Genomic DNA, 47,494 nt, shown 5'->3' on the forward strand with positions numbered 1-47,494 from the left:
GAGATCGCGGGCATCGGTCCCGGCCGCAAGCGCGCCCTGCTGCACGCCTTCGGCACCGCTAAGGCGGTCAGCCGCGCCGCGGTCGAGGACCTGATCAAGGTCGACGGCATTTCCGAGCATGTGGCGAAGCTGGTCTACAATCACTTCCACGAGAGCTGAGAGCCCGTCCCGCGCACGGAAGATTGACGAACTAGATTGTGAGCCGCAGAGGCGTTGGCCGACACAAATGCTATTTTTGCCTGGTCAATCGAATCTCGACTGTTGACCCCCTACATTCGCTTCTGATTTGAGTACGTCTGGCGGAGGAGATTTCCCGAGACGACATGGCACAACGCGCGTTCAACCTTCCGAACATCCTTACCTATGCCCGCATCATTGCGGTGCCGTTGGTCGTGCTGTGCTTTTTCCTGGAGGGGCATCTGAAGTCGTCCGACTTCGCCCGCTGGTCGGCACTGGTCATCTTCCTGCTTGCCTCGATCACCGATTACTTTGACGGCTATTTCGCGCGCGCCTGGCAGCAGACTTCCAACATCGGCAAGATGCTCGACCCGATCGCCGACAAATTGCTGGTCGCCACCTGCCTGCTCCTGCTTGCCGCCGACACCGACCGCCATGGCGGCATCGCCGGGTGGTCGCTCTGGGCGGCGATCATCATCCTGTGCCGCGAGATCCTGGTTTCGGGCTTAAGGGAATATCTGGCCGCCTTGAAAGTGTCGGTGCCGGTCACCCAGCTCGCCAAATGGAAGACCACCATCCAGATGGTCGCCATCGCCTTCCTTCTTGTCGGCCCGGCCGGCGACAAGATCTTTCCGCTGACCACCCAGATCGGCCTCGTGCTGCTGTGGATCGCGGCGCTCGTCACGCTCTACACCGGCTACGACTATTTCCGTGCCGGCCTTAAGCACATCATGGACGAGTGAAGACAATGTCGACGAAACTCATCTATTTCGCCTGGGTGCGCGAGCGGATCGGCAAGCCGGAAGAGGAGGTCGAACTGCCCTCCGGCATCGAGACGGTGAGCGACCTGCTGCGTTGGCTGAGATCGCGCGGCGAGGAATACGAAAACGCGCTGCAATATCCCGATGTCATCCGCGTCGCTATCAACCAGGAGCATGTCGGCCATCGCGAGAAGATCGCGGGCGCGCGCGAGATCGCGCTGTTTCCGCCGATGACCGGAGGTTGACATGGCCGGCGCCGTCGTGCCCGCCATCCGCATCCAGCGCGAGGATTTCGACGTCGCCGCCGAGATCGCCGGCCTGACCGGGGGCCGGAACGATATCGGTGCCGTGGTCACCTTCTCCGGGCTTTGCCGCGACGAGCAGGGCGCGCTGTCGGCGCTCGAGCTCGAACACTATCCCGGCATGGCCGAGGCCGAGATCGGCCGCATCGCCGCTGAAGCCATCGAACGCTGGCCGCTGCAGGGCCTCACCGTCATCCATCGCCACGGCAAGATAATGCCGGGCGAAAACATCGTGCTGGTGGTCGCGGCCTCGTCGCACCGGCAGGCGGCCTTCGAGGCGGCGAATTTCCTGATGGATTATCTGAAGTCGCGCGCGCCCTTCTGGAAGAAGGAACATCTTGCCGACGGCTCCGAGGGCGGCTGGGTCGACGCCAAGGAAGCCGACGATCACGCGGCGGACCGCTGGAAGAAACCGGGCGAATAATGCATGTCGCCCAGAAGTGTGCAGTGGTTCTGGGTCAACGACATGCATCAGAAAAAACTCCCGTTCGGCCATCGAACGACCGCATTCCTTGCCAAGCTTGCTAATCGGTTTGATTTGCTTGGCGGAGCAATCTCATGCTGGACCGCATCGCGGAGTTCTTCATCTTCGGGCTGGCGCCGCTGGTCGTTGGCGTGCTTGCCGTGCCGCAAGTGACCAAGGCCGGCGAGAAGACGATCACGGGCGAGGTGATCTATCGCGAGCGCATCGCCCTGCCGCCCGACGCCGTGCTGGTGATCGAGCTTGCCGACGTTTCCGTGGCCGATGCGCCCGCAACCGTCATCGCCAAGCGCAGGGTCGCGCCCACCGGCCAGGTGCCGATCAAATTCGACATCGGTTTCGACCCCAAGGCGATCCAGAAGGGCCGGACCTATGCGCTGCAAGCGCGCATCACGGTCGGCGAGCGGCTGATGTTCATCACCGACACAAGCCACCGGGTCGATCCGCTGGTCGGCGGTCATCAACGCATCGTCTTGAAACGGGCTGGTTGACCGCGCCTCGGTGACCGCCTAGTTTCCCTCAAAAATGGGGATGGGGTTCCCCCGAGACCGCCCTTATGGGCTGATGACTCCTGCCAGGCGTGCGCTTGCGCGGCAGGATTTGTTTTCCCGCTCGCATCATGCCTGATTTCGTGAGGTGATTCCGGTGCGGAATCGCGTTTGGAAAGGCATGAAAGCGATGACCCTTGCGGCTTGCGCCCTGGTCCTGATCGGCGGTTTCCTTGGCGGCATATCCCGCTTCTTCCTCTCGGGCGTGATCGGCCGTGGGGTCGGCGAGACCTTTCCCTGGGGCACGCTGGCGGTCAATGTCTCCGGCGCTCTTGCCATCGGCGCCTTCGCCGGTGCCGCGCGGGCGGTGGGCGGCGTCTTCGCCAGCGATCTCGTGCGTGACCTGATCGTCGTCGGACTGTTCGGCGGCTATACCACAGTGTCGTCCTTCTGCCTGCAGACGCTCAACCTCGCGCTCGACGGCGAGGGCCGGCTCGCCGCCTTCAACATCGTCGCTTCGTCGGTCCTGTGCGTGCTGTTCGTCGCGCTCGGTTTCTGGGCGATCGTCTGGGTCTCTGGGTCAGCCACCGGCATGGCGGGCTGAGCGATGCAGGACAGGCAGGCGGCAATGCGGCTTTATCTGGCGGTCGGCTGCGGCGCGGCGATCGGCTCCCTGACCCGCTTCCTGTCGGGCTATGTCATCGTCTCGCTGCTCGGCCTGAACGCTCTATGGTCGACCGCTTTCGTCAACGTCGTCGGCTCTTGGGTCATCGCGGCCTTTGCCACGCTGACCGGACCGGATGGACGCATGATGGTCGGCGCGGTCGGCCGCAATTTCGTCATGGCCGGCTTCTGCGGCGGCCTCACCACGTTTTCGGCGATGAGCCTCGACACCTTCATCCTGCTGTTTGAGGGCGACTTGCCGCTGGCCGCGACCTATCTCATCAGTGTGGTCGGGCTGTCGCTGGCGGGCGCGTGGCTGGGCTATCTGATGGCATCCAGGCTCAACCGCTTACCGGTAGACAGGTAACAGGGAGGAGAAACATGCAACTTCCCGCGCAATGCGCGCTGCTCAGGATCTTCTTCGGCGAGGACGACAGGGCGGCCGACGGCAAGCCGCTGCACGAGGCGATCGTCATCAAGGCGCGCGAAGCGGGCATGGCCGGCGCCACGGTGCTGCGCGGGCCGCTGGGCTTCGGCCGCTCCAGCGTGCTTCACACCGCCAAGATCCTGCGCCTGTCGCAGGATCTGCCCATCGTCGTCGAGATCGTCGATGCGCCGGAGAAGGTCGATGCGCTGATCCCTGCGATCAAGGCGCTGACGAGTGAGAGGAGCTGCCTGATCACCAGGGAGAAGGTCGAGGTCATCCGCTACGGCGATGGGGACTGATCCCTAAAGCATGTCTCCCGAAAGTGGGTACCGGTTTCGGGATAAAGACATGCGTAAAAGACCTAAAGCGCATTGAGCGAATCCGAAGAATCGCAACGCGCTTGAGGACCCTCGATTAGCGGTGGCGAAGACGGCGGCCGATCGTATCCTCGTCGAAAATGCCGGCGGAAAACAGCTTCATGGCTTCGATCGCCAGGTCTGATGCCTCGGAACTGCCGCGGGCAATGCCCCGCTCCACGCAGACCTGGTCATAGATGCGCTTCAGCAGGACGAGATCGTCCGGATAGGCTATGCCGCTCTTGGAAACATGAGGGCCGATCATCGCATCCTCCATTGTTGGACGGAAGCATGACAGAAGCTCGCGGGGGCGGGGAGCCTTCTATCGCCAGACCGGCACCATAGGGCGCTGCGTCGGTCACGCATTCACCCATGTTAAAAAGGCGGCCCCGGGGCCGCCTTCTGAATTCTGGAAGGTTTCAGCTGACTCAGCCGACGATCTCGGTGTCCGAGAACCAGTACTTGATCTCCTGCGCGGCCGTCTCCGGCGCGTCGGAGCCATGCACGGAGTTCTCGCCGATCGACAGCGCATGCACCTTGCGGATGGTGCCTTCGGCGGCGTTTGCCGGGTTGGTGGCGCCCATCACTTCGCGGTTCTTGGCAATGGCGTTCTCGCCTTCCAGCACCTGCACGATGGTGGGCGCCGACGACATGAATTCCACCAGCTCGCCGAAGAACGGGCGATCCTTGTGGACGGCGTAGAAACCCTCGGCCTCGCGGCGGCTCATCCATACGCGGCGCGATGCGACGACGCGCAGGCCGGCGTCTTCCAGCATCTTGGTGATGGCACCAGTCAGGTTGCGCCTGGTCGCGTCCGGCTTGATCATGGAGAAGGTGCGTTCGATCGCCATAGGGTCGTCCTTGTTCTTGGGAATGGAAATTGGAGTGGCGGGCTCTATACAAGCCGCCCGCCGGCTTGCCAAGGGGAGGCGGCTTCTGGCCAAGGCGGGCGCTTTGCGGGATAATTAAACGGCTGCGAACGTGCTTCGCGTCGAACCCAGGCGCGTTGCGGCAGCGCGGAGCCTGAGGCGATGAACCGGCGCAATCTCACGCGCGGCGATATGGCCGGCCTTCTTTTTATCGCAGCGTTTTGCGCCGCTGTCGCCCTTGCCCTGCTTTTCTTTCCACGACGCGCCGAGCGGAATTTCGGCTTTGGCCCGGAATGGCAATGTGCACGCATGGCGGAGGGCGATCCGATCTGCGTCAGGCTCGCCAATCGCGATGCGCCGAATGGGGAGGCGGGTGACAAGGGCGCGTCGAAGTAGACGCTAGAGCACGATCTCAATGGTCAGTGTCGGCTCATCGCCCGCCTTGAGGCTTTCGCGCTGGCGCACCGACGCTTTGACCGGCAACAGCAGGCTCCCGGTCGTCTTGTCTGGGAAGAGCGATGTCTGCCACCGGGTTTCGCCGATCACCGCGGTGACGCCGAGAGAGCCCCAGGGGCGCGCAAGCCCCGCCATCGCCGCCTTGATCCGCGCCGCGACATCCGACGGCAGCGTGATGAAATGCCAGCCGCCCTTGCCGGGGTAGACCCAGATACCGGCCTGCATCTCATAACGCAGCATGGCAATTCCGACGGCCGTCACGCCGCCGCCGCGACCTGCCGCCCGATACCGCCATGCAGATCGAGGCAGCGCTCGAACCAGCTAGTGATGCTGTCGCTGTCGTCGAGCAACTGGAAAGGCGAGGCGACGCGCCCCCATTGCAGCGCACCGAACACGATGTAATCGGCAAACAGCGGCGCCTCGCCGCCGATGAAAGGCTGGTAGGCAAGCGTCGAGCGCAGCGGTTCCAGCGCGGCGCGGAAGGCCGCGAGCCCGGCATCGCGCTTGGCCACGACCTCTTCCAGCCGCTTGCCGTAGCGCTGCTCGCGGCTTGCGCGGAAATAGGCGGCGTTGGGCTCGTCTTGCATGTCATGCAGGTCGGTCAGCGCCACCGTCGCGACATAGGGGTGGATGGTCAACTGCGACCAGCGCTCGATGAAGCGCGCCATCGCCTTGCCGCCATCGCCGGCAAACAGCGTCGGCCGATCCGGATAGGCTTCGTCGAGGTAGAGCGCGATGGCGAAGGAATCGGCCACCACGCGCTCGCCATCGCGGATCACGGGCACTGTCTTCGACGCACCGCCCTCGACCTTCGGCACTTCGAGGAAGCGCGTCGGCACCTTGGTGACGGCGAGCCCCTTATGCGCCAGCGCCATCTTCGTCTTCCAGCAATGCGGACTGAACGGGCGTTCGGCGTCGTGGCCGACAAGGTCGTAGAGAAGAATGGTCATTGGCGCGTCCGTTGCTGCGGGTTACGTAGAGCCAGGATTCGTGGCGAACCGGTGGATGATGAAACAGCATTTCATGATGTTTGCGGCCTATAATCAATGGGCCAACCAGCGTCTCTACGATGCCGCGGCCCACCTCAGCGACGAGGAATTCAACCGCGACACCGGCGCCTTCTTCGGCTCGATGATGAGAACGCTCAACCATATCCTGACCGCTGATCGAATCTGGATGAAGCGTTTCACCGGCGAGGGACAGGCGCCGTCTTCCCTTGACGCCATTCTTTACAAGGCTCTGCCACCCTTGCACAGCGCGCGCGAGGCGGAGGACAGGCGGATCATCGACTGGGTCGGCGGCATGAGCGAAAAGGCGCTCGCTGGCCGCTTCTCCTATATGACCCTCTCCGACATGCGAACTGTCTCGCAACGCGTGGCGCCCGCGCTGAGCCATTTCTTCAACCACCAGACCCATCATCGCGGCCAGGCGCATATGGTGCTTACCGTGCTCGGCCGCCCCGCGGTGCCGCTCGATCTGGCGCTGTTCCAGCGCTCCGAGGAAGGACGCGCTTACGCCTGAAGCGTAGCTCCGGGAATCCGCAATTTCTGCCGTGGTTTCGTTGCCAATGGTGCTTGGTGCGAGAAAGCGGTTGTTCATGCCTCAGTTTTTAGATATTAATGAAAAGTCAATAGTTAATTAATAATTAGGTATAGAAACAAGAACTAAGAAATATTATTGCAGAAATAACTCTGAAACTTACCGCATCGCCCGCTGCAGCCGGCGGTGCCTCGACGAGAACCTCCGGCCAGTCGTCAAGCCTGCGGTCTTTGGGGGCGGGCTTTCGGCTTGCCTGCCATCACGGGCGGTTCCGACGGCCTGTTAACCACACTTGCATTGAAGCTAATATGTTAGGACTTCCTTTGCGCTCCCGTTCCACAATAAACTGGTAGCAGTGGGAGCAATGGCATGCGCATCGATTTGTCCCCGACAAGTTGGGGCAGGGTCGTGGTGGTCACGGCCGCCGGCACAGCCTTTTTCATTGCCGTAGCCTTCTTCGTCGATTCCTTCAATTTTCCCTCGCTGTCGCCGCAGGCGCTGCTGTGGGCCCAGCTCACGGATCTTTTCCTGCCGCTTTTCCTGGGCGGCTCCTTTCTGTTCTTCCTGATGTGGAAGATGCGCCAACTGGCGATCACGCAAAAGGAGCTCAGCGTCATCGCCGCGACCGACAGCTTGACCGCAGTCTTCAACCGCGGCGCCTTCTCGATGCTGGTCGAGGCCTATCTCGACCAGGCACGCGACCAAACGGTCGCCGATACCGGCGCGCTGCTGATCGTCGATGCCGACCATTTCAAGTCGATCAATGATCGGCTGGGCCACGATTGTGGCGACCAGGCGCTCAGGTTGATCGCCACGACCATCAAGGGGCAAGTGCACGGCGCCGACATTGTCGGACGCATCGGCGGCGAGGAATTCGCGGTCTTCCTGCCCGGCGCCGATGCCACGCGCTCCTTCCTGGTCGCCGAATCCATCAGGCGCCGCATCCGCGAGGCCGAGTTTGCGCCCGACGGGCGGCCGTGGCCCCTTTCGGTCAGCATCGGCGGCATCGCCTTCAGCGGCCCGACCACCTACCACGATATGTTCCAAGTCGCCGACCGCCATCTTTACAAGGCCAAGTCCAACGGCCGCGACCAGGTGAGCTTCGAGAGCCAGCGCAGCGGGATGGCTGGCGATGCCGGCGGCACCATGCACTAGGCGTCCCTGGGCGCCATCAACGGTCCGTTCATCCTTTGGCGGCTAGTGTCGGCGGCTGACCTCAGCCGAGCCGCGAGCGACCGTGTTCGATCTTATCGACTTCAAGGCGGTGCTGATCATCGCCCTCATCTTCATCCCGCTGGAGCAGCTCCTGCCGCTGCATGGCGAGCAGTCGGCAACGCGCCGGCATTGGCTGAACGACCTTTTCTATCTGCTCTTCAACGGCATAGTCATCAAGGCGGGTATAGTATTGGTGGTCGGAGTGGCGATGCTGCTGGCGCAGCGTATCGTTCCCGAGGCGCTCACCGCCGCCGTCCAGTCGCAGCCTGTGTGGCTGCAGGCGATCGAGGCTCTGCTCATCGCCGATATCGGCTTCTACCTTGCCCATCGCGCCTTCCATGCGGTGCCGTTCCTGTGGCGCTTCCATGCCATTCACCACTCGATCGAGGAGATGGACTGGCTGGCCGCGCACCGCGTGCACCCGGTGGACCAGATCCTGACCAAGTCGGCTTCGTTCCTGCCGCTGTTCGCGCTGGGTTTTTCCGCCGAGGCGGTTCTCATCTATGTGCTGATCTACCACTGGCAGTCGGTGTTCATCCACTCCAACACGCGCATCAGGTTCGGGCCGCTGAAATGGCTGATTGCTTCGCCGCAGTTCCATCACTGGCACCACGCCAACGAACGCGAGGCCTATGACAAGAACTTCGCGGGCCAATTGCCCTTTCTCGACCTGATCGGCGGCACTTTGTTCATGCCGCCGCGCATGCCGGAAAAATACGGTGTCGACGAGCCTGTGCCGCAGCTCTACCACCAGCAGCTCGTCTATCCCCTCGTGGCAGCGGCCGCACCGGCCGCGCCGCTCGCCGAGGCCCCGGCCGCCGCAAGCCGGAATAATGGCATGGAAGGCCTCTCGTTAAGTGAACCGACCCGGGGCAGTTCATAGGCGGCGGGCCCGGGAAGATGGTCTTTTGCCGTAAGTCAGGCGGCAAACCCGCCATAGCCGCGTGCGACCGGCTTCACCGAGACGATCGGCTGGTCCGACGGCCACAGAATGCCAGCGGTCAGAAGGTGATCAGCGCATCGCGCGCGGCCTCGGCCGGGATTTCTCCGGCCCGCGCGGCCTCGCAGGCTTTCACCGCGGCGCCGTAGCTGAGGCGCCGGCGCGACGGCGGAAACTCGGTCAGGAAGTCATGCATGTCAAACAGCGAGGCGATCATGCGCTTGTGGCCGGCGCCCACGCTAAGGGCGACCGGGGTGAAGAACATCCTGTCGTGCATTCGGACCTCTCGAAAAATGGGACGGACGGTGGCGGGGCTGCCCCCTCCGGTCTTGGGGTAGGACGCCTCACAACGCACCTCGTCGCGAGAAGGTTCCGCGTCGCGTTTCGCCCGTCGCAAGCGCGGTCCGTCCCTTGCCGACTGAAAACGCTGCGGGCTGCGGCTCCTCGAAAGCGACAGCCCGCGCACGCCCGCCCGAATCCGGCCGGCGTTACTACCAGTCGTTACCGGATCTGCAGATCTTCACCTTGCGAACCACCACGTGGCCGTGGCGCCAGCGCTTCTCGATTTTCACTCGGCATTTGCGGGCGTGCTTCCAATGACGCCAGTGGTCGCGGTCGCGATGATGATGGCGCCAGTAGCGGTCGTCATGCCGCATGCTGCCATTGTCCGTGGTGATCACCACGCTGGCGGCCTGGGACGGCGCGGTGGTTGCGGAGAGGGTCGACAGCGAAATGGCAGCGGCCAAGGCAGCGAGTATAAGGGTCTTCATATCCAACTCCTCGAATAAAGTATTGCGTACAGAAATGACAAAGCTGCGGATATGTTCCACAACTCTCACCTGAACAAAGAAATTGTTGCAATGGGGATTTCGACACCCTCCCGGTTTATTTCGGATACTGGCATATATAACAATATATATCGCTATCGACTGTGGGTATCTTCAAGGCGCTGCACCAGATAATCCGTCGACACCGCGCGCGAGCCGCTCCCTCTGACGACGCGCACCACGGCGACCTTGTTGCCTGGAGCAACGCCCGTCACGGGTTCGCATCTGCCGACCATCCCAGTGCCTTCGAGGCGAACGGGGAGGGCGGCAGCACACTGGTCCATGTTAGCATAGATGGCCGGCTGCGTATCGGCCACGCGGCAGGTCTGCATTTCAGCACTGCAGGAAAGCAGGATCATAGCCACGGCCGTCGGGTCCATCGTCGGGTTCCTGTACCAGGGGCGGCCAATTCCGGCCAATCGCCTCGAAGAACGCCGATCTTGACCTTTGGTTTCCGCTAAGCCGAGCCCTATTTCCACATGCCGCGCATGCGGGCGCCGAGATCGACCTTGACGCCCGGCCGCTGGCGCGGGTCGTCCTTGAGCGCCGCACTCGCCCAGGACGACTGTTCGAAGGCCGGAAGAATCGAGGCCGGGATGAAGCGGGTGCGCGAGGCATAGACATGGCGGTCGCCGCGCGCCGCCTGGTTGTGCGGATAAAAGCGCTGCGGCACCACCAAGTGCAAACTGTCCTTGGCTCGCGTCATCGCGACATAGAGCAGCCGGCGCTCCTCTTCGATGTCCTCCTTGGTGCCGACGCCGAGATCGGCCGGGATGCAGCCATCGACCGTGTTCAGCACGAAGACGTTCTTCCATTCCTGGCCCTTAGCCGAATGGATGGTCGACAGGATGAGGTAATCCTCGTCGCGATGCGGCGGCCCGGCCTGGTCGCTGGTGGCGTCGGGCGGGTCGAGCGTCAGCTCGGTCAGGAAGCGTTCGCGCGACGGATAGGTCGAAGCGATCTGCTCGAGCTGGATGAGATCGGCGCGGCGCGTGATCGCATCCTCATGGATGCGCTCCAGATGCGGTTCGTACCAGAGCCTGATCCGTTCCAGATCGGCCGGCCATTTGGCACCGGCTCGCAGCCCGCTATAGATGTCGAGGAACACCGGCCAATCCTGCGCGGCGCGCTGCGGCGGCCGGAAGCGGGCAAGGCCGAGCGTCTCGTCCAGCGATGTCGCCATGGCATCCACGATCTGCGAGGCAGCGGACGGGCCGATCCCCGGCATCAGCTGCAGCACGCGGAAACCGGCGACGCGGTCGCGCGGGTTCTCGGCAAAGCGCAGCATCGCCAGCATGTCCTTGACATGCGCGGCGTCGAGAAATTTCAGCCCGCCGAACTTGACGAAGGGGATGTTGCGGCGCGTCAGCTCCACCTCCAGCGGTCCGCTATGGCTCGACGTGCGGAATAGCACCGCCTGCGACTTCAGCGCCGTGCCGGCCTCGCGTTCGGCCAGGATCGCCTGGCAGACATAATTCGCCTGCTCGGCCTCGTCGCGCACGCTGACCAGCTGCGGCTTGTGCGAGGACCGGCGCTCGGTCCAAAGGTTCTTCGTAAAGCGTTCGCTGGCCTCGCCGATCACCCTGTTGGCTGCGGCAAGGATCGTCTCGGTCGAGCGGTAGTTGCGCTCCAGCATGACGACCGCCGCTGCCTGCGCGAACTGCTTTGGGAAATCGAGGATGTTGCGCACTTCCGCCGCGCGGAAGGAATAGATCGACTGCGCGTCGTCGCCCACCACCGTCAGGCCCGCGCCGTCCGGCTTCAGCGCCAGAAGGATCGAGGCCTGCAGGCGGTTGGTGTCCTGGTATTCGTCGACTAGCACATGGTCGAAGCGGGAACCGAGGTGAGCGGCGATTTCCGGCTCGGCCGCCATCTGTGCCCAGTAGAGCAGCAGGTCGTCGTAATCGAGCACGTTCTGCGCCTGCTTGGCCTCGACATAGGCCGCGAACAGCTCCTTCAACTGCTCCGCCCATGCCGCGCACCAGGGGAAGGCCGAGCCCAGCACTTCGCCGAGCGGCGCCTGCGCGTTCACCGCACGCGAATAGATCTGCAGGCAGGTGCCTTTGGTCGGGAAGCGGCTTTCGGTTTTCGACAATCCCAGCTCGTGTCGGGCAAGGTTCATCAGGTCGGCGGAATCCTCGCGGTCATGGATGGTGAAGGCCGGATCGAGCCCGATCTGCTCGGCATAGTCGCGCAAGAGCCTGGCGCCGATGCCGTGAAACGTGCCGGCCCAGGCGAGCGCGTCGGCGATGATGGCCGCGTCGCGCCCTAGCACTTCGCCGGCGATGCGCTCGACCCGCTTGGCCATCTCGGCCGCGGCGCGCCGGGAAAACGTCATCAAAAGGATGCGGCGCGGATCGGTGCCCTTGACGATGAGATGGGCGACGCGATGCGCCAGCGTGTTGGTCTTGCCGGAACCGGCGCCGGCGATCACCAGCAGAGGTGCCGCCACCTTGCCGTCGCCATGCACTACCGCCAGCCTTTGCTCGTCATTCAGCCGGGCAAGATAGGCAGGCGTCTCGAAGGACGAATCACGAGCGGCGATGTTCATCGCCCATCAAGCATCGTTTCTGCTTTGTTCGCAATAATTTCCTAGCCCGCGCTAGCGGGGAGAGATTGCCGCGGCCGGAGAGGGGATGCGCCGGCCGCGGGTTGGCGTATGCACTGTCTAACGGAGCGCTGGTCGACCCCCGCTCCGTTCGGCTTCGCCGAGCCACCTCTCCCCCATCGACGGGGTAGAGGAAAGGCGCCCATGCCTTTTTTCCGGCAACGCTCGTCCAGCAATGCTCCCTTCCTTTCCCTCCGGAGGGGGGAAGGTGGCGCTGCGAAGCAGCGACGGATTGGGGGAACCACGTGGCAATCAAGCCTCAGGTCGATCAGTCAGCGCCCCCACAGAAGATGTGTGCATCCCCCAGCCACGTCCGGGGGATAAGGAAAGGGCAACTACCGCTTCGGCTCCACTCCCATCGCCGCCGACTGGCGCCGCAGCGCGCGCCTCTCATCGCCCGGCATGTCCAGCGGCGCGACATCGCCAGGCACCTCGTCGATGATCCTGACGGCGACGCGATAGGCGGTATAGGCGAAAAGGCCGGTAAGTAGCAGGCGGATCATCATCGTCTCCTCATGCGGTTCGATTGGCTTCCAACCGGGCGTGGGCCGGTTGGTTCCCCCCTCACGCGCAACCAAACCGCCACCGCCTCGTTTGCATTCATGAAAGGGGCGAACGAGAGGAGGTCGTCATGAAGAAGCTTCCTGTGCTGCTGGCTCTTGCGGCAGGGCTCGTGCTCGCCGCCTGCGACAGCAGCGTGCAACCCACCAAGGCGCCGGGCGATGAGGTCAACCAGAACCCGCAGGTCGACAAGAACCCGGTGCCGAAATCGACTACGGGCGGTGACCAGCAGGGTACGGCGCCGAAGCAATAGGGCAGGGCGGGCTGAATTGTCATCGGCCTGAAACGAAGAAGGCCGGCGCTGCTTGGGAGGAAGCTGGATAGCGCCGGCCAAGCGGGAAAATCAGGCCCGCCGCGCAATCCAACATAGCTGAGTCTCGGCCTTACGTCATGGTGCGATCGCGCTAGCCGGCTACAGTCAGTGGAAATACCCGGAAAGTCCTGAAGGTTCGCGAGCGGCGCTGCTTAGGCCGCGCGCCCCGGCTGTCCGCCGGCGATCTCGGTGTCGAGCTGGCGCTGCGTCAGCGCCGCTTCAGCCAGGATCCACTGCTTGAACAACTCCACCTTGCGGGCGCCGAGCGCCTTGATGGGGCTGACGAAGTACCAGCCCGCCGTGTTGGGATGGTGGACCGCGAAGGGAGCCACCAGCCGCTCGGCGCGAATGTCGCTTGCCATGTAGGCACGGTTGGCGACGGCAAAGCCCATGCCGGCATTGGCGGCTTCGTAAGACATCATGCAGGAATCGAAATAGACGCTCCTGGTTTGGCCAAGCACGAAGCTCGCGCCGGCAAAGCCCAGCCACGATTGCCAGTTCTGCGTGCAGGTGTCGGAATGCAGCAGCGTGAAGAAGCGCAGGTCTTCCGGCGTCACCCTTGACAGCGGCTTGTCGCCCAACACGTCGTGAAACAGCTTGCGGCTGCATACCGGCGTCAGGTCTTCCTTGAACAGCAGGTCCGAGGTGAGGCCTGGGAAATTGCCGTCGCCGTAGCGGATCTCGAGATCATATTCCGAGGTCGAGAATTCATGCGTGGCGTAGGATGTCGACACCCGCATCTCGATGTCGGGATATTGTCGCTGGAAGGTGATCAGCCTGGGAAACAGCCAGCGCGCCGCGAAGGTCGGCAGCACGCAGATCCGCAGCACATGCGCCTGTGACTGGCCGGTGGCTTCCATGCTGGCCGCCACGATGCGCTCCAGCGCCTCGCGCACGCGCGCCACGTAGGCCTCGCCTTCCGGCGTCAGCGATACCGCGTTGCCGCCGCGCTCGAAGATCTTGAAGCGCAGCTGGTCCTCCAGGCTCTTCACGCGCTGGCTGACGGCAGAAGCGGTGATAAACTGCTCCTCGCCGGCGCGGGTGAAATTCCGGTGCCGCGCGGCGCTCTCCACGATTTTCAGCGAGTTGAGGTTGACCTGACTGAGCAGACGCACGGGGTTTCGACCTTAAGCTGGGCTTACGCTACCACCAGCATTCCTAAATTTACAGGGGTGGGCCTTTAAATGACTTTTAACCAAGTGTTGCCCCCATCTTGGAGAAAGTACAATGAACGCCCATACAATTCCCGAACTGCGTTGTGCGCTGAGCCGCGAGGCCATCATTGGTCATGAGACCGCCTGGAAAGTCTCGACCTTCGGCGTCGCCCAGTATCGTCACGGTTACGACCCTGCTCTGCTTTCCGCGATCGAGGAAGCCGCACTGAAGCTGAAGGCCAGCCATGCCGTTCACAAACACCTCGACCTCACCTTTATCACGGGCGCCGACCGCTATATTCCGGAGATCAAAGAGCTTTTACACGACAAGCTGCGCTTGGAAAGGCTGTCCGACATGATGGGCACCGAGCTCGAACCCTATCCGCTGTCGATCGTCGGTTCGACCGTCACCTTCATGAACCCCAGGGACGGCGCCGTCGAATGGCATTGCGATGGCGTTCCAGTGACGGAGCTGATCCCGCTGTCGATCAGCGACCCTCTCATCGGCGGTCATCTTGAAATCTATTGCGACGATTCCGAGACCGGCCGCTCGATCCTGGAGTCCGGCCGCGACCTGCCGCGCAACAAGATCATGCGCATCGACCACAAGATGAACTACGCCACGCTCGGCCAATTCTTGGGTGTGCTCCACCGCACCGCGCCGATCCAGCTCGGCGAGCGCGTCACTCTGGTGCTCAACCAGCGCTCGACGATCAGGCCCTATGTCGACGACAACCGCCTGTTCTACCTCGCTGCCGACAACGACCATGACCGTGCCTGGGTGAACGAGTTGGCGGAGGATGTCTGGACCAACCAGCTGCCCGCCTATCGCCGCGATGCCGGGGAGCATCCTATGCCTCCTCAGCCGGCCGTTGAGGCGGTTTCCAGAGGGGCACGGGAGTCGTGGTAGTGACCGACGATCCGGTCGAGCGCCAGCCGCCCCCAGCGTCGCTGAGCCTCGGCCCGGTTGCGCGGGACGGTCAAAACGGCTCCAGCGCCGCCCCCGCGGCGGCGCTGGCTTTCGCCCTCGGCGCCGTGGCGCTATGGGCAACCAACGCCCTGGTCGGCAAGACGCTGCTTGCCCTCTATCCGGTGTCGCAAGTGCAGTTCCTGCAATTTTGCGGGGCAGCCTTCGTGTTTGCGCTGATCCGGCTGATGAGCACTTCTCCTTCCCCCCTTGTGGGGCAAGGTGGATCGGCGCGTAGCGCCGAAACGGATGAGAGCTGTTGGAAGGAACGGGACTTGTCCCGTCTGCCACTCGCGCCTGACAGTGTCAAAGCCTCACTCCGTCCAGCCCCCCGTCGCCTTTGGCGACACCTTCTCCTTCAAGATGAGAAGGGGACGTCTGCGCTCGCCCACGCAGTCGGCTTCCTGGGTCTGGTCGGCACCATGGTGCTGCAATATATCGGTTTCGCCTCGATGCCGGTCATCGAGGCGAACCTCGTCGCCTATACTTGGCCGCTGATGACCGTCGCGGCGGTTATCTTGCTGGGCCGGCCGCGCCGGCCGCTGCTGCTCGGGCTGACCGCCGCTGTCGGCTTCGCCGGCGTGGCGCTGGTCATTTCCGGAGGCCGCGCGCATCTTTGGTTCGAGAGGGCCTGGTTCGAAGGCGCCAGCGTCGTCGGCTGTCTCGCCGCTTTCGGCTCGGCGCTCTGCATGGCCGTCTACTCGCTTACTGTCGGCCGCCTTGGAGTTTCGCCGGAACGCCTGCTTTTGCCCTCGGCGCTGATCGGCGTCGCGCTCACCCTTGCCTGGTGGCTGCATGACGGCCTCGTGCGCCCGAGCGGCGCGCATCTCCTGCTCGGCCTTTATCTCGGCGCCGGCCCGATGGGGCTCGGCTACTATTTCTGGTCGCGCGCAGCAGAGCTCGATCACGGCGGCAGGATAGCGGTCGTTGCCTATCTGACGCCGATCGCTTCCACGTTTCTGCTGACCTTGTCAGGCGAAAGCCTGTCGATGACGGCTGTTGCCGGCGCCTCCCTCGTCATTGGCAGCTGCCTAGCGGTCGGCATCGAAGGTACGGAGACCAGGCATGATGTCCAGAATGCCCGTTGACGAGGACGAACGCCGCGCCAGGCGGGAGGCGCACTGGCTGGTGAGGGAATTTGGCGCGGAAGCGTCGCTCTATGCAGCCATGAAGGCTGAAAAGGCTATCGAGCAAAAGGACTTTGGCCGCTGCGCGCGCTGGAAACGCGTGCTGGAAATCCTGGCGGACAGCCCTTCGGCGGATGTCAGGCGCGGCGTCGCCGCCAAATGAGCGATTTCCCCTGGTGCTGCCGAATCGCGAATGGCCCACATCAAGCCGGCGGATTGTTGTTACCGTGGCCAGACTTGGCCTGAACTTCGATTTTTCAGCAACTTGCTTGGTCGACCGAGTGCAACCGGAGGTTATACGTATCCACCCGGACCGCCGGTGCTATAAAGCATCTGTTATAGCTATTAGAAATCCTAACTTGCGTCTTTGCAGCCCGCGGAGAAACATAACCCCGTATTGAGTCGCGTAGCTTTACTGACTCTGGACGGTCCGTTGGGGGGCTTGTCCAATTCGATACACCGACAAAAGTCTTAAAAACAAGCTGGCGATTTGAGGGCCGGCAGAAGGTGAAAAAATTGTCCAACATCGACGATAAGACTGCAATCGAACTGACCGCCGACATTGTCTCCGCCTATGTCGGCAACAATCCGCTCCCAGCTTCCGGCCTGCCTGATCTGATCGCCAGCGTCAGCGCCTCGGTGCGCAAGCTCGCAGGCGGCAGCGTCGTCAAGGAGGCGGTGGCGCTGACACCCGCCGTCAACCCGAAGCGTTCCGTCTTCCCGGATCACATCGTTTGCCTGGAGGACGGAAAGAAGTTCAAGTCGTTGAAACGCCACCTTGCGACCGATCACGGCCTGACTCCGGACGAATACCGCGCCAAATGGGGTCTGCCTGCCGATTATCCGATGGTGGCGCCCAGCTACTCGGCGACCCGCTCGGCGCTGGCGAAATCTTCCGGCCTCGGCCGCAAGCCGGCCGGCGGTGATGCCGGCAAGGGAAAGCGCAAGGGCAAGGCCTGAGGCCGGACCTAAAGCATGTCTCCCGACAATGGGAACCGGTCTCGGGATAAAGACATGCGTAAAATCTAAGACCTAAAGCGCATGGAGCGAATCTGAAAGATCGCGACGCGCTTCAGCTGCTGCATGAGGCAATGAATGACGCCGCGCCATCGTCATGGCGCGGCCATCCGCACAGTTCTCGGCACATTGCTGTTTTCGTTGGGCGTCCCTCCGCCGGTCTGCGCACCGCGCTCAGCGCGCTGGACGAGTTCGAGCGCGCCATTCTCGAGCATGACGACCGTGGGTCATCGAGGCGCGGCGGCTGAAATGCCTCGCCATCTTGGACCGCATGGGCGGCCTGGAGAAAAAGCAATTGATGCATGTCGCCTGGAAGCGCGCAGCGATACTGGGTCAACCACATGCGCCAAACAAAGACTGACAAGGCTTCGACTTAATCCGCGATCCGGAAAGGTGGTTTTCGCAAATGCGCCGAACGCCCGGCATCAGTTGCGGGGTGGCGGCTTGCTCGGGTCGTCGCGATCGCGATGTTGCGCGGCGGCGAGGCTGTCCGCCTCGACGGCGGCCATTTCAAGAAAATAGACGAGCATCTGGTAGCGCGTGTGCGAGAGCATCTTTGCCAGCCCCCGCGCGATCTCGGCCACATATCTCAGCGTTCGCAGATCGTTGACCGCTTCGCCCATCGTGAGCTCCTGACATAGCCAAGTGATTTTTGAGGCCAAGTTATTGTTGAGGCCAAGTTTCTCATTGGCGCCCACGCACGACTCACCCCGCGATCATAGATTTACAGTTGGCGACGAAAACTGAAATCGATTTTCGACAAGCACAACCGCCGGCCGCGGAGATTTTGGCCCTTCTTTCATGGTATTGGCCGCGCAGGGCCTGAGTACAAGCCGAAGCTGAACTTGTGGTCCGCCCGCTTGGCCTGCCTGCCTTTCCCACCGGGAAGGACGGTCTCGTGCGGCAGGCAGGCAGGGCGGGGCGCTTCTCTCACCCCTTATACGCGGAACAGAAGGTTGGCGGATTGTCCTTGCCGATCATGGCGCAGCCCCGCTTGATCTCGTCGATCATCATGCTGCATGCGTTCTGGCCATTGCAGGGCGGGTTGGTCGCCGGCGAAACTTGGACGCATTGCGAGACATATTGGTCCGACTTCGCCTTGCCGGCGGATTGCGCGCATGGCCTCGTATCGTTCTGGCTAGCCTGGGCAGCGGCGGGTTTCGCGGGCGGGGCTTTAGCCGCAGCAGGCGCGGCGCCAGCTGTCGCAGGCGCGGCATTGCCGCCGCTTTGCGGCACGCAGGAGAGATCGCCTTCCGGGCATTGCAACTGGTGCTGCAACTGCGCCAGGCGCGCCTTGGTCAGCTCCGCCTTGCAGGTCTCGACCAGGGTCGAATAGACCGAGCCATCGGCATAGGGCTGGGTGCGGAAGGCGCATTCCTTGTCGCGGAACGGGATCCAGGCGCGCTGCGCGTCGCGAAGGCGCTTAAGGTCGGCGGGAGCGAGACGTGCCGCCAGCGCCTTGTAGACAGCGTTGAGCCCAGCGTCGGCCGAAGCAGCATTCGCGGTCCTGCAGGTGGCAAGGTCGGCCTGAGTCTTCGCCGTCGCGCAGTCAATGGCTGCCGCGCGGGCCGCGGATGCGGTGAGAAGCAGCCCGGCAGCGATTGCGAAAATCGCGACCGCCAGCGAGCCCGAAAGGAGCGAGGTCTTGCCCGACATGATCTGCCCTCTGTTTGAAGCAGCCCCGCGCTTGTGCCATCATAGGTTGAGACAATGGCGGCGATCAACCCCAAATCTATGATGTGGCAAGCAAAGTGCGACCGGCGATGATTGGCGAAAGCCGGGAGTGAACAATCTCCCGGCTTGTGCGAGAGATGCCCGGCAGGGCGGTGGGAGCGCTGCCCAGCCAGCCTCTCAGTCGTTCATGGGCGACGGGCGAAGTTGTTTTCCGCTGTCGATCTGGATCAGCAGGTGTTCCGTCGTGCGCCCCATAAGGGGGGAGATTGGCTGTGTCGATGCCCCGCCCGTCGCTTCAACTGGAAGCGCAATCGGAGCGGTCTCGCTCTCGAACAGAACCACCTGCGTCGCCAGCGCGGTGGTCGTGGCGACCTGGAAGAAGATGAAGGCGAGGGCGAGATAGCGGATCACGGGCTGCAAAACGCTCCGGCCGGCAACTGGTTCCAATCCGTCGGGCTTTTGACGACCGGTCCGTGCGAGCCCTCATCATGGCGCTGGCTCTTGCGAAGCGCCGATGTCCCGTGCAAAAGCCCGCCTATGCTTATCATCAATGACCTTACGCTGCGCATGGCGGGGCGGCTGCTTCTCGATCATGCCTCGCTGACCCTGCCGGCCGGCACCAAGGCCGGCCTCGTCGGCCGCAACGGCACCGGCAAGACCACTTTGTTCAAGGCGATCACCGGCGATTTTCCGTCCGAGACCGGCTCGATCAGCCTACCCAAAAACACGCGCATCGGCCAGGTGGCGCAGGAGGCGCCCGCCACTGAGGAGCCGCTGATCGAGATCGTGCTGAAAGCCGATGTCGAGCGCCAGGCTTTGCTTGAGGAAGAGAAGACAGCGACAGATCCGCACCGCATCGCCGAGATACATACCCGGCTCGCCGACATCGACGCGCATTCGGCCGAATCCCGTGCCGCCACCATCCTTGCCGGCCTCGGCTTCGATGATGCCGCGCAGAAGCGCCCGGCCTCGTCCTTCTCCGGCGGCTGGCGCATGCGCGTTGCGCTCGCAGCCGTGCTCTTCTCCGAGCCCGACCTTCTGCTGCTCGACGAGCCGACCAACTATCTAGATCTCGAAGGCACGTTGTGGCTGGAGAACTATGTCTCCAAATATCCGCACACGGTGCTGTTGATCTCGCATGACCGCGACCTGCTCAACCGCGCCGTCAATTCGATCATCCACCTCGACCAGAAGAAGCTGACCTACTGGCGCGGCGGCTACGACCAGTTCGAGCGCCAGCTGACCGAGCAGCGCGAGCTGCAGGAGAAAAGTCGCGTCAAGCAGGAAGCGCAGCGCAAGCATATGGAATCCTTCGTCGAGCGTTTTCGCGCCAAGGCTTCCAAGGCAAGACAGGCGCAGTCGCGCCTGAAGGCGCTGGAGAAGCTGAAGCCGATCGCCGCAGTGGCGAACGACACGGTGCGGCCATTTTCCTTTCCCGAGCCGGTGAAGACGGTTGCCTCGCCGATCGTGGCGCTGAACGGCGTCAATGTCGGCTACACCGAGGGCAATCCGATCCTGAAGAAGATGACGCTGCGCATCGATGCCGACGATCGCATCGCGCTGCTCGGCGCCAACGGCAATGGCAAGTCGACCTTCGCCAAATTGCTCGCCGGCCGGCTGAAGGCCGAGACCGGGTCGATGACGGTTGCGCCCGGCCTGAAGGTGGCGATCTTCGCCCAGCACCAGCTCGACGATCTGCGTCCCGAGGAAAGCGCCTATGAGCATGTACGCCGGCTGATGCCGGACGCGCCGGAAGCCAAGGTGCGCGCCCGCGTCGCCCAGTTCGGCCTCTCGACCGAGAAGATGAACACCGCGGCCAAGGATCTGTCCGGCGGCGAGAAGGCGCGACTGTTGATGGGACTATCGGCCTTCGAGGGCCCGAACCTCTTCATCCTGGACGAGCCGACCAACCATCTCGACATCGACAGCCGTGAATCGCTGATCCATGCGCTGAACGATTTTCCGGGCGCGGTGATCCTGATCTCGCACGACCGGCATCTGCTAGAGGCGACGGCCGACCGGCTCTGGCTGGTCAAGGACGGCGCGGTCAATCCCTATGACGGCGATCTCGAGGATTACAAGACGCTCGTCACCGGCGTCTCGTCCAATCGCCGCGAGCAGAAGGAAGCGGACAAGGCCTCCAAGGCCGACCGCCGCCGCGAGGCGGCGCAACGTCGCGCAGCGCTCGAACCTTTAGCCAAGGAAATCCGCGCCACCGAGGCGCTGATGGACCGCATCCGCAAGCGCATCGACCTGATCGAGGATGAGCTCGCCAACCCGGCTATTTACGAGAAGGACCCCTCGACCGCGACGCGCCTGGCCAAGGAGCGATCGCAGCTTGCCCACACGCTGGCGCTCAACGAGGACAAGTGGCTGACGATGTCGGCGGAGTATGAGGAAGGGATTGCGGAGTGATTAGCTCATCTACCCACGAGGGGGGAGATCGGCTAATTGTCTCTGGCCCTACACCTCCCTCCCAAAACCCGCTACACACCCCGCATGAACCAGCACGCCAAGCTCCGGATCGGCCATTCGGCCTGTCCGCATGACTGTCCTTCCACCTGCGCGCTCGAAGTCGAGCTTCTCGACGACGACCGTATCGGTCGCGTGCATGGCGCGAAGGCGAACAGCTATACGGCGGGCGTCGTCTGCGCCAAGGTCGCGCGCTATGCCGACCGTGTCCATCATCCCGATCGGCTGCTGAAGCCGCTGGTGCGCGCCGGCGCCAAGGGCGAGGGCGCTTGGAAGGAAGCAAGCTGGGAAGCGGCGCTCGACCTCGTGGCGGAGAAGTTCATTGCGGCCGAGGAGAAATACGGCTCAGAGACCGTCTGGCCTTATTTCTACGCCGGCACTATGGGGCTGGTGCAGCGCGACGGCATCGAACGGCTTCGCCACGCGAAAAAATACTCCGGCTTCTTCGGCTCGATCTGCACCAATCTTGCCTGGACTGGCTGGATGATGGGCGCGGGCGCCCTGCGCGGTCCCGATCCGCGCGAGATGGCCAAGGCCGACTGTGTGGTGATCTGGGGCACCAATGCCGTGGTCACGCAGGTCAATGTCATGACGCATGCGACGAGGGCGAGGAAAGAACGCGGCGCGAAAATCATCGTCATCGACATCTACGACAATGCCACGATGAAGCAGGCCGATCTCGGCCTGGTCTTGAAGCCCGGCACCGACGGCGCGCTCGCCTGTGCGGTCATGCATGTGCTGTTCCGCGACGGGTTCGCCGACCGCCCCTTTCTGGAAAAATACACCGACGACCCGCGCGGGCTGGAAGAGCATCTGCGCACCCGCACGCCCGAATGGGCCGCCGCCATCACCGGGCTCTCTGTGGGCGAGATCGAGGCCTTCGCGCAGATCGTCGGCACGACGAAGAAAACCTATTTCCGCCTCGGCTACGGTTTTGCGCGCCAGCGCAACGGCTCGATCAACATGCACGCTGCTTCTTGCATCGCCGCCGTCACCGGTGCCTGGCAGTATGAGGGAGGCGGCGCTTTCCATTCCAACTCCGGGATCTTCAAGCTGAACCAGGATGTGCTGGAAGGCACCGCGATGCGCGATCCGAACATCCGCTGTCTCGACCATTCGCGCATCGGCCCGGTGCTTACAGGCGCCGAGGACGCGCTCTATGGCGGGCCCCCGGTGACGGCGATGCTGATTCAGAACACCAATCCGGCCAATGTCGCGCCGGAGCAGCGGCTGGTGAAACAGGGTTTTCTGCGCGAGGACCTGTTCACCTGCGTGCATGAGCAGTTCATGACCGATACCGCCAAGCTTGCCGACGTCGTGCTGCCGGCGACGATGTTTCTGGAACATGACGACATCTACAAGGGCGGCGGCAACCAGCACATCACCCTCGGCCCCAAGCTGATCGAGCCGCCGCAAGGGCCGCGCACCAACCACTCCTTGAATGAAGAACTCGGCAAGCGGCTGGGCGTCGGCGACAGGCCAGGCTTCGGCCTGACCGAGCGCGAGCATATCGACATCATCCTCGGCAAGCGCGGGCTTGGCAGCTTCGAGAGTCTGAGGGAACTGAAGTGGGTCGACCTGCAGCCCGACTTCGACGACGCGCATTTCATCAACGGCTTCGGCCATGCCGACAAGAAGTTTCACTTCCGGCCCAACTGGACTGGGCAGTCGGCGCCCAACCGGCCGCCGAAAAGCATGGGCCTGTTCGGCCCCATCGAGCGGCTGCCGGAATTCCCGGATCATGTCGAGCTGATCGAGGTGGCGGACGAGGAGCATCCGTTCCGGCTGGCGACCTCGCCGGCGCGCAACTTCCTCAATTCGAGCTTTTCCGAGACGCCGGTATCGAGGGCCAAGGAAGGCAGGCCCGAACTGCTTATCCACCGCGAAGATGCAGCGGCGCTCGGCATCGAGGATGGCGGCCGTGTTGAGGTCGGCAACCGGCGCGGCGATCTGGTGCTGCACGCGAAGTTCTTCAACGGCGTGAAACGCGGCGTGGTGATCGCCGAAGGCATCTGGCCGAACAGTGCGCATGAGCGCGGCGAGGGCATCAATGTGCTGACCGGCGCCGATGCCCCGGCGCCCTATGGCGGCGCCGCCGTCCATGACAACAAGGTCTGGCTCAGGGCGCTCTAACTACTTCGCCGCCTTCGCGTCCAGCGCCTTGACCTCATCCACGGCCGCCTTGCGCGCCGCTGCCTCGACACCGGCGGCGCCCTTGTCCTTGGCGAAGGCGATGAGGGCCGAGCGCGTGTCCTCGTCACATCCCTCCGAACCAACGCCGTCGAGCCCGGCTTTCTTCGCAGCAGCGAGCACGGAGTCGCAAGCGTCCGGCGCAAACGCGAACTGGTTCATGACGGCCCCGAGCGTCAGCGGGTCCTGCAGGCGTGGATCGTCGCGGATCGCCTGAATGGTGGCATTGCCCACCATCCTGGATTTGCGATCCTGCGCGATCTGCGTCAGGTCGAAGATGAACTCGAATTCCGGCTTCTCGACGCCCTCGGGCTTCGACACCAGTATATCCAGCGCGTAGCGGGTGATCTCCTCGGGCGTGACGACCGACCGGATGGCGCGCGCCTGATGGTAGTTGCGCACCAGCACCCAGCGCGAGGGCAGGTCGCCATAGCGGGCGAGAATGCCGAGCTGCTTGATGGCGGCGAGCTTCTGCTTATCGGTCTTGGCGGCCTGCGCCTGGGCAAACACCTTGTCGCGGATGCGGTTGACGAGGTCCGCGTCGAGGACGCCCGGAGCCGGCGTGGCCTGCTGTGTCCCGGCTGCGGCTTGCGGGCTGGGAGCATCGCCAAGCGGACCCTTCGCATCGACCCAGGCCGCGAGCGCCTTGCGCGCGTCCGGACCGAAATAGCCTTTCGGCTCGCCAGTGTAGAAACCTTCGCTCTTCAGCGTCGTCTCGATGGCGACGCGGATATCGTCGGGCAGCGCCTTGCCGATGCCGACCAGATTGTCGTCGTCGAGGCCGGCCGGCGCCTCGCGAAAGGCATCCATCACCGCAGCCGCGATCGCTGCGTTTCCGGCGCTGGAGGCCGGTCCGGAAAAGAGGCCGCTCAGTTCCATGTCGGCGTCGTTGGCGCCGAACACACCGGCGCCCATCCTGCCGATGCCATCATTGTAAAGGGCGATGCGGTCGGTGATGCCTTCGCGCAGCGTCATCAGGTGGTCAAAGCTGTCGAAGGTGAAGGCATTGGCGAGCTTGCTCTTTGCCGTGAGCGAGCCGAGCCGCGCCGCCTCGCGCCAAGCATGCAGCCGCTCGCGCGGGTTCTTGTCGACGCCGAGACCGTCGTCATAGGCGTCGCCCAGGAGCACCATCGCCTCGAGGCCGCCGAGATTGGCGGCATTGATCAGCATCGCGGTCGCCTTCTGGTCATCCTGCGGATAGACCACGCCTTTGCGCAGAAGCTTTGCGTGCAGCAGATAGGCCTGCTGCTCCTTCTTGGCTTCGCCTTCGTCGATCAGGGCCTTCAATTGATCGTCGCTCAGGCCGTCGTCGCGGCGCGACGGGCGATAGCTGGTCGAATCGAGATTGGCATATTGCGTCGAGGCGTAGAGCCAGAGCGCGTCGCGGTCACCCGCATCCGCCAGCGGCTTCAGCATGGCGCGCGCCACATCCTCGTTCTTGAACCGCAGATCGTCCGACAGCTGCAGCCGCGCCAGCGCCAGCGCAGCACCTGGCTCGCCGGCCTCGGCGGCGTCGCTCAGGCGCCCGATCAGTTGGTCCGGATTGTCGATCTGAAAGCCGTCATAGTCGGGAAGCAGCTTCGCCAGCCTGATGCCGGCGTCGAGGTCCGAGGAGGCATTGAGCAACCGGATCGCCTCACGCGGCTGGCGGCCGACGAATTTGCCGTCGAGCAGCAGGCCGGCCAGCATCGGCCCGGCCTCGGCAACGTTCTTGGTGGCGGCGCGCAGCGCGGCGATGGCGCGCTTGCCGTCCGCCGGCCCGCCTTCGCCCTTGGCGAGCATGTCGGCCAGCATCGGCACGGCATACTGATCGCTGGCGACGCGCGCTTCCAGCAATTGCCTGGCCTTGGCAGCGTCCGGCTGCGTGCCGCGTCCCAGCCGCAGCGCCTTGATATAGGCGAGCACCGATGCTTCGGGCCCCGTGGTTCCGGCCTTGGTATCCGCGTCCATGGCCTGAAATGCCTTTTGCTGCTCCTCGGCGGCGAACCCGTCATTTTCCAGCACCGTCCGCGCGATCAGCAGCGGCATGGCAGCGCGGAACTGGCTGTCCCATTCGCCGGGCGACTGGCCCTGGGCCGGCGCGTCGATGACGCGTTGCGCGGTCTCGACCACCTTGTGCGCATCGCGGCGCAGCAGCGGCCCATCGATATACTGGCGCAGCAGTGTCTCGAGCGCCGTGAGATGGCCGGCAGCGCCTGCCTTCTGCAAGGCTTCGAGCGCCATGCCGCGCGAGACAGGTAGCGGACCGGCGTCAGCGCCGTCGCGCCGATGCACCGAGTAGACCTCGTAGAGCAGATAATTCGCCTCGGGACTGCCGCCGTCGGCGATGAGCTTGATTTGCGGCAGGAGAAAGGTGAGCCCCGCCTGGTTAAGCGCGACCTGTACCCGCAGCCATTCGAGTGTCAGCCGCTTTTCCTGCGGCGCGCCGAGCATCGCCGCCTGGCACTTGTCGGCCAGGGTCTTGAGCTTGCGGAGATCGAAGTCTTGCGGGAAGAGCTCACCATATTGGACAGGCGGCGCCTTGGCTTCGGGATCGAGCGGCACGGCGGCGCCCTTGTCGCAGACGCTGATCGCCTCGGCAAGCGCGGCCTTCTTCGCTGTATCGTCCGCAGCCTTTTTGGCCGCGTCGTCGGAGGTTTCGGAAGACGCCTGCGCCCCCAGGGCCGCTCCGGCAAGGGGCGTCAAGGCGAGGCAGGAAAGAACCAGGGCATGCATTGGCCGCAGCATGAGCGTCCCCCTCGGACTTGGATCCGGCGCAGCCGGACACACAGGCGCTAAATTAGCATGCCACGTCAGTGATCTTGAGTGTGGCGCTTCACAGTCGCGTATAGGTCGCCCTTGTTTCGCGCCGATGTCGTGGCCCGGAGTCGTTTGAATCATTTTGCCAAGACGGCGTGCTAGGGGATTGTTCAGACTCAGCTTTCGAAAAGGATCGCCATGCCACACCCGCTCAGGATAGCCATCGCCGGTGCGCTCGGCCGCATGGGACGGCAAATGGCGGAGACTGCCGCTGCCGATCCGCGGCTGCAGCTCGTCGCGCGCTTCCATCGGCCGGGCAGCGCGGGCGAGGGGCTGGTCGAGCGCGACGAGGCGCTTTCGCTTGCCGACGTAGTGATCGACTTCACCACGCCCGCGGCGTCCGCCGAGCTGGCCAAGGCCTGCGCGGGGCGTGGTGGTCCGGCGCTGGTGATCGGCTCGACCGGTTTTGACGTCGCTGAGCTGGAAGCCATAGCGGAGGCGGCAAAGACAGTCGCCATCGTGCGCTCCGGCAGCTATTCGCTCGGCCTCAACATGCTGACCGGCCTGGTCGAGCAGGCGGCGAGGGCGCTTGTGCCTGATGACTGCGACATCGAAATCCTCGAAGCGCATCATCGCTTCAAGGTCGATGCGCCGTCGGGCACGGCGCTGATGCTGGGCGAAGCGGCTGCGCGAGGACGCGGCGCCAGGCTGGATACTGTGGCGAAGCGCGCCCGCCACGGCCTCGTTGGTCCGCGCGGTGCCGGCGAGATCGGCCTTGCCGTGCTGCGCGGCGGCAGCATCGTCGGCGAGCATAGCGTGAGCTTCCTTGCCGAAGGCGAGGTGCTCACGCTCTCGCATGCCGCCGGCGACCGGTCCATGTTCGCGCGCGGCGCCATCGCGGCGGCACTCTGGGTTGCCGGCCGATCGCCGGGTAAATATGACATGCAAGATGTGCTGGGCTTTGGCGGCGTCTGACCCGCTTGCATTGCAGGATTTCGTTTCAAAAGCCGTCAAAATCGCTGAAAGCCAGCTGAAAGCTTGGCCATGCCATGACGGTTTCGCGGCGTTCGCCGTGACTGGCCCGGGAGGGGTCGGCAAGGAGGAGATGCGGCGCAGCTCGGATGGCGTGCCGCCCAGGTGGAGGAAGTTAGGTGACCGGTTTTATCTCTAAACACGCTCTTCGTTCGGCGACGCTGACGCTTGCCATGCTTGCCGCGGGCGCGACGACGGCGTCGGCGGCAGACAAGATCTCGATCATGGTGGGCGGCTACGAAAAGCAGATCTACCTGCCCGCCAAGCTCGCCGAGGCGCTCGGCTATTTCAAGGATGAGGGCCTCGACGTCGAGCTTCTCAACGAGCCGGCCGGCGTCGATGCCGAAAACGAGATGCTGGCGGGCGCGGTGCAAGGCGTGGTCGGTTTCTACGACCACAGCATTGACCTGCAGGCCAAGGGCAAGTTCGTCGAATCCGTCGTCCAGTTCAGCCAGGCGCCCGGCGAGGTCGAGCTGGTCTCTTCCAAGCATCCCGAAATCAAGTCGCCGGCCGACTTCAAGGGCATGAGCCTCGGCGTTACCGGCCTTGGCTCCTCAACCAATTTCCTGACCGAGTATCTGGCGGTCAAGAACGGCCTGAAGCTCGGCGAGTTCACTTCGGTTCCGGTCGGCGCCGGCAACACCTTCATCGCCGCCATGCAGCAGGACAAGATCCAGGCCGGCATGACGACCGAGCCGACGATCTCGCGCTTGCTCAAGACCGGCGAAGCCAAGGTCTTGATCGACATGCGCACGATCGAAGGCACCAAGGCCGCGCTCGGCGGCACCTATCCGGCCGCCTCGCTCTATATGCAGACCGAGTGGGTCGAGGCGCACAAGGACACGGTCCAGAAACTCGCCAATGCCTTCGTCAAGACGTTGAAGTTCATCAACACGCACAGCGGCGCCGAGATCGCCGCAAAGATGCCCAAGGACTATTATGTCGGCGACGAGGCCGCCTACGTGAAGGCGCTCGATGCCGGCAAGGGCATGTTCACCGCCGACGGCGTGATGCCCCAGGGTGGCCCGGAAACGGTGCTGACCGTGCTCTCTGCCTTCAAGAAGGAGCTGCAGGGCAAGCAGATCGACCTGTCGAAGACCTACACCACGGAATTCGTCAAGAACGTGAAGTAGCCGCAGCCCGGCGCGAGGTTCCGACCTCGCGCCGTCAGGGTTCATGCCCGCCTTGTTTCCACGCCCGGCGATCTCCCGCGCGGCGATCGCCTGCTATTGGAGTCTGTTCAACCATGGCTGTCGAAAAGACCGCTCCGGCGATCGAGCTGATCAATGTCAGCCGCCGCTTCCTCTCCCCCACCGGCAAGTCGCTGACGGCGATCCGCGATTTCACCATGACGGTCGGACGCGGCGAGTTTGTCGCCGTCGTCGGTCCGACCGGCTGCGGCAAGTCGACGACGCTCAACCTCGTCACCGGGCTCGCCAGCCCAAGCGCCGGCGAGGTCCGCGTCATGGGCGCGCCGGTCAAGGGGATCGATCCGCGGATCGGCTTCGTGTTCCAGACCGATGCTCTGTTTCCCTGGCGCACGGTGATCGAGAATGTGATGGCCGGGCCGCTGTTTCGCGGCAAGCCCAAGTCGCAGGCGGAGGCTTCCGCCCGCGACTGGCTGGCACGCGTCGGCCTGGCCCGCTTCGAGCAGCACTATCCGCACCAGCTCTCCGGCGGCATGCGCAAGCGCGTGGCGCTCGCCCAGACCTTCATCAACGGCCCGGAGATCCTCTTGATGGACGAGCCGTTCTCGGCGCTCGACGTGCAGACCCGCGTTCTTATGCATGAGGAACTGCTGCGCCTCTGGTCCGAGGCGAAGGCCTCCGTCGTCTTCGTCACCCATGACCTCGAGGAAGCGATCGCGCTGGCCGACAAGGTCTATGTGCTCACCGCCGGGCCGGCGACGGTGAAATCCGTCTACACGATCGACCTGCCGCGTCCGCGCGTCGTCGCCGACATCCGTTACGAGCAGAGCTTCATCGACTATTCGCGCACCATCTGGTCAGACCTCAAGGAAGAGGTCGAGACCAGCTACGCCCGTGCGGCGGCATGAGGAGGCTGAAATGACTGACGCCACCATTAACATTTCCAGCACAAATTTCAGACCGGGCACTTCGGACGCGGAGATCGAGGCCGCCGCCGCCAGGGCCGCCGCACATCGCCGCCACACGGTCACGTTCTGGCGGCTCGCCATCCTCGTCGTCTTTCTGGGTGCCTGGGAGATCGCAGGCCGCATGGCCTGGATCGATCCGTTCTTTTACGCCATGCCGAGCACGATCGCCGGGCGGCTCTATGAGTGGATTACGGAAGGCACCTCCGAAGGACCGCTCTGGTACCATCTCTATGTGACGATGGAAGAATCGGTGCTGGGCTTCGTCACCGGTTCGGTCGCCGGCATCATCATTGGCGTCGCGCTCGGTCGCAACCGCATGGCCGCCGATATATTCTCCATCTACATCAAACTGATCAACTCGATCCCCCGCGTCGTGCTGGCGCCGATCTTCATCATGATCCTCGGCCTCGGGCTTGCCTCCAAGGTGGCGCTGGCCTTCGTCATGGTTTTCTTCGTCGTTTTCCACAACGCTTTCCAGGGTGTGCGCGAGGCGGACCGCGCAATGATCGCCAACGCCCGCATCCTCGGGGCCTCCGACTGGCAACTGACGCGCTCGGTGATCGTGCCTTCTGCGATGAGCTGGATCTTCGCCAGCCTGCATGTCAGCTTCGGCTTCGCCATCATCGGCGCCATCGTCGGCGAGTTCGTCGGGTCGCGCTTCGGCATCGGCCTGTTGATCAACATCGCCAAGGGCTCGTTCGACGCCGCCGGCATGTATGCGGCGATCGTCATCGTCATGGTCGTGGCGCTGGGCGCCGAGTACCTGATGACGCTGGTCGAGAATCGGCTCGCGAAATGGCGGCCTCAGCCATTGCACGAGACGCAGTAGGCAGGACTGCACTGTCGGCCGGATGCCTTCAGGAGCCAGCCAGCGGCAGCCGCACCTCGACCTTCAGCCCGCCCGCGGCGGCGTCGCACAGCGTGACGCTGCCGCCGGCATTCTCGACCACCTCGTGGACGATGGCGAGCCCGAGCCCGCTCCCTTCCTCGGCCGAGCCGGAAATGCGGTAGAAACGTTCGAAGACGTGCTCCCGCTCTTCCACGGGAATGCCGGGTCCTTCGTCGCTGACCGTAAGCTCAGCCTCGCCGCCAGTGGCGGCGAGCTTGACGGTGACGCTGCCGCCGGCCGGTGTGTAACGCAGCGCGTTGTCGACCAGATTGACGATCATCTCCCGCAACATTGTCCCGTCGCCGATGACCGGCACGGGGCCGGTTTCCTCGAGGCCGAGGTCGATGTTGCGTTCGACTGCCTTCGGCGCATGTGCCTCCAGCACCTGGCGGGCAGCCTCGGTGAGGTCGATGCGATCGGCACGTGGCCGCCGGCTGCCGGGTTCGGCGCGCGAGAGCGTTAGCAACTGTTCGGCCAGTCGCGCCAGTTTGCCTGAACTTGCCTGCAACGCCACAAGCGCTTCCCGCCGTCGATCCGCGGCGCTTTCGCGCAACGCATAGCTCGCCTGTGTCGACAGCAGCGCAAGCGGCGTGCGCAACTGGTGTGCGGCGTTGGCAATGAAGCGGCGCTGCGCCGCCATCTGGCCCCGCACGCGCGACATGTAAGCATTAAGCGCCTCGATCAGCGGCCTGATCTCGCTCTGCGCGCCCGTTACCTCGATCGGGTCGAGGTCGCTTCGGCCCGGCGAGCGAACCGCATCGCGAAGGCGGATCAGCGGCGCCAGCCCGCGGCGCAAGCCAAGCAGCACGAACACGCCGGCAATCGCCACCAGCGCCAGTTGCTGGCCAAAGGCGCTCAACCACAGGCGCCTCACCATCGCATCGTGACCGCCGAGTGTCACGCCGACCGTGACCGTGATCGGCGAATCCGATCCAGCGCCGATTACGGTATGGCTTAGCGTGGCGAGTCTCAGGCGATGATCGCGAAAGCCGGCCTCTATGCTGCCGCGATCTGTCGCCTTGGGCAGGTCTGGATAACCGGTGAGCAGGCGTCCGCCCGCGGTCTCGACATGGTAGTAGACCCTGTCACGATCGCCCGTATCGAACATTTCGATCGCCGCCGGCGGGATGGTGGCATCGAGCACGGCGTCTTTCACCGCGACCTGTTCGGCGATGGCACGCGCCGATGCCATGAGCATCCGGTCGGTTACCAGATCGGCAGTGGCGAGCGCATTGCCGTGGCTGGTCCATAGATTGATGGCGGCGAGCCCTGCCAGCGGCAGCACCACCCATGCCAGCAATTGGATGCGAAGGCTGCCGATGCGAAGACTGCCGATTGTCATGGCGTCGGATCGTCGTGGCGCAAGAGGTAGCCGAGGCCGCGCAACGTGGCGATCTGGACGCGCGAGCCCTCAAGCTTCTTGCGCAGCCGGTGCACATAAATCTCGATGGCGCTGGGGTCGGCGTCGGTGTCGAAGTCGTAGATCGCCGCCGAGAGCGCCGCCTTGCTCACCGTGCGGCCGGCCTTGATTACGAGCTGTTCCAGCACGGCGTGCTCGCGCGGCGTCAGTGACAGCGTCGTGCCGGCAAGCGAGAAGAGGCGAGTGTTGGTGTCGAAGACGAGGTCGCCGCAGGAAATGACCGGCGCGGTGCGGTCGTTGGCGCGGCGCAACTGCACGCGGATGCGCGCTTCCAACTCCTCGATCTGGAAGGGTTTGGCCAGATAGTCGTCGGCGCCTTCGTTGAGCCCCTTGACCCGTCCGTCGAGGCTGGCATTGGCGGTGAGCACGATCACCGGCACCGGGTTGCCGCGCGCCCGCAGCCTCTTCAGCACTTCCATGCCGCCCATGCGGGGCAGGGCAAGGTCGAGGATGATCAAGGCATGATCGCCGGCGGCCAAAGCATGCTCGACATCCTCGCCGTCATGCACGACGTCGACGACGTAGCTTGCCTGGCGCAGCGTCTTGCTTAGCCAATCGGCCAGTTCGCGATTGTCCTCGACAAGCAGCAGCCGCATCGTGTGTCGCTGTTTCCTCCCAACGGCACCGACCTCGCCGAGGCGGCAAGCCGCGTCCGAATTGGTTCCCGAGGCAACCGATAGTATCGATCCGCCCGCAAGGCAAACGCGGGTTTCCTGCGGCAGCCATCTCGATCAGGATGCCTGTCGCGCCACTTGCCCGCTCCCGCAAGCGATGAAACCGAACCGTTCGGTTCAATTAATGTTGACGGTTCGTGTAGGCACGGTGAACGCTGGCAGGTCCGGTCAGACCGGTGTCTCGACGAGTTACAGCCGTAACCAATTGATATTAAACGATAAGATTCTGTCCGCCTAGCCTTTCGCGCAATTTCAAGATCGAACCGAACGGTTCGGTTCACAAATTTTCGTGATTGGAAATGGCAACAGGGCCGACCCATTTCGGGGTGGTCCGAGCGACGCGAATTTCCATTAAGGCACGCCACTAGACGGACACGACTTTTGAAATCTGGAGTATCTAAAATGAACAAGATTGCTTTTGCCGCTGCTGCCCTCCTCGTCGCCACGAGCGGCGCTTTTGCCGGCAGCGACCATTACGGTTCCGACAACGTCAACCAGCCGGCCGTGACCGCTCCCGCGGGCAAGGTCGACAACACCGTCACGGGTTCGATCCGCAAGTTCGAGCAGCGCGACCTTCACATCACGCCTGATCAGAACCAGCCGCAGTCGGGCCAGGGCATCTGGGGTCGCTAAGCGGTCCTTTCCTGACCAACGTCAGTCAACAACTTTGAATCTGGAGTAACTCAAATGACCAAGATCGCTCTTACCGCCGCCGCCCTTCTCGTTGCCACCGGTGCTGCTTTCGCCGGCTCGGACAATTACGGCTCGGCCAATGCCAACCAGCCGGCCGCTTCTGTCGACACCTCGTCCACCGCTTCGGTCAAGAAGTCGGATGCGGATGTCCAGAAGCCGGTCGTCCAGGGCGCCAACCACGACCTGTTCGGCAACCACTAATCGGGTTCGCTCGGGCGAACCTTCGACCAACAATCTCGAATCTGAGTAACTCAAATGACCAAGATCGCTCTTACCGCCGCCGCCCTTCTCGTTGCCACCGGCTCCGCTTTTGCCGGCTCGGACAATTACGGCTCGGCCAATGCCAATCAGCCGGCCGCTTCGGTCGACACCTCGTCCACCGCTTCGATCAAGAAGTCGGATCCGGATGTCCAGAAGCCGGTCGTCCAGGGCGCCAACCACGACCTGTTCGGCAACCACTAAACGGATCTGTCCTCGACAGACCCTCAAAGCGGCGGGCTTGTCCCGCCGCTTTGCTTCTATGCAGCCGGCTATCCGTTGGACCGGTCCCCGGCGTTTTTGATCAAGCATTCATCACGAAGCGGTGAGGCCTGTAACGAGGACCCCGGTGCTGCCGAACTGGGAGCAAGGGCCGATAGACGAGGCCGATCCAGGGAAATTCAGACGGGTGGAACGAGCGGGCAGCAACCGGGCGATGTCCGGGGCGTGCTGTGTCGATCCGCTGGGTCATCGGATCGTCAATCGCTCCCGATCCATAACACCGCAACCCCAGAACCAGGAGTATTTGAAATGACCAAGATCGTACTCACCGCAGCCGCCATTCTCGTCGTCACCGGCACTGCTTTCGCCAGTTCCGACAATTACGGCTCGGCCAACGCCAACCAGCCGGTCACCACCATCGACCGGACCGTGACAGCCTCGGTCGCGAAGTCCGACGCGGATATCCATGAGCCGGTCGTGCAGGGCGCCAATCACGACCTGTTCGGCAACCACTGATCCGGTCCGGAATGTACCAGGCGGCGGGCTTGTCCCGCCGCTCTTCACAAGCATTTGATTCACAAATATTTGTAATCGTTATCCTTTTTTCGATCGAAGTCGAAGCCAAGGGTGCTCTGGCCGCTGAAAGGCGAAGGTGCGGGGAATAAATCCCGGTCGCCGCGGGTCTTCTCGGCAGCGGGGGCCATCCTCCCAAGGCCACCGCCGATCAAACGACACGAAACAAGGAAATCGAACATGACCAGGATTGCATTCGTGGCGGCCGCCATGCTTGTCGCCGCCATGGGCACCGCATCCGCTGGCAGCGATCACTACGGCGCTGACGGCGTGAACCAGGCAGCCGTCGGCGCCGACACCAGCCTCACGGCCTCCATCCCGAAGCACAAGACAGTCAAGCCGGCTCCCAAGGTCGATACCGACATGAAGACTGGCTCGACCGGCGCCGCGGATTGGCCGGGCCCGCCCGCGGACAATTGGGGTAATTGATCCGCTTCTTCGAAATACCAAAGGCGGCGGGCAAAACCCGCCGTCTTGCCTATCGGAGGCCAAGCTTTGGGCGCTAGCCCAAATCCTTCGGCCGCAGGCAATGCGTCAGCCTGGCACTGCCGAACGCAAGGTCCGCCCAGTCGCCGTCGAGCGTGAATCGCGCAAGTGCCGCCGTCGGAAACTTCGCTTCGATCTTCTTGAAAACGCCCTCATCCGATCCGGCGCCAGCCAGCCGCAACGCAAAATGCTGCAGGCCGGGATTGTGGCCGATCACCAGCAGAGTCGTCGCCTTGACCTGCCGCACGCGCGCCAGGATGGTGGCAGGCGCCGCCTCGTAGAGCTCTTCCGCGAATTCCGCCTGCACATGCTGCGGTAGTTCCTGGGCGACCAGCCGCCAGGTATCGCGGGTACGCAGCGCCGGCGAAACCAAAGCGAGGTCGGGCAGCCAGCCGCGCCGGGCAAGCTCCCGCCCCATCAGCGATGCGGTCTTCAGCCCACGCGGGGTGAGAGGACGGTCGAAGTCGGCAAGTGCCGGATCGTCCCAGCTCGACTTGGCATGGCGCAGGATGAGGAGCTGTTTCACGGGCATCGATCAGAGCAAAAGCAACTAGTGAGGTGAGCGCGGGCTCTTAGTTGCTCCGTTGTTGAGATTGTCGAACGGACCACTGGCTAGCCCCTCCATCCAAGCCTTACGCAACCGCTCACTTTCGGTTTCGCTCTGGGGTTGGCTCGGCAATTCCGGTGAAGCGTTCACGTTCTTGCTACCCCTCGCAAGGCTACGGTGTGATGCGCGCCAGCTGTTCGAGGTCGGTCTCCTCGCGCAGCGGGTCGGGCGCCATCACCACCGAGCTGGCGTTCTCGGCGTCGTCGGCGAAATGGGCAAGCACCGTGTGGCCTTTTTCCATGCGCGCCTTGCCCTCCGCGACCAGGCCCAGCGCCAGCGTGTAAAGCCGATGCTCGGCCTTCAGCACGCGCGCGGCCAGCGTGTCTTCATTGTCGCCGACCATCACCGGCACGGCGGCCTGCCCGATGATCGGGCCGTCATCCATCTCGGGCGTGACGAAATGCACCGAGCAGCCATGGATGCGCACGCCCGCGCGGATGGCCCGCGCATGCGTGTCCAGCCCCTTGAAGGCCGGCAGCAAGGCAGGGTGGATGTTGATCATGCGCCCCTGCCATTTCTCGACGAGGCCGCGGCCGAGGATGCGCATATAGCCGGCAAGCGCCACGATCTCGGCGCCGAAGCCGGTGAGCGCGGCGTCGATCGCGGCGTCATAGGCATCTTTGCTCGCATGCTCGGCGCGCAGGATCACCTTGGTGGCGATGCCGCGCGACTGGGCGATGCCGAGGCCGGCCGCGTTGGCGCGGTCGGAGATGACGCCGACGATTTCGGCCGGATAGCTTGGATCGCTGGCCGCCGCGATCAGCGCCGTCATGTTGGAGCCGCGCCCCGAGATCAGGACGACCGTGCGCTTCCTGCTCATAGGCCGATCGAGCCCCGATAGATGACGCCGGCGTCGCGGCGCGGCACGATGCGGCCGATCGGCGTCACCGTCTCGCCGGCTTCCTGCAGCACCGCCGCCACCTGCGCCGCCTGGCCGGAGGCGACGGCGAGGATCATGCCAATGCCGCAATTGAAGGTGCGCATCATTTCTTCCGGCGCGACGCCGCCGGTCTTTGCCAGCCACGAGAACACCGGCGGCACGTCGATCGCCTCCAGGTCGAGCTCGGCCGAAAAATCCTTAGGCAGCACGCGCGGGATGTTTTCCGGAAAACCGCCACCGGTGATGTGGGCCAGCGCCTTGATGCCATGCGTGTTGCGGATCGCCTTGAGGATCGACTTCACATAGATGCGCGTCGGCTCGAGCAGCGCCTCGGCGAGGCTGAGCTCCTCGTTGAACGGCGCCGGATCGCTCCAGCCAAGGCCGCTCGCGGCAACGATCCGGCGCACCAGCGAAAAGCCGTTGGAGTGCAGGCCGGAGGAGGCGAGGCCGAGCAGCACGTCGCCCTCGACGATGTCGTCGGTCGGCAGCAACTGGCCGCGTTCGGCCGCACCGACCGCGAAACCGGCAAGGTCGTAGTCCTTGTCGTGGTACATGCCGGGCATTTCGGCCGTCTCGCCGCCGATCAGCGCGCAGCCGGCCTGCCGGCACCCATCGGCGATGCCGCCGACGATCGAGGCGCCCTGGTCCGGATCGAGCTTGCCGGTGGCGAAATAGTCGAGGAAGAACAGCGGCTCGGCGCCCTGCACGACGATGTCGTTGACGCACATGGCAACGAGGTCGATGCCGATCGTGTCATGCTTGCCGGAATCGATGGCGATCTTGAGCTTGGTGCCGACGCCGTCATTGGCCGCGACCAGCACCGGATCGGTGAAGCCGGCCGCCTTCAGGTCGAACAGCCCGCCGAAACCGCCGATCTCGCCATCGGCGCCCGGCCGGCGCGTCGCGCGCACCAGCGGCTTGATCTTCTCGACCATCAGATTGCCGGCATCGATATCGACGCCCGCCTCGGCATAGGTGAGCCCGTTCTTGCGCTTGGCCGGATCACCCTTGCTCATCGTCGGCTCGTCCCTGTTTGTCATTGCGGGCTCTTCGCATGAATGGTTTCGGGGAGCAAGGATGACGCGCGGGTGAGGGAGTATGTTCCCGAGGAAAGTGCCAGCGAGCGAGGTGATCGGCAGCTTCGTCGCTCCGCTACTTGCGCCAATCTCCCATCTCCCTCATCTTTTTCCCAACAAGAACCCGACGGGACCTCACGTGACCCTTCCCAACATGATCACGATCATGCGGCTGCTGCTCGTGCCCGCCGTGGTGCTTGCCATGCTGCAGTCGCTTTGGGGTTGGGCATTCGCCGGCTTCCTCGTCGCCGGCATTTCCGACGGCGTCGACGGCTTCATCGCGCGCCGCTGGAACCAGTCGTCCCGCCTCGGCGCCTATCTCGATCCGGTCGCCGACAAGCTTTTGCTGGTCTCGGTCTTCGTCGTCATGGGCTTTGCCGGCGAACTGCCGCTCTGGCTGGTGGTGACCATGGTCTCGCGTGACGGGCTCATCGTCTGCGCCGTGCTCCTGTCCAGCGTGATGAGCAATCCGGTCGAGGTGAAGCCGCTCTTCGTTTCGAAGGCCAACACCGCCGCGCAGATCGTGCTGGCGGCGCTTGTGCTGGGCGAGCTGGCCTTTGCCGCGCATCTGGGCCCGCTGCGGACCGCGCTCATATTGCTGACCGGGGTCTTGACCGTGGCTTCGGCCGCGGCCTATCTCGTGGCTTGGCTAAGGCATATGAGCGGCTATGGCGAAGGCTCCCGAACGAGCAACTCCCAGAACGACAACACCAACCGCGGCGGCACCAAGTCGGGCATCGGCAAAGCCGGCGGCTCCGGCACGGACGCCTGACAGCGATGGCGCGGTGATCGCCGCCGTCGACAGTTCCGGCGGGCTTCGCCGCCAGGTCTTCTTCTGGCTGGCGACGGCGGTCCTGCTGGCGCTGTTCCTCTACGTCTTCTCGGGCATCCTCCTGCCTTTCGTCGCCGGCATGGTGCTCGCCTATTTCCTCGATCCTGTTGCCGACTGGCTGCAGCGGCTTGGCCTCTCGCGCCTTATGGCGACGGTGGTTATCCTGATCGCCTTCATCGTCATCGTGGTGCTGGCCTTCGTCATCCTGGTGCCGGTCCTGGCGACCCAAATGGCCGATTTCGCCCGCAAGCTGCCGGAATATCTCACGCGCCTGCAGTCGCTGCTCACCAGCTTCGACCCGAAATGGCTCGAGCAGCGTTTTGGCGTCAACGCCGCCGGCCTGCGCGACGGGCTGAACTCGCTGTTGACCTCCGGTTTCAGCCTGCTCACTACCGTCTTCACCTCGATCTGGAGTTCCGGCGTGGCGCTGATCTCGGTGGTGAGCCTGTTCGTCGTCACCCCGGTCGTTGCCTTCTACATGCTGCTCGACTGGGATCGCATGGTGGCCGAGGTCGACGGCTGGGTGCCGCGCGACCATGTAGAGACGGTGCGCGCGCTGGCCCGCGACATCAACACCGCCACGGCCGGCTTCGTGCGCGGGCAGGGCACATTGTGCCTGGTGCTCGGCGCCATGTACGCCACCGGGCTGACGCTGACCGGTTTGAACTTCGCCATCCTGATCGGTTTGTTCGCCGGGCTGATTTCCTTCATACCTTATGTCGGCTCGCTGACGGGGCTGGTGCTTGCCGTCGGCGTCGCCTTCGTCCAGTTCTGGCCGGACTGGACGATGATCGTGCTGGTCGCCTTCGTGTTCTTCGTCGGCCAGTTCATAGAGGGCAACATCCTGCAACCGCGCCTGGTCGGGAAGAGCGTCGGCCTGCACCCTGTTTGGCTGATGTTCTCGCTGTTTGCTTTTGGCGCACTGTTCGGCTTCGTCGGCCTTCTGATTGCCGTGCCGGCCTCGGCGGCGATTGCCGTGCTGGTGCGCTTCGCCATTGCCCGCTATCTCGAATCGCCGCTTTACAAGGGCCACGACACCCAGCCCGTGCCGCCTTTGCCGGCCGATCGCGGCGGCGGCCATCGCGCGAAGCCGCGTGGCTGAAATGGCTGCTCAGCCAGCAGATAAGCCGCGCCAGCTGCCGCTCGATCTCGGCCACGGCACCGGCTATTCGCGCGACGAGCTCGTCGTCTCGGGCACCAACGCGCAAGCCGCATCGTTGATCGACCGCTGGCCGGATTGGCCTTGGCCTGTCGTGGTGCTCGCAGGGCCGCCCGGTTCGGGCAAGACGCATCTCGCCCGAATATGGCAGGAGCGGGCGCACGCCGTCGCTATCGGCCCAGGCCGCATCGGCGAGCATATTGCCGGCCTGGGCACCAGGCCGGTGCTCATTGATGATATCGACAAGGCGGCGATCGATGAGCAGGGCCTGTTCCATCTGATCAACGTAGTGCGCGGCATGGGCTCGACACTGCTCTTGACGGCGCGGCGGTTCCCCTCGGCCTGGCGTGTCGGGCTGCCCGATCTTATCTCGCGGCTGAAGGCGGCGGCGACGGTCGAGATCCATGAGCCCGACGACCTTTTGCTGGCTGGCGTCATCACCAAGCTGTTCGCCGACCGCCAGATCGAGGTCGAGCCACATGTGGTGCAATATCTGGTGCGCCGTATCGAGCGTTCGCTGGGCACCGCCATGCGCATCGTCGAGCGCCTCGACCGCGTAGCCCTCGAACGCAAGACGCCGATCACCCGAGCGCTTGCGGCCGAGACGGTCAGCGCCATGGACGAAGGGCAGGGCGAGTTCGATATTTAGCTTCCTTCTGTCCCATTCCGGAACAGCCTTTCCGGCATCAGTCTTGCAACGCCGACGGTGCCGGTTGATCCCGGTCCCGGTCGCGTTTCCAGATCGGGTTGTAGGCTCGCCGGGCTCGAGGTGGTTGGGGTTCTCGCCCGGCGGGTTTACCGTTGCTCGATCTTGATACGGACCATGGAGCGGTCTATTTTATTGGACCATATCATGGTCCATGAAGAGCAACCATGCAGATATCCGTGACCGACGCCAAGGGACAATTGACTGAATTGGTGAGGCGCGCCGAGGCCGGCGATGAGATCATCTTGACCCGTCACGGTCACGCTGCCGTGCGTCTCGTGCCGATACGATCCGTACCCGATCGAAAGCACCGCCGGGGTTTGCTGCAGGCCGCCCGGGCAGCGGGCGCGGCGAAGGCCGGTGCCGGTCCCTCCGCGGCACGCAGCCAGGATTTCCTCTACGGCGATGAGGGCCTGCCGGAGTGATTGTCGTCGACACCTCAGCCTTATCGTCCTCGACGAGCCGGCGGCGGATGACTGTGTCGCCGTGCTGGAGGCGGAAGACGACCTTCTGATATCGGCAGGAACCGTCGCCGAGCTCCTGATTGTCGCGGCGCGGAGAGGCGTGGCCGAGGAGGTGCAGTCCCTGCTCGACGGGCTCGGCTTAGAGATCGTTCCTGTGACGGAAGGCGCCGCCCGACGTGTCGCTGATGCCCATGCGCAATGGGGAAAAGGCATCCACGCTGCGGCGCTCAATTTCGGCGACTGCTTTGCCTATGAGGTGGCAAAGGACCGGGCCTGCCGGCTGCTCTATGTCGGCGACGATTTCTCCAAGACCGACATCGAAAGCGTGATCTGAGCGGCGAAAAGGGAGCTGGAGCAATTCCAGGAAAAGTGCGAGCGGTTTTCCGTCCGGAATTGCGTAAGAAAGAAGAGATAGAGCGGGTCGCCGTTTCCGTGAAACGGTGAAATGCTCTAGTTGCTCTTACCCTTCAGCCGGTCCCGCAAACGGCGCAACTGCCGCCGCCACCACGGCTTCGGCTTGCGCGGGACCAGGACCATCTTGCCGTCGATGACGGCGTCGTCCACCCAGTCATGCACCTGCATTCGCCAAGTGACCCTGACGCGGGCAAGAAGGGGCAATGGATCCTCGCCGGTGATCCGTGCCAGTTCCGGATCCTTCAGCACTGGGCGGAAATCGAAGCCTTGGGCGATGAGGGCTCGCAGGAACACGATCTGGCGCCGCATGCGGTGGAAGTCGGTTCCCTGGCCGTCGACCATGGTGCGGGCGCCGATCCACTGGTGCAGCCGTTCGCCCGACAGCGTTTCATCCGGCGGGCGAAAGGAGACCTGCCGGCGCCCGTCCTCCAGGCGGCTGGTCGGCGTCAGCGGATACCAGAAATCGAGCGGCTCGTGGATCGGCACGCTAACGCTGGCGCCGGTAAGCGCGGCCTCGGTCGCGCCGCGCCGGAGGCAGACTGCGCTTTGCGCGGCAAATCCCAATTCCGCGAGCGCATCGAGCAGCAGCCTGCCGCCGCCGACGGCGAAGGCAGCATTGATACGGTCGCTTATGAGGGGAGACCACAAGTCGCGCGGCACCCATGTCAGCCGCCGCCTGGCACCATCCACAACGACGATGATGTCGGTGTTGGTGTCCCAATTGTCCCTGTCCAGGATCGCTACAACCGTGGCTGCCAAGGTGAGATCCGCCCTCTGGCCGGAAATGCAGGAACGCGGAGACCGGCTTGGTTCTGTCGAGGAAGGGAGCGATGGTCGGAGTGGCGTGATTCGAACACGCGACCCCCTGATCCCAAATCAGGTGCGCTACCAGGCTGCGCTACACTCCGACGCCGGGTTTCCATAGGGTTCCGGGCGATTGAGGGCAAGCCCAAAAAGCGAAAAACGGAACGAACGGCAAATATCGCAGGATCCGGCCGCCAGAAGTTCCACGAAAAGTCCAGCGTGTCTTCGCTCGTCGATCTTTGAGGTCGACTGCCAGGAAGCGATAGTGCCAGCCATCCTCTACTGCCTAATCGAGAGCTGGTCGGGATGCGCGGCTACGGCAAAAGATCGCTTCACCGGCTGATGGCCACAGACCTGCTAAGTAAGAAAACGCTAAACTCGAAACGAGCCGGCGATTGCCAAAGCCCGAGACTTAGGTGGGCAAATCGCATTAATCGCTTCGCATGTTGCCAAAGTGCAACTTTGCAGGAAAACCCGAGCAGTCTCGCGATTGGGACTAAATACTCTAGGAAATATTCTGCTAGATTAGAGCCGGTTTTCTACGCTGGGGACTCGCAATGAAATACATTCTGGCAGCGGCGATGCTGGGCGCCACTCTTACGTCCGCCATGGCGGCTGATGTTGTGAACGAACTTCCGGTCGCCTCCACGTATGACTGGAGTGGTGGGTACATTGGGGGCCAAATCGGCTATGCTTGGGGACGGGACCACATCGAGGACGAATTGGTAACCGGTGGCGGAACGGATTACTCTGATAGTTTCCGGGTTCGCGGTGTAACCGGAGGCATTTTCGCTGGTTATAACATGCAGTGGGGCAACATCGTCGGCGGCATCGAAGGTGACATCGAGGCGTCCGGGATCGTCGGCCACAATCCTAACTGGCCGTTCGGAACGGATGACAATACTCATGTCGACGCTCAGGGCTCGCTGCGTGGCCGCTTGGGCTACGCAATCGATAACTGGATGCCATATGTGACGGGCGGCTTGGCCTTGGGAGATATTCACACGAAATTCGAAGATGGCGCGGCCACGGACTCTAAGTCCCAGATTAAAGCTGGCTGGACACTCGGTGCTGGTGTCGCTTACGCCATCAACAGGAATTGGTTCGCTCAGGTGGACTATCGGTACACGGATTTCGGCAAAGTTACGACCGCCACCACCAATACCGACTCTTCTTATGTCGAACACGAGCACGTCAAGACCAACGAGGTCAGGATCGGCATCGCATACAAATTCTGATAGTCGCCCGCGACGGCTCTGACGAGCCGCGGGCCGGCGAAGCCCTAAGTGCAACGTCGGCAACAGTCGGAGAATGCGCGGGCGCTTCTGAACCGGACTGAACTTCTCTTGGAGCCAAAAGCACCTGAGCGGAGTGCCGATACGTGATTTCGAGGGCGGCAGGAGAATCTTGCGCCCGGAAAGAGTAGTCGCCTCCGCCAGGCTTTAGAAGCACCCGGCGTGGTCATTGGCGACTGCGCCGGACCGTTCCTGTTCCACATCTGAAATAAAAAGCCCGCCGACCGAAGGACGTCGGGCTTTGTGCATAATTTGGACTGGTTCAGTCGATCGGTCCCGATAGCGATAGGGCCACAACTGATCCCAGGCGCTCTCGCTTGCGCAGAATAGGCTTCTCGTAAGTCTTCTTCATCAGCCGATCACCTTCGACGGAAGGAAGACCGCGGTGACGCTGTTGAGGCGTTCGCGTTTGGTCAGCACAGGCTTTTCATAGACTTTCTTCATGCGGTAGGTCCCCAAGTTGCCCTCAAAAACACCGCAGAAATGGCCTGAGCAACCGACGGTTGTCAAGACAGACCCGCCGGCATGTGGGTCCGGGGGTGCGGTTGGCGCAGAGGGGTTTGCGGCGTTCCATGAGACATTGAACGCAAGAGAAGATCAGGCTGGGCTCTGCCCTTCCTTATCAGGCCCCACACTCCGGATGTGTTATGGCGTATAGAGCGTACGCCCGGAAGCCAACACATGGCAGGGGTTCTGATCCGCCTCAATATAGCAGTGTTAAAGAGCGCCATTGCTCGGTTTCGTTGACAAGCGGCGGCACCTGCTGTTGACTTCCCTTGGGACAATTGGGGTTTTGCAGATGGCACGCTTGGCACGCGTCATAGCTTTCGCATTTGCATTGGTTCTTTCTCGTCTGCCGGCATCTGCGCAAGACAAGGCCGGCGACAAGCCTGAGGTTCTCACCAAGGTCACGCTCGAAGATATCAGGGATGCCCTGCAGAACGCGGCTATCGCGGCCAGATCAAGAACGACAGCACCGGCGAGTATGTATCGAGCGCCTCGGGCGGACAGAATTTCTTCGTCAGCCTTGGCGGATGCGATGACCAGAAGGTTTGCAAGACGCTCTTGGCAGAGACTGCAGGGTGGACTCCCAAAACACCTTTGACGGTGGACGGTCTAGACGCATTCGACTGGGACAATGCCGGCTGGCTCACGGTCGTGAAGTATAAGGACGGCAAATATTACGCCAACTATCGGGTGACACTGGTGGGCGGAGTGACCAAGGCCTGGCTGCAGTCAAACCTGGAAGGCTTTGCCACCACGACCGAAAATTTCGCAGCCTTCATGCAAAAATAGGCCTCGGCGGATCACCAGGGATGATCAGAGATCGACCTTGGCCACATTGTCCTTGTATTTGGGATCGTAGCCGAGCTGCATCTTGATGCCGGAGACGACGCTGGAGGCGTCGAGCCAAATTTCGGCCTGTTCAGGATCAACGCGAATTTCGCCTCGAGCTCATCGGGCGTCGGCATCTCGCTTCCTTTCATCCAGAGAAAGGCAAACGACCGACCGTCCTGTCTGTTCCTTGTGGCGCGCTCACCGCTTCAGGCCGGCGATCTTCCTGGCGATCGCCGCGGCCTGGATTGTTGCGTTGGCGAAGCAGCCGCGAATGCTGGGCCGCATGCCGGTGAACCAGAGCCCGGGCAGCTTCGGGTCGTTCGCGGCGCCGTTGAACAGCGGCACGCCCTTGCCGTCGAGCACGCCAAGCTTGCCCAGCATCGTTTCCAGCCCGGTGCGGTAGCCGGTGGCGGCAATGACGATGTCGGGCGCGATCGACTGGCCATTGTCGAGCACGACGCCGTCGCGCCTGAATTCGCGCAGTTGCGGCACGACGATGATGCGCCCGGCCTTGATGGCCCTGACCGCGCCGTCGTCGGCGGCGATCGCGGTATAGTCGGAGCCTAGCCGGCTGGCGCCGCCCGACGGGGCAGGGGGCAGGCCGTATTTCGTCAGGTCGCCGAACACCAGGCGCTGCGTTGCCGCCATGACCGCGTCGGCGAGCCATGTGGGCAGGTTGGCCATGAGCGGCGATATGCGGTGCACCGCGATCTTGCCGATGCGCTTGGGCAGCAGCGAAGGTCCGTTGCGCGCCGCAAGCCAGATCTGGCCGGTTTCGGCGCGGGAAAGATGGTTGAGCGCATCGAAGCCGGAGTTGCCGGCGCCGACAACGAGAACCTTCTTGCCGGCATAGTCGCTTGCCCTTCCGAAATCGGCCGAATGGATGATCCTCCCGGAAAAATCCTCCATGCCCTTCCAGGCCGGGATGAAGGGCTGCCGGTCGCGTCCGGTGGCGATCACCACATATCGCGCCGCCTTCAAGCCCTTGCTTGTCCGCAGCAGCCAATGGCTGCCGTGAAATTCGATTTCGTCGACCTCGACGCCGAAGGCGACCGGCAGCCGGTGCGTCTCGGCGAACTCGTTGAGATGGCGCACGACGGCGCTGCGGTGCGGGAAGGCCGGTGTCCCCGCCGGATAGGACACGCCGGGCAATGAGGAGAGGTCGCGATGCGTGTTGAGGTGCAGATTGTCGTGGCGGCGGTGCCAAGGCTCGGCCAGCCTCTGCTCGCGCTCCAGGATTTGCGTCGTCACGCCGGCCATGGTCAATGCATGCGCGGCGGCAAGCCCGGCGGCGCCCCCGCCGACGACAATCGCGCCATCCAGAATCGCTGGCTCGCCGTCCCCCAACGGCGAGACTTTCGTATCCGCGCCCATTCGTATCTTTGTCGTCGTCGTCATCATGCCTTCAAGTGGCACGACCATGTATCCGATGTATGCCGCTCACAGGCCAAAAGGAATAGGTGCGTGTTGCAAATCCCCGGCATTGTGTCGCGGATTTTGCAAGCGCCGGCTAATGAACCGGGTCCGCATGGCGATGCACCAGCTTGAACGCGCCGTCCTCCAGCCGAAACACTTCCGTCACCCGCAAGGTCATCTCGGTCGTCTCGCCGTTCTTGCCGATGCGCGCCTTGGCATGCTGCAAGCCGCTCCAGAAGGCCAGATCGCCGCTGGATGACGCCTGCAGCACCTCGAGGTCGGTGTTGCCGCCTTTGTGGAAGCTCGCGGCATCGCGTTCGTAGCGGCCGGCAACCGCTTCGGCGCCTTCGAGATGATCGCCGCGCGGTGAGAAGAATGTCGCCGGCCCGGCACGGGTGACGATCGCTTTCAGGGAGGAGGCATCGCCATTGACATAGTCCTCGGCGATCTTCTCGCGCTGCTTCATGAAGGCGTCGAAGGACGAGCCGCCAGGATGCACCGTCCTGATCCATGTCTCCAGGCTGGCCATGAAATCCTCGAGAAAGGCGGCGGTGTCGGCGTTGGTCACCGCGCCTTTGTCGTCCAGCAATTCCGCGACATTGCCGATATACGCCTCCGGCTGCTGCATCACCGGCATGTCGAGAAAGACGAAGGTCTGCCGGAGCGCCTGGTTGGAGCCGAAGGCGCCGATCTTGCTGGGACTGACACTGACGACCCCTGCGGGCAGTCCCTTGAACACGCTCTTGCCCGGCGGGCGCGAGCCTACATCGAGCGCATTCTTCAGGCAGCCAGGGATCGAGCGGTTGTATTCCGGGGTGACGAACAGCACCGCGTCGCATTCGCGCATCGCTCCGCGGAAGGCAGACCACGCCGCCGGCGGGTCGTCACCGTCTAGGTCCTCGTTGTAGAGTGGCAGGTTGCCAATCTCGATGAAGCGGCAGCGCACCGAATCCGGCGCGCGGGCGGCGAGCGCCTTGGCGATCTTGCGGCTGAAAGATTGGGCGCGCAGGCTGCCGACAAGCACGGCGAGCTGCAGGACGGTGTGTTCGATTCCATTGGTCATGGCGAGACGTCCGCTTCTGGTTGAGGGCTCGGGAGAAGGCTTGCCCGGCCCGGCCGCCCGACCTTTCGATAATGTCGCCGGCGCGGCGAGGTTCCCTGCGCCGTGGGAGCGCGGGGGCGCTTGCGGCCTTGCCGCCGCGGCCATTGCGCAGTAATGACGGGTTGGCGCGAGATTTCAGGTCCCCGACAGGGTGCTCAAACGAGGCGCGCCGAACAGGTGCAAAGAGGTGCTCATGTCCGCGCGCATTTTCAGTCCAGCCAAAACCGCGATGCAATCCGGCAAGGCCAAGACCGGACATTGGGTGCTGGAGTTCGATCCCGCGCAGCGCAAGAAGATCGACCCGCTGATGGGCTACACCACCTCCGGCGACATGCTGAGCCAGGTGAAGCTAACCTTCGACACGAAGGAAGAAGCAGTGGCTTATGCCGAGAAGGAAAAGATCGCCTATCGCGTAGAAGAGCCGAAGGAAGCAAAGCGCCGGCAGATTTCCTATTCGGACAATTTCCGCTATGACCGCAAGACGCCCTGGACGCACTGACTTCGAGTCGTGCATCGCTTGGCGTAACGCAGCAGCCGGCCCGGCCGGCCGACGGTCCCGTAGCTCAGCTGGATAGAGCACCGGCCTTCTAAGCCGATGGTCGCAGGTTCGAATCCTGCCGGGATCGCCAAGCGGCTTTGGTCCGTTCCGGACACATAGGTTACAGTTTATACCGGAGACATGGGTAACACTTTTGGCCCGAAGGGGTTGTGGAGT

General features: G+C 63.5%; 59 protein-coding genes, 2 tRNA genes, 1 pseudogene and 1 riboswitch (1 of these 63 only partly in view). Of the genes and pseudogenes, 37 read left to right on the forward strand and 25 right to left on the reverse strand.

Translation table 11 applies throughout. The features are described from left to right. The 8 genes from uvrC to P9272_RS22095 all read left to right on the forward strand — a co-directional run. A protein-coding gene (gene uvrC / locus P9272_RS22060; protein WP_278162169.1) for an excinuclease ABC subunit UvrC crosses the window boundary here: on the forward strand, nt 1-159 show its 3' end. It extends 1,926 nt beyond the left edge of the window; the window shows 159 of its 2,085 coding nt (coding positions 1,927-2,085); its start codon lies off the left edge, out of view; it ends in the stop codon at nt 157-159. Between the two features lie 164 nt (nt 160-323). Then, nucleotides 324-920, forward strand: a complete 597-nt coding sequence (pgsA, locus tag P9272_RS22065) for a CDP-diacylglycerol--glycerol-3-phosphate 3-phosphatidyltransferase (RefSeq protein ID WP_128257719.1) — start codon at nt 324-326, stop codon at nt 918-920. A gap of 5 nt (nt 921-925) precedes the next feature. Then, the gene (gene moaD, locus P9272_RS22070; protein WP_278162170.1) at nt 926-1,183 is read left to right on the forward strand and encodes a molybdopterin converting factor subunit 1; all 258 of its coding nucleotides are present in this window, start codon (nt 926-928) and stop codon (nt 1,181-1,183) included. 1 nt (nt 1,184) lies between these two features. After that, on the forward strand, nt 1,185-1,664 hold the full coding sequence (locus tag P9272_RS22075) for a molybdenum cofactor biosynthesis protein MoaE (protein WP_278162171.1): 480 nt from the start codon (nt 1,185-1,187) through the stop codon (nt 1,662-1,664). Nucleotides 1,665-1,798: 134 nt separating this feature from the next. After that, on the forward strand, nt 1,799-2,212 hold the full coding sequence (locus P9272_RS22080; RefSeq protein ID WP_278162172.1) for a YbaY family lipoprotein: 414 nt from the start codon (nt 1,799-1,801) through the stop codon (nt 2,210-2,212). Nucleotides 2,213-2,239: 27 nt separating this feature from the next. Then, a riboswitch (Fluoride riboswitch) is annotated at nt 2,240-2,302 on the forward strand. Nucleotides 2,303-2,399: 97 nt separating this feature from the next. Continuing rightward, the gene (crcB, locus tag P9272_RS22085; RefSeq protein ID WP_128257785.1) at nt 2,400-2,813 is read left to right on the forward strand and encodes a fluoride efflux transporter CrcB; all 414 of its coding nucleotides are present in this window, start codon (nt 2,400-2,402) and stop codon (nt 2,811-2,813) included. A gap of 3 nt (nt 2,814-2,816) precedes the next feature. Beyond that, complete coding sequence (gene crcB, locus P9272_RS22090) at nt 2,817-3,239, forward strand: fluoride efflux transporter CrcB (RefSeq protein WP_278162173.1); 423 nt, start codon at nt 2,817-2,819, stop codon at nt 3,237-3,239. 14 nt (nt 3,240-3,253) lie between these two features. Beyond that, nucleotides 3,254-3,598 carry a DUF190 domain-containing protein gene (locus P9272_RS22095; RefSeq protein ID WP_278162174.1) on the forward strand — a complete coding sequence of 115 codons (345 nt, stop codon included), beginning with the start codon at nt 3,254-3,256 and terminating at the stop codon, nt 3,596-3,598. 115 nt (nt 3,599-3,713) lie between these two features. Here the strand turns inward: P9272_RS22095 and P9272_RS22100 are convergent, their stop codons facing one another. After that, nucleotides 3,714-3,920 (reverse strand): hypothetical protein, encoded by a 207-nt coding sequence (locus P9272_RS22100; protein ID WP_128257725.1) that lies wholly within the window; start codon nt 3,918-3,920, stop codon nt 3,714-3,716. A 163-nt stretch (nt 3,921-4,083) separates the two neighbouring features. After that, nucleotides 4,084-4,506, reverse strand: a complete 423-nt coding sequence (ndk, locus tag P9272_RS22105) for a nucleoside-diphosphate kinase (protein WP_041010781.1) — start codon at nt 4,504-4,506, stop codon at nt 4,084-4,086. A gap of 180 nt (nt 4,507-4,686) precedes the next feature. Between ndk and P9272_RS22110 the strand changes: the two genes are divergently transcribed. Further along, nucleotides 4,687-4,920 carry a hypothetical protein gene (locus P9272_RS22110; protein WP_278162175.1) on the forward strand — a complete coding sequence of 78 codons (234 nt, stop codon included), beginning with the start codon at nt 4,687-4,689 and terminating at the stop codon, nt 4,918-4,920. A gap of 3 nt (nt 4,921-4,923) precedes the next feature. On the opposite strand, the gene P9272_RS22115 is transcribed toward P9272_RS22110, so the two are convergent. Both P9272_RS22115 and P9272_RS22120 read right to left on the reverse strand, forming a co-directional pair. Further along, the gene (locus P9272_RS22115) at nt 4,924-5,220 is read right to left on the reverse strand and encodes a DUF1905 domain-containing protein (protein WP_128257727.1); all 297 of its coding nucleotides are present in this window, start codon (nt 5,218-5,220) and stop codon (nt 4,924-4,926) included. A 17-nt stretch (nt 5,221-5,237) separates the two neighbouring features. After that, on the reverse strand, nt 5,238-5,930 hold the full coding sequence (locus P9272_RS22120) for a glutathione S-transferase family protein (RefSeq protein ID WP_278162176.1): 693 nt from the start codon (nt 5,928-5,930) through the stop codon (nt 5,238-5,240). A 58-nt stretch (nt 5,931-5,988) separates the two neighbouring features. Between P9272_RS22120 and P9272_RS22125 the strand changes: the two genes are divergently transcribed. From P9272_RS22125 to P9272_RS22135, 3 genes are all read left to right on the forward strand, one after another. Continuing rightward, nucleotides 5,989-6,501 carry a DinB family protein gene (locus P9272_RS22125; RefSeq protein WP_128257786.1) on the forward strand — a complete coding sequence of 171 codons (513 nt, stop codon included), beginning with the start codon at nt 5,989-5,991 and terminating at the stop codon, nt 6,499-6,501. 387 nt (nt 6,502-6,888) lie between these two features. Continuing rightward, a complete protein-coding gene (locus P9272_RS22130; RefSeq protein ID WP_278162177.1) occupies nt 6,889-7,674 on the forward strand; it encodes a GGDEF domain-containing protein in 786 nt (261 codons plus the stop codon). An 82-nt stretch (nt 7,675-7,756) separates the two neighbouring features. Beyond that, on the forward strand, nt 7,757-8,617 hold the full coding sequence (locus P9272_RS22135; protein WP_128257730.1) for a sterol desaturase family protein: 861 nt from the start codon (nt 7,757-7,759) through the stop codon (nt 8,615-8,617). A 118-nt stretch (nt 8,618-8,735) separates the two neighbouring features. On the opposite strand, the gene P9272_RS22140 is transcribed toward P9272_RS22135, so the two are convergent. The 5 genes from P9272_RS22140 to P9272_RS22160 all read right to left on the reverse strand — a co-directional run bounded on the left by P9272_RS22140 (nt 8,736) and on the right by P9272_RS22160 (nt 12,612). Beyond that, nucleotides 8,736-8,951, reverse strand: coding sequence for a DUF982 domain-containing protein (locus P9272_RS22140; RefSeq protein ID WP_278162178.1), 216 nt, complete (start codon nt 8,949-8,951; stop codon nt 8,736-8,738). A 214-nt stretch (nt 8,952-9,165) separates the two neighbouring features. After that, nucleotides 9,166-9,444 (reverse strand): hypothetical protein, encoded by a 279-nt coding sequence (locus P9272_RS22145; protein ID WP_128257732.1) that lies wholly within the window; start codon nt 9,442-9,444, stop codon nt 9,166-9,168. 152 nt (nt 9,445-9,596) lie between these two features. Next, entirely contained in the window at nt 9,597-9,881 is a 285-nt protein-coding gene (locus tag P9272_RS22150) for a hypothetical protein (RefSeq protein WP_128257733.1), read from the reverse strand. 89 nt (nt 9,882-9,970) lie between these two features. Continuing rightward, nucleotides 9,971-12,052: an ATP-dependent helicase gene (locus P9272_RS22155; protein ID WP_278162179.1), complete on the reverse strand. Its 2,082-nt coding sequence runs from the start codon at nt 12,050-12,052 to the stop codon at nt 9,971-9,973. Between the two features lie 392 nt (nt 12,053-12,444). Next, on the reverse strand, nt 12,445-12,612 hold the full coding sequence (locus tag P9272_RS22160; RefSeq protein WP_278162180.1) for a hypothetical protein: 168 nt from the start codon (nt 12,610-12,612) through the stop codon (nt 12,445-12,447). Between the two features lie 128 nt (nt 12,613-12,740). Here P9272_RS22160 and P9272_RS22165 point away from each other — a divergent pair, with 128 nt between their 5' ends. Continuing rightward, nucleotides 12,741-12,923: a hypothetical protein gene (locus tag P9272_RS22165; RefSeq protein WP_128257735.1), complete on the forward strand. Its 183-nt coding sequence runs from the start codon at nt 12,741-12,743 to the stop codon at nt 12,921-12,923. 212 nt (nt 12,924-13,135) lie between these two features. On the opposite strand, the gene P9272_RS22170 is transcribed toward P9272_RS22165, so the two are convergent. Continuing rightward, a complete protein-coding gene (locus tag P9272_RS22170; RefSeq protein ID WP_128257736.1) occupies nt 13,136-14,098 on the reverse strand; it encodes a LysR substrate-binding domain-containing protein in 963 nt (320 codons plus the stop codon). A 112-nt stretch (nt 14,099-14,210) separates the two neighbouring features. Between P9272_RS22170 and P9272_RS22175 the strand changes: the two genes are divergently transcribed. The 4 genes from P9272_RS22175 (at nt 14,211) to P9272_RS22190 (ending at nt 17,191) form a co-directional block, all read left to right on the forward strand. Further along, nucleotides 14,211-15,047, forward strand: a complete 837-nt coding sequence (locus P9272_RS22175; RefSeq protein ID WP_278162181.1) for a hypothetical protein — start codon at nt 14,211-14,213, stop codon at nt 15,045-15,047. A 41-nt stretch (nt 15,048-15,088) separates the two neighbouring features. Beyond that, a complete protein-coding gene (locus tag P9272_RS22180) occupies nt 15,089-16,192 on the forward strand; it encodes a DMT family transporter (protein WP_278162209.1) in 1,104 nt (367 codons plus the stop codon). After that, a complete protein-coding gene (locus P9272_RS22185; protein ID WP_278162182.1) occupies nt 16,170-16,394 on the forward strand; it encodes a hypothetical protein in 225 nt (74 codons plus the stop codon). The genes P9272_RS22180 and P9272_RS22185 overlap by 23 nt, the downstream gene beginning before the upstream one ends. Before the next feature lie 353 nt (nt 16,395-16,747). Beyond that, nucleotides 16,748-17,191 (forward strand): MucR family transcriptional regulator, encoded by a 444-nt coding sequence (locus P9272_RS22190; RefSeq protein WP_112125551.1) that lies wholly within the window; start codon nt 16,748-16,750, stop codon nt 17,189-17,191. A 482-nt stretch (nt 17,192-17,673) separates the two neighbouring features. Here P9272_RS22190 and P9272_RS22195 read toward each other — a convergent pair whose 3' ends face one another. The 3 genes from P9272_RS22195 to P9272_RS22205 form a co-directional block, all read right to left on the reverse strand. Continuing rightward, nucleotides 17,674-17,871 (reverse strand): hypothetical protein, encoded by a 198-nt coding sequence (locus P9272_RS22195; protein WP_278162183.1) that lies wholly within the window; start codon nt 17,869-17,871, stop codon nt 17,674-17,676. A 307-nt stretch (nt 17,872-18,178) separates the two neighbouring features. Beyond that, nucleotides 18,179-18,904: a lysozyme inhibitor LprI family protein gene (locus P9272_RS22200; protein WP_278162184.1), complete on the reverse strand. Its 726-nt coding sequence runs from the start codon at nt 18,902-18,904 to the stop codon at nt 18,179-18,181. 195 nt (nt 18,905-19,099) lie between these two features. After that, nucleotides 19,100-19,333, reverse strand: coding sequence for a hypothetical protein (locus tag P9272_RS22205; RefSeq protein ID WP_128257739.1), 234 nt, complete (start codon nt 19,331-19,333; stop codon nt 19,100-19,102). Nucleotides 19,334-19,459: 126 nt separating this feature from the next. Between P9272_RS22205 and P9272_RS22210 the strand changes: the two genes are divergently transcribed. Continuing rightward, nucleotides 19,460-21,337: an ABC-F family ATP-binding cassette domain-containing protein gene (locus P9272_RS22210; protein WP_128257740.1), complete on the forward strand. Its 1,878-nt coding sequence runs from the start codon at nt 19,460-19,462 to the stop codon at nt 21,335-21,337. Nucleotides 21,338-21,421: 84 nt separating this feature from the next. Then, complete coding sequence (locus P9272_RS22215) at nt 21,422-23,527, forward strand: molybdopterin oxidoreductase family protein (RefSeq protein WP_278162211.1); 2,106 nt, start codon at nt 21,422-21,424, stop codon at nt 23,525-23,527. On the opposite strand, the gene P9272_RS22220 is transcribed toward P9272_RS22215, so the two are convergent. Then, nucleotides 23,528-26,311: a hypothetical protein gene (locus tag P9272_RS22220; protein ID WP_278162185.1), complete on the reverse strand. Its 2,784-nt coding sequence runs from the start codon at nt 26,309-26,311 to the stop codon at nt 23,528-23,530. Between the two features lie 210 nt (nt 26,312-26,521). On the opposite strand from P9272_RS22220, the gene dapB reads away from it, so the two are divergent. The 4 genes from dapB (at nt 26,522) to P9272_RS22240 (ending at nt 30,300) form a co-directional block, all read left to right on the forward strand. Then, entirely contained in the window at nt 26,522-27,298 is a 777-nt protein-coding gene (gene dapB, locus P9272_RS22225; protein WP_278162186.1) for a 4-hydroxy-tetrahydrodipicolinate reductase, read from the forward strand. Nucleotides 27,299-27,528: 230 nt separating this feature from the next. Continuing rightward, entirely contained in the window at nt 27,529-28,488 is a 960-nt protein-coding gene (locus P9272_RS22230; protein WP_128257790.1) for an ABC transporter substrate-binding protein, read from the forward strand. Between the two features lie 113 nt (nt 28,489-28,601). Next, entirely contained in the window at nt 28,602-29,411 is an 810-nt protein-coding gene (locus P9272_RS22235) for an ABC transporter ATP-binding protein (protein WP_128257744.1), read from the forward strand. Between the two features lie 10 nt (nt 29,412-29,421). Next, nucleotides 29,422-30,300: an ABC transporter permease gene (locus P9272_RS22240; RefSeq protein ID WP_128257745.1), complete on the forward strand. Its 879-nt coding sequence runs from the start codon at nt 29,422-29,424 to the stop codon at nt 30,298-30,300. 28 nt (nt 30,301-30,328) lie between these two features. Here the strand turns inward: P9272_RS22240 and P9272_RS22245 are convergent, their stop codons facing one another. Together P9272_RS22245 and P9272_RS22250 are read right to left on the reverse strand one after the other, a co-directional pair. Beyond that, a complete protein-coding gene (locus P9272_RS22245) occupies nt 30,329-31,702 on the reverse strand; it encodes a sensor histidine kinase (RefSeq protein ID WP_278162187.1) in 1,374 nt (457 codons plus the stop codon). Then, nucleotides 31,699-32,376 carry a response regulator gene (locus P9272_RS22250; RefSeq protein WP_128257747.1) on the reverse strand — a complete coding sequence of 226 codons (678 nt, stop codon included), beginning with the start codon at nt 32,374-32,376 and terminating at the stop codon, nt 31,699-31,701. Before P9272_RS22250 ends, P9272_RS22245 begins: the two co-directional genes overlap by 4 nt. Nucleotides 32,377-32,856: 480 nt before the next feature. On the opposite strand from P9272_RS22250, the gene P9272_RS22255 reads away from it, so the two are divergent. From P9272_RS22255 to P9272_RS22270, 4 genes are all read left to right on the forward strand, one after another. Further along, nucleotides 32,857-33,087: a DUF680 domain-containing protein gene (locus P9272_RS22255; protein WP_128257748.1), complete on the forward strand. Its 231-nt coding sequence runs from the start codon at nt 32,857-32,859 to the stop codon at nt 33,085-33,087. A 54-nt stretch (nt 33,088-33,141) separates the two neighbouring features. Continuing rightward, nucleotides 33,142-33,348 (forward strand): DUF680 domain-containing protein, encoded by a 207-nt coding sequence (locus P9272_RS22260; protein ID WP_278162188.1) that lies wholly within the window; start codon nt 33,142-33,144, stop codon nt 33,346-33,348. A gap of 54 nt (nt 33,349-33,402) precedes the next feature. After that, entirely contained in the window at nt 33,403-33,609 is a 207-nt protein-coding gene (locus P9272_RS22265; protein ID WP_278162190.1) for a DUF680 domain-containing protein, read from the forward strand. A 327-nt stretch (nt 33,610-33,936) separates the two neighbouring features. Beyond that, nucleotides 33,937-34,143, forward strand: coding sequence for a DUF680 domain-containing protein (locus tag P9272_RS22270; RefSeq protein ID WP_278162191.1), 207 nt, complete (start codon nt 33,937-33,939; stop codon nt 34,141-34,143). A gap of 59 nt (nt 34,144-34,202) precedes the next feature. On the opposite strand, the gene P9272_RS22275 is transcribed toward P9272_RS22270, so the two are convergent. Then, on the reverse strand, nt 34,203-34,382 hold the full coding sequence (locus tag P9272_RS22275; RefSeq protein WP_278162192.1) for a hypothetical protein: 180 nt from the start codon (nt 34,380-34,382) through the stop codon (nt 34,203-34,205). On the opposite strand from P9272_RS22275, the gene P9272_RS22280 reads away from it, so the two are divergent. Next, nucleotides 34,381-34,629: a DUF680 domain-containing protein gene (locus P9272_RS22280; protein ID WP_278162194.1), complete on the forward strand. Its 249-nt coding sequence runs from the start codon at nt 34,381-34,383 to the stop codon at nt 34,627-34,629. The genes P9272_RS22275 and P9272_RS22280 overlap by 2 nt on opposite strands. A gap of 73 nt (nt 34,630-34,702) precedes the next feature. Here P9272_RS22280 and P9272_RS22285 read toward each other — a convergent pair whose 3' ends face one another. From P9272_RS22285 to purM, 3 genes are all read right to left on the reverse strand, one after another. After that, nucleotides 34,703-35,218 carry a histidine phosphatase family protein gene (locus P9272_RS22285; RefSeq protein WP_278162195.1) on the reverse strand — a complete coding sequence of 172 codons (516 nt, stop codon included), beginning with the start codon at nt 35,216-35,218 and terminating at the stop codon, nt 34,703-34,705. A 187-nt stretch (nt 35,219-35,405) separates the two neighbouring features. After that, a complete protein-coding gene (purN, locus tag P9272_RS22290; RefSeq protein ID WP_278162196.1) occupies nt 35,406-36,113 on the reverse strand; it encodes a phosphoribosylglycinamide formyltransferase in 708 nt (235 codons plus the stop codon). Next, complete coding sequence (purM, locus tag P9272_RS22295) at nt 36,110-37,189, reverse strand: phosphoribosylformylglycinamidine cyclo-ligase (RefSeq protein WP_128257792.1); 1,080 nt, start codon at nt 37,187-37,189, stop codon at nt 36,110-36,112. The genes purN and purM overlap by 4 nt, the downstream gene beginning before the upstream one ends. Before the next feature lie 199 nt (nt 37,190-37,388). On the opposite strand from purM, the gene P9272_RS22300 reads away from it, so the two are divergent. From P9272_RS22300 to P9272_RS22320, 5 genes and pseudogenes are all read left to right on the forward strand, one after another. Further along, a complete protein-coding gene (locus P9272_RS22300) occupies nt 37,389-38,021 on the forward strand; it encodes a CDP-alcohol phosphatidyltransferase family protein (protein WP_278162197.1) in 633 nt (210 codons plus the stop codon). Between the two features lie 13 nt (nt 38,022-38,034). Continuing rightward, a complete protein-coding gene (locus P9272_RS22305; RefSeq protein ID WP_128257757.1) occupies nt 38,035-39,183 on the forward strand; it encodes an AI-2E family transporter in 1,149 nt (382 codons plus the stop codon). A 1-nt stretch (nt 39,184) separates the two neighbouring features. Then, nucleotides 39,185-39,889, forward strand: a complete 705-nt coding sequence (gene hdaA, locus P9272_RS22310) for a DnaA regulatory inactivator HdaA (protein ID WP_278162198.1) — start codon at nt 39,185-39,187, stop codon at nt 39,887-39,889. A 224-nt stretch (nt 39,890-40,113) separates the two neighbouring features. Beyond that, on the forward strand, nt 40,114-40,371 hold the full coding sequence (locus P9272_RS22315; protein ID WP_128257759.1) for a type II toxin-antitoxin system prevent-host-death family antitoxin: 258 nt from the start codon (nt 40,114-40,116) through the stop codon (nt 40,369-40,371). Beyond that, nucleotides 40,368-40,744, forward strand: a pseudogene (locus P9272_RS22320) (type II toxin-antitoxin system VapC family toxin). Before P9272_RS22315 ends, P9272_RS22320 begins: the two are co-directional and overlap by 4 nt. A gap of 116 nt (nt 40,745-40,860) precedes the next feature. Here P9272_RS22320 and P9272_RS22325 read toward each other — a convergent pair. Next, nucleotides 40,861-41,583 carry a hypothetical protein gene (locus P9272_RS22325; protein WP_278162199.1) on the reverse strand — a complete coding sequence of 241 codons (723 nt, stop codon included), beginning with the start codon at nt 41,581-41,583 and terminating at the stop codon, nt 40,861-40,863. 72 nt (nt 41,584-41,655) lie between these two features. Further along, nucleotides 41,656-41,732 (reverse strand) — tRNA-Pro (locus P9272_RS22330). A gap of 453 nt (nt 41,733-42,185) precedes the next feature. Between P9272_RS22330 and P9272_RS22335 the strand changes: the two genes are divergently transcribed. Next, the gene (locus P9272_RS22335) at nt 42,186-42,866 is read left to right on the forward strand and encodes an outer membrane protein (RefSeq protein WP_278162200.1); all 681 of its coding nucleotides are present in this window, start codon (nt 42,186-42,188) and stop codon (nt 42,864-42,866) included. Nucleotides 42,867-43,274: 408 nt separating this feature from the next. Here the strand turns inward: P9272_RS22335 and P9272_RS22340 are convergent, their stop codons facing one another. After that, complete coding sequence (locus tag P9272_RS22340) at nt 43,275-43,367, reverse strand: putative RiPP precursor (RefSeq protein WP_278162201.1); 93 nt, start codon at nt 43,365-43,367, stop codon at nt 43,275-43,277. A gap of 621 nt (nt 43,368-43,988) precedes the next feature. On the opposite strand from P9272_RS22340, the gene P9272_RS22345 reads away from it, so the two are divergent. Next, entirely contained in the window at nt 43,989-44,219 is a 231-nt protein-coding gene (locus P9272_RS22345) for a hypothetical protein (protein ID WP_347404060.1), read from the forward strand. Between the two features lie 240 nt (nt 44,220-44,459). Here P9272_RS22345 and P9272_RS22350 read toward each other — a convergent pair whose 3' ends face one another. Further along, nucleotides 44,460-45,635, reverse strand: coding sequence for an NAD(P)/FAD-dependent oxidoreductase (locus tag P9272_RS22350; RefSeq protein WP_278162212.1), 1,176 nt, complete (start codon nt 45,633-45,635; stop codon nt 44,460-44,462). A 136-nt stretch (nt 45,636-45,771) separates the two neighbouring features. Further along, nucleotides 45,772-46,740 carry an NAD(P)H-dependent oxidoreductase gene (locus tag P9272_RS22355; protein WP_278162202.1) on the reverse strand — a complete coding sequence of 323 codons (969 nt, stop codon included), beginning with the start codon at nt 46,738-46,740 and terminating at the stop codon, nt 45,772-45,774. 232 nt (nt 46,741-46,972) lie between these two features. Between P9272_RS22355 and P9272_RS22360 the strand changes: the two genes are divergently transcribed. Together P9272_RS22360 and P9272_RS22365 are read left to right on the forward strand one after the other, a co-directional pair. Further along, nucleotides 46,973-47,278: an ETC complex I subunit gene (locus P9272_RS22360; protein ID WP_128257766.1), complete on the forward strand. Its 306-nt coding sequence runs from the start codon at nt 46,973-46,975 to the stop codon at nt 47,276-47,278. 53 nt (nt 47,279-47,331) lie between these two features. Continuing rightward, a tRNA-Arg gene (locus tag P9272_RS22365) sits at nt 47,332-47,408 on the forward strand. Nucleotides 47,409-47,494 lie beyond the last annotated feature (86 nt).

The sequence above is a fragment of the Mesorhizobium sp. WSM4976 genome (assembly GCF_029625685.1).
GTDB lineage: Bacteria > Pseudomonadota > Alphaproteobacteria > Rhizobiales > Rhizobiaceae > Mesorhizobium.

What these genes read in the sequence shown, in the direction of transcription:
- P9272_RS22350 (WP_278162212.1), bottom strand. Translation starts at nt 45,635, where the DNA reads ATGGGCGCGGATACGAAAGTCTCGCCGTTGGGGGACGGCGAGCCAGCG.
- P9272_RS22155 (WP_278162179.1), bottom strand. Translation starts at nt 12,052, where the DNA reads ATGAACATCGCCGCTCGTGATTCGTCCTTCGAGACGCCTGCCTATCTT.
- P9272_RS22230 (WP_128257790.1), top strand. Translation starts at nt 27,529, where the DNA reads ATGCTTGCCGCGGGCGCGACGACGGCGTCGGCGGCAGACAAGATCTCG.
- P9272_RS22125 (WP_128257786.1), top strand. Translation starts at nt 5,989, where the DNA reads ATGAAACAGCATTTCATGATGTTTGCGGCCTATAATCAATGGGCCAAC.
- hdaA (WP_278162198.1), top strand. Translation starts at nt 39,185, where the DNA reads ATGGCTGCTCAGCCAGCAGATAAGCCGCGCCAGCTGCCGCTCGATCTC.
- P9272_RS22255 (WP_128257748.1), top strand. Translation starts at nt 32,857, where the DNA reads ATGAACAAGATTGCTTTTGCCGCTGCTGCCCTCCTCGTCGCCACGAGC.
- P9272_RS22120 (WP_278162176.1), bottom strand. Translation starts at nt 5,930, where the DNA reads ATGACCATTCTTCTCTACGACCTTGTCGGCCACGACGCCGAACGCCCG.
- P9272_RS22130 (WP_278162177.1), top strand. Translation starts at nt 6,889, where the DNA reads ATGCGCATCGATTTGTCCCCGACAAGTTGGGGCAGGGTCGTGGTGGTC.
- P9272_RS22275 (WP_278162192.1), bottom strand. Translation starts at nt 34,382, where the DNA reads ATGTTCGATTTCCTTGTTTCGTGTCGTTTGATCGGCGGTGGCCTTGGG.
- P9272_RS22240 (WP_128257745.1), top strand. Translation starts at nt 29,422, where the DNA reads ATGACTGACGCCACCATTAACATTTCCAGCACAAATTTCAGACCGGGC.
- P9272_RS22150 (WP_128257733.1), bottom strand. Translation starts at nt 9,881, where the DNA reads ATGGACCCGACGGCCGTGGCTATGATCCTGCTTTCCTGCAGTGCTGAA.
- purN (WP_278162196.1), bottom strand. Translation starts at nt 36,113, where the DNA reads ATGAGCAGGAAGCGCACGGTCGTCCTGATCTCGGGGCGCGGCTCCAAC.
- P9272_RS22245 (WP_278162187.1), bottom strand. Translation starts at nt 31,702, where the DNA reads ATGACAATCGGCAGTCTTCGCATCGGCAGCCTTCGCATCCAATTGCTG.
- P9272_RS22220 (WP_278162185.1), bottom strand. Translation starts at nt 26,311, where the DNA reads ATGCTGCGGCCAATGCATGCCCTGGTTCTTTCCTGCCTCGCCTTGACG.
- P9272_RS22115 (WP_128257727.1), bottom strand. Translation starts at nt 5,220, where the DNA reads ATGCTGCGTTATGAGATGCAGGCCGGTATCTGGGTCTACCCCGGCAAG.
- P9272_RS22260 (WP_278162188.1), top strand. Translation starts at nt 33,142, where the DNA reads ATGACCAAGATCGCTCTTACCGCCGCCGCCCTTCTCGTTGCCACCGGT.
- P9272_RS22315 (WP_128257759.1), top strand. Translation starts at nt 40,114, where the DNA reads ATGCAGATATCCGTGACCGACGCCAAGGGACAATTGACTGAATTGGTG.
- P9272_RS22280 (WP_278162194.1), top strand. Translation starts at nt 34,381, where the DNA reads ATGACCAGGATTGCATTCGTGGCGGCCGCCATGCTTGTCGCCGCCATG.
- P9272_RS22185 (WP_278162182.1), top strand. Translation starts at nt 16,170, where the DNA reads ATGATGTCCAGAATGCCCGTTGACGAGGACGAACGCCGCGCCAGGCGG.
- P9272_RS22335 (WP_278162200.1), top strand. Translation starts at nt 42,186, where the DNA reads ATGAAATACATTCTGGCAGCGGCGATGCTGGGCGCCACTCTTACGTCC.
- P9272_RS22200 (WP_278162184.1), bottom strand. Translation starts at nt 18,904, where the DNA reads ATGTCGGGCAAGACCTCGCTCCTTTCGGGCTCGCTGGCGGTCGCGATT.
- P9272_RS22100 (WP_128257725.1), bottom strand. Translation starts at nt 3,920, where the DNA reads ATGATCGGCCCTCATGTTTCCAAGAGCGGCATAGCCTATCCGGACGAT.
- moaD (WP_278162170.1), top strand. Translation starts at nt 926, where the DNA reads ATGTCGACGAAACTCATCTATTTCGCCTGGGTGCGCGAGCGGATCGGC.
- P9272_RS22355 (WP_278162202.1), bottom strand. Translation starts at nt 46,740, where the DNA reads ATGACCAATGGAATCGAACACACCGTCCTGCAGCTCGCCGTGCTTGTC.
- crcB (WP_278162173.1), top strand. Translation starts at nt 2,817, where the DNA reads ATGCAGGACAGGCAGGCGGCAATGCGGCTTTATCTGGCGGTCGGCTGC.
- P9272_RS22075 (WP_278162171.1), top strand. Translation starts at nt 1,185, where the DNA reads ATGGCCGGCGCCGTCGTGCCCGCCATCCGCATCCAGCGCGAGGATTTC.
- pgsA (WP_128257719.1), top strand. Translation starts at nt 324, where the DNA reads ATGGCACAACGCGCGTTCAACCTTCCGAACATCCTTACCTATGCCCGC.
- P9272_RS22095 (WP_278162174.1), top strand. Translation starts at nt 3,254, where the DNA reads ATGCAACTTCCCGCGCAATGCGCGCTGCTCAGGATCTTCTTCGGCGAG.
- P9272_RS22215 (WP_278162211.1), top strand. Translation starts at nt 21,422, where the DNA reads ATGAACCAGCACGCCAAGCTCCGGATCGGCCATTCGGCCTGTCCGCAT.
- P9272_RS22110 (WP_278162175.1), top strand. Translation starts at nt 4,687, where the DNA reads ATGAACCGGCGCAATCTCACGCGCGGCGATATGGCCGGCCTTCTTTTT.
- P9272_RS22250 (WP_128257747.1), bottom strand. Translation starts at nt 32,376, where the DNA reads ATGCGGCTGCTGCTTGTCGAGGACAATCGCGAACTGGCCGATTGGCTA.
- P9272_RS22145 (WP_128257732.1), bottom strand. Translation starts at nt 9,444, where the DNA reads ATGAAGACCCTTATACTCGCTGCCTTGGCCGCTGCCATTTCGCTGTCG.
- P9272_RS22210 (WP_128257740.1), top strand. Translation starts at nt 19,460, where the DNA reads ATGCTTATCATCAATGACCTTACGCTGCGCATGGCGGGGCGGCTGCTT.
- P9272_RS22285 (WP_278162195.1), bottom strand. Translation starts at nt 35,218, where the DNA reads ATGCCCGTGAAACAGCTCCTCATCCTGCGCCATGCCAAGTCGAGCTGG.
- P9272_RS22195 (WP_278162183.1), bottom strand. Translation starts at nt 17,871, where the DNA reads ATGGGCGAAGCGGTCAACGATCTGCGAACGCTGAGATATGTGGCCGAG.
- purM (WP_128257792.1), bottom strand. Translation starts at nt 37,189, where the DNA reads ATGAGCAAGGGTGATCCGGCCAAGCGCAAGAACGGGCTCACCTATGCC.
- crcB (WP_128257785.1), top strand. Translation starts at nt 2,400, where the DNA reads ATGACCCTTGCGGCTTGCGCCCTGGTCCTGATCGGCGGTTTCCTTGGC.
- ndk (WP_041010781.1), bottom strand. Translation starts at nt 4,506, where the DNA reads ATGGCGATCGAACGCACCTTCTCCATGATCAAGCCGGACGCGACCAGG.
- P9272_RS22080 (WP_278162172.1), top strand. Translation starts at nt 1,799, where the DNA reads ATGCTGGACCGCATCGCGGAGTTCTTCATCTTCGGGCTGGCGCCGCTG.
- P9272_RS22175 (WP_278162181.1), top strand. Translation starts at nt 14,211, where the DNA reads ATGAACGCCCATACAATTCCCGAACTGCGTTGTGCGCTGAGCCGCGAG.
- P9272_RS22165 (WP_128257735.1), top strand. Translation starts at nt 12,741, where the DNA reads ATGAAGAAGCTTCCTGTGCTGCTGGCTCTTGCGGCAGGGCTCGTGCTC.
- P9272_RS22140 (WP_278162178.1), bottom strand. Translation starts at nt 8,951, where the DNA reads ATGCACGACAGGATGTTCTTCACCCCGGTCGCCCTTAGCGTGGGCGCC.
- P9272_RS22235 (WP_128257744.1), top strand. Translation starts at nt 28,602, where the DNA reads ATGGCTGTCGAAAAGACCGCTCCGGCGATCGAGCTGATCAATGTCAGC.
- dapB (WP_278162186.1), top strand. Translation starts at nt 26,522, where the DNA reads ATGCCACACCCGCTCAGGATAGCCATCGCCGGTGCGCTCGGCCGCATG.
- P9272_RS22160 (WP_278162180.1), bottom strand. Translation starts at nt 12,612, where the DNA reads ATGATCCGCCTGCTACTTACCGGCCTTTTCGCCTATACCGCCTATCGC.
- P9272_RS22265 (WP_278162190.1), top strand. Translation starts at nt 33,403, where the DNA reads ATGACCAAGATCGCTCTTACCGCCGCCGCCCTTCTCGTTGCCACCGGC.
- P9272_RS22270 (WP_278162191.1), top strand. Translation starts at nt 33,937, where the DNA reads ATGACCAAGATCGTACTCACCGCAGCCGCCATTCTCGTCGTCACCGGC.
- P9272_RS22360 (WP_128257766.1), top strand. Translation starts at nt 46,973, where the DNA reads ATGTCCGCGCGCATTTTCAGTCCAGCCAAAACCGCGATGCAATCCGGC.
- P9272_RS22340 (WP_278162201.1), bottom strand. Translation starts at nt 43,367, where the DNA reads ATGAAGAAAGTCTATGAAAAGCCTGTGCTGACCAAACGCGAACGCCTC.